Annotated in this window: 59 protein-coding genes, 1 pseudogene and 2 riboswitches (1 of these 62 running past the window's edge); of the genes and pseudogenes, 37 read left to right on the plus strand and 23 right to left on the minus strand. The window is 48.0% G+C overall.

All coding sequences use genetic code 11. From position 1 onward, the window contains the following. On the plus strand, positions 1-2 hold a 2-nt sliver of the coding sequence (locus tag ACXAGL_RS08850; RefSeq protein WP_474967110.1) for a DUF1002 domain-containing protein. 901 nt of this gene lie to the left of the window's left edge; a 2-nt sliver of its 903-nt coding sequence is all that appears in the window; its start codon lies beyond the left edge, outside the window; only part of the stop codon is in view: it crosses the left edge, with 2 bases visible at positions 1-2. A 347-nt stretch (positions 3-349) separates the two neighbouring features. Then, positions 350-514, plus strand: a pseudogene (locus tag ACXAGL_RS08855) (IS5/IS1182 family transposase); the annotation flags it as partial. A gap of 213 nt (positions 515-727) precedes the next feature. Here ACXAGL_RS08855 and ACXAGL_RS08860 read toward each other — a convergent pair. Beyond that, entirely contained in the window at positions 728-1,309 is a 582-nt protein-coding gene (locus ACXAGL_RS08860) for an SCO family protein (protein WP_474990837.1), read from the minus strand. A gap of 170 nt (positions 1,310-1,479) precedes the next feature. Between ACXAGL_RS08860 and ACXAGL_RS08865 the strand changes: the two genes are divergently transcribed. Continuing rightward, the gene (locus tag ACXAGL_RS08865; RefSeq protein WP_474967112.1) at positions 1,480-2,244 is read left to right on the plus strand and encodes an alpha/beta fold hydrolase; all 765 of its coding nucleotides are present in this window, start codon (positions 1,480-1,482) and stop codon (positions 2,242-2,244) included. A 299-nt stretch (positions 2,245-2,543) separates the two neighbouring features. Here the strand turns inward: ACXAGL_RS08865 and ACXAGL_RS08870 are convergent, their stop codons facing one another. After that, positions 2,544-3,989 (minus strand): hypothetical protein, encoded by a 1,446-nt coding sequence (locus tag ACXAGL_RS08870; RefSeq protein WP_474990839.1) that lies wholly within the window; start codon positions 3,987-3,989, stop codon positions 2,544-2,546. A gap of 103 nt (positions 3,990-4,092) precedes the next feature. Next, entirely contained in the window at positions 4,093-4,275 is a 183-nt protein-coding gene (locus tag ACXAGL_RS08875; RefSeq protein WP_474972270.1) for a hypothetical protein, read from the minus strand. Positions 4,276-4,385: 110 nt separating this feature from the next. Here ACXAGL_RS08875 and ACXAGL_RS08880 point away from each other — a divergent pair, with 110 nt between their 5' ends. From ACXAGL_RS08880 to ACXAGL_RS08920, 9 genes are all read left to right on the plus strand, one after another. Continuing rightward, positions 4,386-4,985 (plus strand): NUDIX hydrolase, encoded by a 600-nt coding sequence (locus ACXAGL_RS08880; RefSeq protein ID WP_474990841.1) that lies wholly within the window; start codon positions 4,386-4,388, stop codon positions 4,983-4,985. Positions 4,986-5,043: 58 nt separating this feature from the next. After that, on the plus strand, positions 5,044-6,189 hold the full coding sequence (locus ACXAGL_RS08885; protein ID WP_474967116.1) for a trans-sulfuration enzyme family protein: 1,146 nt from the start codon (positions 5,044-5,046) through the stop codon (positions 6,187-6,189). 76 nt (positions 6,190-6,265) lie between these two features. After that, positions 6,266-6,374: riboswitch (SAM riboswitch) on the plus strand. Positions 6,375-6,507: 133 nt separating this feature from the next. Further along, the gene (locus tag ACXAGL_RS08890) at positions 6,508-8,286 is read left to right on the plus strand and encodes a PLP-dependent aspartate aminotransferase family protein (protein ID WP_474972267.1); all 1,779 of its coding nucleotides are present in this window, start codon (positions 6,508-6,510) and stop codon (positions 8,284-8,286) included. Positions 8,287-8,306: 20 nt separating this feature from the next. After that, on the plus strand, positions 8,307-9,290 hold the full coding sequence (locus tag ACXAGL_RS08895) for an aliphatic sulfonate ABC transporter substrate-binding protein (RefSeq protein WP_474990843.1): 984 nt from the start codon (positions 8,307-8,309) through the stop codon (positions 9,288-9,290). Positions 9,291-9,302: 12 nt separating this feature from the next. Further along, positions 9,303-10,139 (plus strand): ABC transporter permease, encoded by an 837-nt coding sequence (locus ACXAGL_RS08900; RefSeq protein WP_474967119.1) that lies wholly within the window; start codon positions 9,303-9,305, stop codon positions 10,137-10,139. Positions 10,140-10,157: 18 nt separating this feature from the next. Next, entirely contained in the window at positions 10,158-10,871 is a 714-nt protein-coding gene (locus tag ACXAGL_RS08905; RefSeq protein WP_474967120.1) for an ABC transporter ATP-binding protein, read from the plus strand. 12 nt (positions 10,872-10,883) lie between these two features. Further along, entirely contained in the window at positions 10,884-12,554 is a 1,671-nt protein-coding gene (gene acsA / locus ACXAGL_RS08910; RefSeq protein WP_474990845.1) for an acetate--CoA ligase, read from the plus strand. 462 nt (positions 12,555-13,016) lie between these two features. Further along, a complete protein-coding gene (locus ACXAGL_RS08915; protein WP_474972264.1) occupies positions 13,017-14,258 on the plus strand; it encodes a dicarboxylate/amino acid:cation symporter in 1,242 nt (413 codons plus the stop codon). Positions 14,259-14,450: 192 nt separating this feature from the next. Continuing rightward, positions 14,451-14,678 carry a hypothetical protein gene (locus ACXAGL_RS08920; protein ID WP_474967123.1) on the plus strand — a complete coding sequence of 76 codons (228 nt, stop codon included), beginning with the start codon at positions 14,451-14,453 and terminating at the stop codon, positions 14,676-14,678. Here the strand turns inward: ACXAGL_RS08920 and ACXAGL_RS08925 are convergent. Further along, positions 14,675-14,833, minus strand: coding sequence for a hypothetical protein (locus ACXAGL_RS08925; RefSeq protein WP_474967124.1), 159 nt, complete (start codon positions 14,831-14,833; stop codon positions 14,675-14,677). The two genes, ACXAGL_RS08920 and ACXAGL_RS08925, sit on opposite strands and share 4 nt — an antisense overlap. Positions 14,834-14,961: 128 nt before the next feature. On the opposite strand from ACXAGL_RS08925, the gene ACXAGL_RS08930 reads away from it, so the two are divergent. The 3 genes from ACXAGL_RS08930 (at position 14,962) to ACXAGL_RS08940 (ending at position 18,140) form a co-directional block, all read left to right on the plus strand. Continuing rightward, positions 14,962-15,516: a methyltransferase family protein gene (locus ACXAGL_RS08930; RefSeq protein WP_474972262.1), complete on the plus strand. Its 555-nt coding sequence runs from the start codon at positions 14,962-14,964 to the stop codon at positions 15,514-15,516. Positions 15,517-15,528: 12 nt separating this feature from the next. Then, entirely contained in the window at positions 15,529-17,043 is a 1,515-nt protein-coding gene (locus ACXAGL_RS08935) for a phytoene desaturase family protein (RefSeq protein ID WP_474990847.1), read from the plus strand. 110 nt (positions 17,044-17,153) lie between these two features. Then, complete coding sequence (locus ACXAGL_RS08940) at positions 17,154-18,140, plus strand: sodium:calcium antiporter (RefSeq protein ID WP_474967127.1); 987 nt, start codon at positions 17,154-17,156, stop codon at positions 18,138-18,140. A gap of 32 nt (positions 18,141-18,172) precedes the next feature. Here ACXAGL_RS08940 and ACXAGL_RS08945 read toward each other — a convergent pair whose 3' ends face one another. Continuing rightward, entirely contained in the window at positions 18,173-19,177 is a 1,005-nt protein-coding gene (locus ACXAGL_RS08945; RefSeq protein WP_474990849.1) for a DUF3231 family protein, read from the minus strand. An 18-nt stretch (positions 19,178-19,195) separates the two neighbouring features. Further along, on the minus strand, positions 19,196-19,417 hold the full coding sequence (locus ACXAGL_RS08950) for a hypothetical protein (RefSeq protein ID WP_474990851.1): 222 nt from the start codon (positions 19,415-19,417) through the stop codon (positions 19,196-19,198). 133 nt (positions 19,418-19,550) lie between these two features. On the opposite strand from ACXAGL_RS08950, the gene ACXAGL_RS08955 reads away from it, so the two are divergent. Then, on the plus strand, positions 19,551-20,195 hold the full coding sequence (locus tag ACXAGL_RS08955; RefSeq protein WP_474972259.1) for a uracil-DNA glycosylase: 645 nt from the start codon (positions 19,551-19,553) through the stop codon (positions 20,193-20,195). A 61-nt stretch (positions 20,196-20,256) separates the two neighbouring features. Here the strand turns inward: ACXAGL_RS08955 and ACXAGL_RS08960 are convergent, their stop codons facing one another. From ACXAGL_RS08960 to ACXAGL_RS08990, 7 genes are all read right to left on the minus strand, one after another. Then, entirely contained in the window at positions 20,257-20,886 is a 630-nt protein-coding gene (locus ACXAGL_RS08960; RefSeq protein ID WP_474990853.1) for a hypothetical protein, read from the minus strand. Further along, complete coding sequence (locus ACXAGL_RS08965) at positions 20,879-21,445, minus strand: sigma-70 family RNA polymerase sigma factor (RefSeq protein WP_474990855.1); 567 nt, start codon at positions 21,443-21,445, stop codon at positions 20,879-20,881. The genes ACXAGL_RS08960 and ACXAGL_RS08965 overlap by 8 nt, the downstream gene beginning before the upstream one ends. A gap of 340 nt (positions 21,446-21,785) precedes the next feature. Further along, the gene (locus tag ACXAGL_RS08970; RefSeq protein WP_156896547.1) at positions 21,786-21,881 is read right to left on the minus strand and encodes a putative holin-like toxin; all 96 of its coding nucleotides are present in this window, start codon (positions 21,879-21,881) and stop codon (positions 21,786-21,788) included. A gap of 191 nt (positions 21,882-22,072) precedes the next feature. Beyond that, the gene (locus ACXAGL_RS08975) at positions 22,073-23,470 is read right to left on the minus strand and encodes an ammonium transporter (RefSeq protein ID WP_474990857.1); all 1,398 of its coding nucleotides are present in this window, start codon (positions 23,468-23,470) and stop codon (positions 22,073-22,075) included. Between the two features lie 24 nt (positions 23,471-23,494). Beyond that, positions 23,495-23,836: a P-II family nitrogen regulator gene (locus ACXAGL_RS08980; RefSeq protein WP_474967134.1), complete on the minus strand. Its 342-nt coding sequence runs from the start codon at positions 23,834-23,836 to the stop codon at positions 23,495-23,497. Positions 23,837-24,023: 187 nt separating this feature from the next. After that, entirely contained in the window at positions 24,024-25,061 is a 1,038-nt protein-coding gene (locus tag ACXAGL_RS08985) for a ribonucleotide-diphosphate reductase subunit beta (protein ID WP_474990859.1), read from the minus strand. Positions 25,062-25,078: 17 nt separating this feature from the next. Beyond that, positions 25,079-27,310: a ribonucleoside-diphosphate reductase subunit alpha gene (locus tag ACXAGL_RS08990; RefSeq protein ID WP_474990860.1), complete on the minus strand. Its 2,232-nt coding sequence runs from the start codon at positions 27,308-27,310 to the stop codon at positions 25,079-25,081. Between the two features lie 133 nt (positions 27,311-27,443). Continuing rightward, positions 27,444-27,617: riboswitch (cobalamin riboswitch) on the minus strand. Between the two features lie 192 nt (positions 27,618-27,809). Here ACXAGL_RS08990 and ACXAGL_RS08995 point away from each other — a divergent pair. After that, the gene (locus ACXAGL_RS08995; protein ID WP_474990861.1) at positions 27,810-28,493 is read left to right on the plus strand and encodes a class I SAM-dependent methyltransferase; all 684 of its coding nucleotides are present in this window, start codon (positions 27,810-27,812) and stop codon (positions 28,491-28,493) included. 34 nt (positions 28,494-28,527) lie between these two features. On the opposite strand, the gene ACXAGL_RS09000 is transcribed toward ACXAGL_RS08995, so the two are convergent. Continuing rightward, on the minus strand, positions 28,528-29,418 hold the full coding sequence (locus ACXAGL_RS09000) for an alpha/beta hydrolase (RefSeq protein WP_474967138.1): 891 nt from the start codon (positions 29,416-29,418) through the stop codon (positions 28,528-28,530). Positions 29,419-29,627: 209 nt separating this feature from the next. Here ACXAGL_RS09000 and ACXAGL_RS09005 point away from each other — a divergent pair, with 209 nt between their 5' ends. Then, the gene (locus ACXAGL_RS09005) at positions 29,628-30,053 is read left to right on the plus strand and encodes a pyridoxamine 5'-phosphate oxidase family protein (protein ID WP_474970328.1); all 426 of its coding nucleotides are present in this window, start codon (positions 29,628-29,630) and stop codon (positions 30,051-30,053) included. A gap of 35 nt (positions 30,054-30,088) precedes the next feature. Here the strand turns inward: ACXAGL_RS09005 and ACXAGL_RS09010 are convergent, their stop codons facing one another. Further along, positions 30,089-30,973 carry a cation diffusion facilitator family transporter gene (locus ACXAGL_RS09010; RefSeq protein ID WP_474967139.1) on the minus strand — a complete coding sequence of 295 codons (885 nt, stop codon included), beginning with the start codon at positions 30,971-30,973 and terminating at the stop codon, positions 30,089-30,091. Positions 30,974-31,098: 125 nt separating this feature from the next. Further along, positions 31,099-32,475 carry a DUF2254 domain-containing protein gene (locus ACXAGL_RS09015; RefSeq protein ID WP_474972251.1) on the minus strand — a complete coding sequence of 459 codons (1,377 nt, stop codon included), beginning with the start codon at positions 32,473-32,475 and terminating at the stop codon, positions 31,099-31,101. Between the two features lie 118 nt (positions 32,476-32,593). On the opposite strand from ACXAGL_RS09015, the gene ACXAGL_RS09020 reads away from it, so the two are divergent. Beyond that, positions 32,594-33,043 carry a GNAT family N-acetyltransferase gene (locus ACXAGL_RS09020; protein ID WP_474990862.1) on the plus strand — a complete coding sequence of 150 codons (450 nt, stop codon included), beginning with the start codon at positions 32,594-32,596 and terminating at the stop codon, positions 33,041-33,043. A 75-nt stretch (positions 33,044-33,118) separates the two neighbouring features. After that, a complete protein-coding gene (locus tag ACXAGL_RS09025) occupies positions 33,119-34,573 on the plus strand; it encodes an aldehyde dehydrogenase family protein (RefSeq protein ID WP_474990863.1) in 1,455 nt (484 codons plus the stop codon). Between the two features lie 135 nt (positions 34,574-34,708). Here the strand turns inward: ACXAGL_RS09025 and ACXAGL_RS09030 are convergent, their stop codons facing one another. Together ACXAGL_RS09030 and ACXAGL_RS09035 are read right to left on the minus strand one after the other, a co-directional pair. Further along, positions 34,709-34,876, minus strand: a complete 168-nt coding sequence (locus ACXAGL_RS09030; RefSeq protein WP_474967143.1) for a hypothetical protein — start codon at positions 34,874-34,876, stop codon at positions 34,709-34,711. Positions 34,877-35,034: 158 nt separating this feature from the next. Beyond that, positions 35,035-36,207: an aminotransferase class I/II-fold pyridoxal phosphate-dependent enzyme gene (locus ACXAGL_RS09035; RefSeq protein WP_474967144.1), complete on the minus strand. Its 1,173-nt coding sequence runs from the start codon at positions 36,205-36,207 to the stop codon at positions 35,035-35,037. 149 nt (positions 36,208-36,356) lie between these two features. Between ACXAGL_RS09035 and ACXAGL_RS09040 the strand changes: the two genes are divergently transcribed. Both ACXAGL_RS09040 and ACXAGL_RS09045 read left to right on the plus strand, forming a co-directional pair. Beyond that, positions 36,357-37,688, plus strand: a complete 1,332-nt coding sequence (locus ACXAGL_RS09040) for an FAD-dependent oxidoreductase (protein ID WP_474990864.1) — start codon at positions 36,357-36,359, stop codon at positions 37,686-37,688. 67 nt (positions 37,689-37,755) lie between these two features. Then, positions 37,756-38,832: a nitric oxide synthase oxygenase gene (locus tag ACXAGL_RS09045; RefSeq protein ID WP_474967146.1), complete on the plus strand. Its 1,077-nt coding sequence runs from the start codon at positions 37,756-37,758 to the stop codon at positions 38,830-38,832. 123 nt (positions 38,833-38,955) lie between these two features. On the opposite strand, the gene ACXAGL_RS09050 is transcribed toward ACXAGL_RS09045, so the two are convergent. Next, the gene (locus ACXAGL_RS09050) at positions 38,956-39,738 is read right to left on the minus strand and encodes a carbon-nitrogen family hydrolase (protein ID WP_474990865.1); all 783 of its coding nucleotides are present in this window, start codon (positions 39,736-39,738) and stop codon (positions 38,956-38,958) included. Between the two features lie 114 nt (positions 39,739-39,852). Here ACXAGL_RS09050 and ACXAGL_RS09055 point away from each other — a divergent pair, with 114 nt between their 5' ends. The 7 genes from ACXAGL_RS09055 (at position 39,853) to ACXAGL_RS09085 (ending at position 46,218) form a co-directional block, all read left to right on the plus strand. Next, positions 39,853-41,598: a LytS/YhcK type 5TM receptor domain-containing protein gene (locus tag ACXAGL_RS09055; RefSeq protein WP_474990866.1), complete on the plus strand. Its 1,746-nt coding sequence runs from the start codon at positions 39,853-39,855 to the stop codon at positions 41,596-41,598. Then, the gene (locus ACXAGL_RS09060; RefSeq protein WP_474967149.1) at positions 41,595-42,323 is read left to right on the plus strand and encodes a LytR/AlgR family response regulator transcription factor; all 729 of its coding nucleotides are present in this window, start codon (positions 41,595-41,597) and stop codon (positions 42,321-42,323) included. Before ACXAGL_RS09055 ends, ACXAGL_RS09060 begins: the two co-directional genes overlap by 4 nt. 138 nt (positions 42,324-42,461) lie before the next feature. Beyond that, positions 42,462-43,904 (plus strand): carbon starvation CstA family protein, encoded by a 1,443-nt coding sequence (locus tag ACXAGL_RS09065; protein ID WP_474967150.1) that lies wholly within the window; start codon positions 42,462-42,464, stop codon positions 43,902-43,904. A gap of 98 nt (positions 43,905-44,002) precedes the next feature. After that, positions 44,003-44,278 (plus strand): GNAT family N-acetyltransferase, encoded by a 276-nt coding sequence (locus ACXAGL_RS09070; protein WP_474967151.1) that lies wholly within the window; start codon positions 44,003-44,005, stop codon positions 44,276-44,278. A gap of 20 nt (positions 44,279-44,298) precedes the next feature. Next, the gene (locus ACXAGL_RS09075) at positions 44,299-44,781 is read left to right on the plus strand and encodes a GNAT family N-acetyltransferase (protein WP_474992351.1); all 483 of its coding nucleotides are present in this window, start codon (positions 44,299-44,301) and stop codon (positions 44,779-44,781) included. Positions 44,782-44,807: 26 nt separating this feature from the next. Further along, positions 44,808-45,695, plus strand: coding sequence for a diacylglycerol/lipid kinase family protein (locus ACXAGL_RS09080; RefSeq protein WP_474967152.1), 888 nt, complete (start codon positions 44,808-44,810; stop codon positions 45,693-45,695). A 94-nt stretch (positions 45,696-45,789) separates the two neighbouring features. Next, the gene (locus ACXAGL_RS09085; protein ID WP_474990867.1) at positions 45,790-46,218 is read left to right on the plus strand and encodes a YueI family protein; all 429 of its coding nucleotides are present in this window, start codon (positions 45,790-45,792) and stop codon (positions 46,216-46,218) included. A 30-nt stretch (positions 46,219-46,248) separates the two neighbouring features. Here ACXAGL_RS09085 and ACXAGL_RS09090 read toward each other — a convergent pair whose 3' ends face one another. Continuing rightward, entirely contained in the window at positions 46,249-46,440 is a 192-nt protein-coding gene (locus ACXAGL_RS09090) for a hypothetical protein (RefSeq protein ID WP_027956831.1), read from the minus strand. Positions 46,441-46,964: 524 nt separating this feature from the next. Here ACXAGL_RS09090 and ACXAGL_RS09095 point away from each other — a divergent pair. After that, on the plus strand, positions 46,965-47,606 hold the full coding sequence (locus ACXAGL_RS09095) for a lytic transglycosylase domain-containing protein (RefSeq protein ID WP_474967154.1): 642 nt from the start codon (positions 46,965-46,967) through the stop codon (positions 47,604-47,606). A 462-nt stretch (positions 47,607-48,068) separates the two neighbouring features. Here the strand turns inward: ACXAGL_RS09095 and ACXAGL_RS09100 are convergent, their stop codons facing one another. Next, positions 48,069-48,620 carry an NADPH-dependent FMN reductase gene (locus ACXAGL_RS09100; RefSeq protein WP_027956828.1) on the minus strand — a complete coding sequence of 184 codons (552 nt, stop codon included), beginning with the start codon at positions 48,618-48,620 and terminating at the stop codon, positions 48,069-48,071. Positions 48,621-48,806: 186 nt separating this feature from the next. Between ACXAGL_RS09100 and ACXAGL_RS09105 the strand changes: the two genes are divergently transcribed. From ACXAGL_RS09105 to ACXAGL_RS09130, 6 genes are all read left to right on the plus strand, one after another. Next, entirely contained in the window at positions 48,807-49,088 is a 282-nt protein-coding gene (locus ACXAGL_RS09105) for a YkvA family protein (protein WP_474967155.1), read from the plus strand. A gap of 71 nt (positions 49,089-49,159) precedes the next feature. Next, complete coding sequence (locus tag ACXAGL_RS09110; protein ID WP_027956826.1) at positions 49,160-49,576, plus strand: organic hydroperoxide resistance protein; 417 nt, start codon at positions 49,160-49,162, stop codon at positions 49,574-49,576. 118 nt (positions 49,577-49,694) lie between these two features. After that, positions 49,695-49,979: a hypothetical protein gene (locus ACXAGL_RS09115; RefSeq protein WP_474990869.1), complete on the plus strand. Its 285-nt coding sequence runs from the start codon at positions 49,695-49,697 to the stop codon at positions 49,977-49,979. A 69-nt stretch (positions 49,980-50,048) separates the two neighbouring features. Beyond that, positions 50,049-50,660 (plus strand): metal-dependent hydrolase, encoded by a 612-nt coding sequence (locus ACXAGL_RS09120; RefSeq protein ID WP_474967156.1) that lies wholly within the window; start codon positions 50,049-50,051, stop codon positions 50,658-50,660. A 108-nt stretch (positions 50,661-50,768) separates the two neighbouring features. Further along, entirely contained in the window at positions 50,769-51,794 is a 1,026-nt protein-coding gene (locus ACXAGL_RS09125) for an AimR family lysis-lysogeny pheromone receptor (RefSeq protein ID WP_474990871.1), read from the plus strand. 12 nt (positions 51,795-51,806) lie between these two features. Next, positions 51,807-51,956 (plus strand): hypothetical protein, encoded by a 150-nt coding sequence (locus ACXAGL_RS09130; RefSeq protein ID WP_474967158.1) that lies wholly within the window; start codon positions 51,807-51,809, stop codon positions 51,954-51,956. A 44-nt stretch (positions 51,957-52,000) separates the two neighbouring features. On the opposite strand, the gene ACXAGL_RS09135 is transcribed toward ACXAGL_RS09130, so the two are convergent. Beyond that, the gene (locus ACXAGL_RS09135; RefSeq protein ID WP_474967159.1) at positions 52,001-53,533 is read right to left on the minus strand and encodes a BCCT family transporter; all 1,533 of its coding nucleotides are present in this window, start codon (positions 53,531-53,533) and stop codon (positions 52,001-52,003) included. A gap of 102 nt (positions 53,534-53,635) precedes the next feature. Next, on the minus strand, positions 53,636-54,187 hold the full coding sequence (locus tag ACXAGL_RS09140) for a GNAT family N-acetyltransferase (RefSeq protein WP_474967160.1): 552 nt from the start codon (positions 54,185-54,187) through the stop codon (positions 53,636-53,638). A 345-nt stretch (positions 54,188-54,532) separates the two neighbouring features. Here ACXAGL_RS09140 and ACXAGL_RS09145 point away from each other — a divergent pair, with 345 nt between their 5' ends. Continuing rightward, a complete protein-coding gene (locus ACXAGL_RS09145; protein WP_474990873.1) occupies positions 54,533-56,050 on the plus strand; it encodes a glycine betaine uptake BCCT transporter in 1,518 nt (505 codons plus the stop codon). Positions 56,051-56,130 lie beyond the last annotated feature (80 nt).

A 56,130-nucleotide genomic window follows, 5' to 3' on the forward strand; every position in this document is an offset into this window, starting at 1 on the left:
AAGCCGGTTCTCCGGCTTTTTCATTGGTGGATACCTGCCGTGGGCACGTATTCAACTGACTTGGTCAGGAAGACGCCTGCCGAAAGAAAAGCCGCTCTCCCTATGAGGAGAGCGGCTTTTGGCTGTAGAAAAAGACTGTGTTAACCAGTTAGAGTTGTCCATTAGTCTTGTAAAGGGTCACATTCCGCTTATTGGTGGATGAATGCCGCGGGCACGCCCTCAGCTGACTTGGTCAGGAAGGCCGCCTGCCCAAGTGGATCTTCGGCCCGTGCTGTTCCCGCAGGCATCACCACCGAACGCTCCTCATCGACGGTAGAATATAGAGGAGAGAGATTGTGCACGAAGCAGGTTCGCGGATTCAAAAGAACGGCACGAGCTGCGCTATGGCCGCTTGCGTGGAAAAGAAAAAGGGAAAGAACAGGCGCTGATGACGGCTGCCTGCCGGAATATGAAAAAGATTGTCCTCCATCCTGCAAGGGTGAGCGGGGTGGAGGAGAGTCTTTTTCAATTTTAAAGAACTTCCAAGGAGCGGTGCCCCTTCCACTCCTGCGGAAGAACGAGTGGTCCGAGATCACCGAGCGTGGGTTTTGCGAGGAAGCTCGGGCGCTCGTCCGCGGAAAGGGAAGGGGCTTTCGCTCCTGGCGGTAAGAAACAAAAAAAGCTTGTAAAGAAACAGAGGTTTCTCTACAAGCTGAAGCCGCTCTCTATGAGGAGAGCGGCTTCTTGTTTATGAATCCACGGCGGTTTTCGTATCTTCGACAATCTGTTCGAAAGGAATGTCGGTGTCCCCTCTATATTTTTTCAGGACTTTCCCGTCTTCTCCTACTAAGTAAAAGGATGTACCGTGGGTGACCTGGTCATTGCCCTCCGTCTTTAAAACAGAGGCTTTGAAGCTTTCCCGTGCAAAGTCTTGAATCTCTTCCTGTGTATATTCCGTCAAAAATGTCCAGTTGGATTCATCCACGCCGTATTTGCTTCCGAACTCCTTCAACTTGTCTGGTGTGTCGACGGTCGGGTCTACACTGAATGAGACACTATGTACATCCACGCCTTCTTCTTTCAACATTTCTTTCACTTTCACCATGTTTCTTGTCATAGGCGGACAGACCGTGTTGCAGTTGGTGAAAATGAAGTCCGCCAGCCATACTTCGCCTTCCAGTTCATCAGTGGAAAAAGATTCCCCATTCTGGGTGGTCCCTTCGAATGACTGGATCTCCCAGTCCAATGTATCTTCCAGTTCGCTGGATCCACAGGCCGCTAGTATAAGGGCGAGGCTGAGCAATCCGCCTAAGAGTAACAAGCGCTTCATAGGTTTCTCCTTCCAGGTTATAAAGTCTCTTCTAGTTTACGACCGCCTTAAACAACGTGTCAATCGGCTGAGGGACTGTTCTTAAATTGGACAAATATACCTGCTTGTATAACCCTTTCAGTCCAGGGAATCCTAAGGGTCCATGATATTCGATCAGGGAGTGATAGGGTATGCCTTATTATACGGACAGCCATTCCGGAAAAGCATTGTTTTATGAGGATTCAGGGGAAGGGCAGCCGGTCGTTTTCATCCATCCGCCGGGAATGGGACGGATGGTGTTTAAAATGCAGCACGAGCTGGCAGCAAAGTACCGCATCCTTCTACCGGATTTGAGTGGGAACGGAGATTCTGATGTGGTAACACACTCCCCTGACATTACCTGGTATGCAAGGGAAGTGATCAGTCTGCTGGATCATCTCCAGCTGGAATCTGCTGTCATCGCCGGCTATTCATGCGGAGGGATGGTGGCTCAGGAGACGGCTTTGACCTACCCTGAACGAGCCAGAGCAGTCATTCTTGCAGGAGGATTTCCAAAAGTTGAAACCGGCGGGCTCCGTTTTGAGTTCCACGGGGGGATGTACTGGGTGGAGAAGAGCCCTGAAACCCTCGCTAAGCTGTTAAGTCATTCTCATTTCAGGGATGAAAAACTGAAGCGGGAGCTGAATGAACATATGGCGAAGTCGGATCCGGAAGCATGGCATGCCTTTTATGACCGGGCACTTCATTATGACTGCAGCCACCGGCTGGAGAACTTAAGGCAGCCGCTGCTTCTGGTTTATGGGAGCAAGGAGTTCTGGATCAGTGAACACAGTCATTTTTATCAGGCGTGTCCGCAGGCGAAGATGGTCGTCATCGAGGACGCCTATCATCAGACACCTGCGACTCACTATGACCGTTTCAATGAAGCCGCATCTCAATTCATAGACGCATTATAAAAGCAGAGGCTGTGCCTCTGCTTTCAGCTTGCTGGAAAGATACTTTTTTCATCCCGGGGTCATGCTCCTACAGCGTGTAGGTGGTCACGTTCCGCTTATCGGTGGGTGCCTGCCGCAGGCGTCACCACCGATAAGCTCTACGTCACCTCTTTCATCATCTCAATCATGGGAACAAAGTACTTTCTTCTTATGGACGTTAGTGCGCAAAGAGAATGTTCAGAGTTTCTGGATACATATAAAAACCTGAGGAAAACAGTGGTTTTTGTACGAGCCGAAGGTAAAGCTGTGCCTCTGCTTTCTTATTGGGGTTTCAAATCAAATGTCGTGTCGACTTCTTTTCCATACACCATCTGGTTGACGGTAATAGTGAGCGTCGAGGCTTCCTGAAAGTTGTGGGTCGGGAAAGATATCGTGGCCATCCCATCGGTACCTGCATAATCGGCCTGGACTTCCTGGCCGTTATCTCCCAGAACAGAAACGAAAGAAGAAGATTCTTCTTGTCCTTGTTCTGATGCAGGAAGGGGATGAAAGGATTCTCCGACCAGCTTTTCGTTTTGGTGGTAGTCGTGCGGGCTGTAGCTCAATTCCAAGCTCATGTGCTGGTCACTTGTTGTTTCCACGCTGTCCAGGTAAATATCCGTTTGGCGCGCTTCTCCGATTTTTTCGCTGATCCGTTTAGAAGTAGACGCGTTCAAGTCCATATGGTCTATATCTACAGTAAACGAATAAGAGGCATCTTCCTTAAGGTGGATATCTTCTACAACAAGCGTAAGCTCTTCAGGAATCTCTCCTAATGGTTGAAACCGCCCTTCATAAGTGCCGGCGTTCTCTTCCTGATCATAACCGAGAAATACCGGGATCTTCTCGCCTGTGTCCATCTTAAAGTAGGAATTCATCGTATGATTGAACACATCATCTTCATCTTCAATGGCCATTCTCACTTTTCCATAGGATGCCCGGACTTGGACTTCTTCGGGTTCAATGACAAGACCATCTTTTTCGTAGGTCCCGGTGGTGGTGAATGTTTTCAAGATATTCGCTTCCTCATTGTATACATAAGAAACAGGTGCGGCTTCTGTTTCATAGGTCTCGCCGTCCATTTGAAAGGTCAGGGATGTGGGAACCGTCCGGTTAACCTCTTCAACCTTCGTCTCAAAATCATTTAGTTCCCAAGGGTCATTGACCGGAGGGGTGGAGACTGCTCCATACAGGCGGTTTTCGTAGATCACAGCTTCCTGGTTACCAACCCCATCCTGCCTGAGGTCCAATGTCTGGGCACCGTTATCCTCTGTCGCTTTCATATGGATGGAATGCAGCGACGGCATATTCCCGATCCCCTCCGTTTCCTCCGTCTCAGAAACGAGGGCAGATAAATCAATACGGTACAAGAAGTGGATGAATTGTTCCCCATGCCACACTTCGTAAATCTGAGCCCTGCCGTCGCGTCCCGGCAGCGAAGCCGAAGCTTCGGTTGTTGTGGTCAGCCCTTCTTCCCGTGCAAGGGCCAGGCCCGGAATGCGCTCTTCAAAAAACTCGTGAAGACGCTCCTCTGACTCGATTTCCTTCCAGCTGCCAGGAACGTCTTCCATATCGACAGGCTTGGCTTTTCTATGTAAGGAACCGTCTTCTTCGTGAACCAATTTGGAGGAGTCTTGAGAACCTGTATAAATGTATGTACCTCCTGCAAAAAGGGTCAGGACAGCGCCAATGATGAGCCACTTCCATTTTCCTATGTTTTCCCCCATGGTGAATTCACCCTTTCATCATGCTTGTCACGCTCCCTTCTATACTAACAGAATTTTCTATATTTTTGAGAGGTCATAAAAATAACCCGCGGATAAACGCAGGTCATTTTTCGTCATCGGAGTAATGATGGAGCAGGGAGTCTCCTTCCGAATGGTTATGATCTTCCTGTAAGGCTTGCGGGGGCTCGTGGGAGAAAGCCTGATTGAATTTTGCTGACCGGTTAAAAGCTTCTGCCGCCTCATTCGATCGTTCGACACGGCCGCGGCGTGTTTTCTTTTCGCTCATCGTTCCACCTCCTTTTGTTTAAGATTTCCTCCTTGCTGTTAAATTAAACTTCTGGATATCATAGATCGTAATCACAGAAAGATCCGTATATAGGGAGAGGGGCTTAAGAGATGGAGGAAATGCTGGATATTTTTAATGAAAAGGAAGAAAAAACGGGTGTTAAGGCACGCGGGGAGGTTCACAGAGATGGAGACTGGCACGAAACGTTTCACTGCTGGTTTGTAAAGAAAATCGATACAAAGTGGCATGTGCTGATGCAGAAAAGGGCCTTTGATAAAGAAGATTATCCCGGCTTATATGATATAACGGCCGCCGGACACATCGAAGCAGGAGAGGGATTGATGAAAGGGGGACTGCGCGAAATTCAGGAAGAATTGGGGCTGTCACTGGAACGTTCTGCTTTAACACCGGCAGGATATGTGAAGGAGGAATTGATTGGGAAAGACAAGGTGGACCGGGAAATCTGCCGGTTGTTTTTCTATCATTGGCCTGGCGGGGATATGCCGGTGGGAGTTGAAGTGGCTGACGTTCTTGCCATCCCTCTGGATCAGTTATCCTTCTTAATGACGGGAGAGAGGGAAGTGGCTGCAGGTGTTTCGATTTGCACCGGGGAATCAGAAACTATGAAGGCGGAATCATTTGTTCCTCATACCCCTGCCTATCAAAGCCAGTTGCTGAAGGCTTTGTCTGAATATGTCGAAAAACTTTGACAATAACACCTCTCCATCGATATAATTTTTGATTAAGTGATCAGAAAGGAGTCGACGAATGACACACCCAAGCTTTGAAACAAAAATTGTCCACCATAAACAGGATCAATCACAGGTGCATAACAGCAAGACGACACCGATTTATCAGACATCCGCCTTTACCTTCAAGGACCTGGACCATCTGGAAAGTTACTATGAAGGGGAAAGTCCATACTTATATACAAGAGAAAAAAATCCGAATACCGATGAACTTGCGGGAACGGTTGCTGAGCTCGAAGGTGCTCCATCTGGAGTCGCTTCCTCCTCAGGAATGTCAGCCATCCTTGCAGGCATTCTGGCGGCTGTTGAACCCGGAGGCCATATTGTAGCCGCAGAAGATGTGTATGGAGGTACGCACAAACTCCTGACTAAAGAACTGCCATCCTTCGGAATCGACGTCACCATGGTATCCTTTAACAATTTGGACGAGGTGGAGAAATCCATCCAGCCTCATACCCATCTGCTTTATACGGAATCGATTTCCAACCCGTTCCTACGCGTGGAAGACTTGAAAGGTCTGAGCAGTCTCGCTCAAAAACACGGCATAAAGACGATGGTGGATAATACATTCGCCACCCCCTATCTTGTCCAGCCCTATCAGTATGGAGTGGACCTTGTTGTGCACAGTGCAACGAAATACATAGGCGGTCATAGTGATGTCACGTGCGGCGTCCTTGCCGGTTCGGAAGCATTGATTTCCAAAGCAGCCCAGAAAATCGTGACTCTTGGAGCAAATTTAAGTCCGTTTGAAGCTTGGTTGACCCAGAGAGGAGCCAAAACCCTTGCACTCCGGATGAAACAACAGTCTGCGAATGCAAAAAGTGTTGCAGAGGCACTTCGGGAGCATAGTGGGGTTAAAAAGGTGTTTTATCCTGAATACGTATCTGAACGTGGTCATGGAGCGATTGTTACCATCGAGCTCAATGAGAGCGTGGATGTGGAAGCCTTTTTCAAATCTCTTGGATGGATCAAAATTGCACCGACACTCGCTGGTGTCCAGACAACTGTGTCCTACCCTGTCCGTACGTCGCACAGGGCTCTGTCAGAAACTGAACGTGAAAAAATCGGAGTGAACGATTACGTCATCCGCTTATCCATAGGAATTGAGAGCGATGAAGATATCATTCATCAGCTGAAAAGAACCATTGACGCTTCAATAAAATAAAAATTCAGAATGTTATTGACATTGATGCAGATGGTCAGCTATAATTCACAACATAATCAAAATTAAATAACTAGTACTCTTATTAAGAGCGGCTGAGGGAATAGGCCCTGTGAAGCCCGGCAACCTTCAAACATCGGTTTGAAAAGGTGCCAAGTCCTACAGATCATGGATCTGGTAGATAAGAGGAGGATATCAGCACGTTCAGCCCTCTTCTTATATGGAAGAGGGCTTTTTGCATGGATAAAGACGCTGTAAGGACCAGTTTCTTTTTAAAACTGATTAAAATGATGAGAATAATAAACTTTAGGAGGCCATACAATGACCAACTCTTTTGAAGGCTACGATATTGATACCATTTCTCTGCACGGTGGACAGTCACCAGATCCTACGACCGGTTCAAGGGCCGTTCCGATTTACCAGACCACATCCTATGTGTTTCATGATACCGATCACGCCCAGAGCCTTTTTGCCCTCGATGAACCGGGGAATATTTACTCCCGGCTCGGAAATCCGACGGTGGACGTATTCGAAAAACGCATGGCTCTTCTGGAAGGCGGAGTAGCCTCGGTAGCGACGGCTTCAGGCATGTCCGCCATTGCACTGGCCATTTTGAATGTAGCTGGTGCAGGAGATGAAGTCGTGGCAGCATCCAATTTATACGGCGGAACTTATAATTTATTCGCCAACACTTTACCGCGGTATGGCATTAATGTTCATTTTGTTGACCCGGTCGATCCGGACAATTTCAGACAGGCCATCAATGAGAATACGAAGGCCGTCTTCGCTGAGACCATCGGCAACCCGAGTCTTCACGTGCTTGATTTTGAGAAGGTGTCCGCCATTGCCCATGAACATCAGGTTCCATTGATCGTCGATAACACGTTTGCCACACCTTACACGTGCCGTCCGATTGAACACGGAGCTGACATTGTCGTCCATTCGGCCACGAAATGGATTGGTGGCCATGGAACAGCTATCGGCGGCGTCGTTGTCGACGGCGGGCAGTTTGACTGGGGCAATGGAAAGTTCCCTGTTTTCACAGAGCCGGATCCGAGCTACAACGGGATCGTTTATACAGCCGATTTCGGCACGCTCGCCTACATTACAAAACTCAGGGTTCAGCTGCTTCGTGACTTTGGCTCCTGCCTCAGTCCGCAGAACGCTTTCCTTCTGCTCCAGGGACTTGAAACGCTACATTTGCGGGTGGAACGTCATTCAGATAATGCCCGGGAAGTGGCTGAATACTTGGCGGAACACCCCGATGTGGAGTGGGTTTCCTACCCCGGCTTGAAAAACCATCCGGCCCATGAACTGGCCAATCAATATTTAGAGGGCGGCTACGGTTCCATTGTCGTATTTGGAATCAAAGGAGGCAGAGAAGCTGGGAGTCAGGTGATCAACAACATCTCGTTGTGGTCCCATGTCGCCAATGTCGGCGATGCGAAATCTCTGATCATCCACCCGGCGTCTACGACCCACCAGCAGCTTTCTGTTGAAGAGCTTGCGGCGACCGGAGTGACGGAAGAGCTGATTCGTCTTTCCATCGGACTCGAATCCAGCAAGGATTTAATCAATGACCTGGATCGGGCCATTGCCAAGGCAACAGGCAATGATTCCGGAAAGCGGGCAATCACAGAGAATGATGAAGGTGTCATCAAGTGGGCGCTCAGCTCTGCGAAGATTACAGAAGGAGGAGAAACACGTCCGAAACGCCTGGCTGTCGTCGGTCTCAGTGGAAAGCCTTCCCGTCCGAGTCACCGACTCGCAAGAAAAATGCAGCGGCTCGGGTATCAGATCGTCCCGGTGAACCCTCGGGAGGAGGAGGTGCTTGGCGAGAAAGCTTACCCGGATTTGAGATCGATCCCATTCAGCATCGACGTCGTCCAGGTGTTCCGCAGCCCTGAGGCCGCCATTGAGATTGCCCGGGAAGCAGCGGACATCCAGCCTGGTGTGTTCTGGCTCCAGGAAGGTGTCATTTCTCCAAAAGCAGCGGAAATTGCCAGTGAAGCAGGTCTGGAAGTTGTCCATAACCGTTGTACCTACAAAGAAGCACAGCGGCTGCGCGGAAGCATAGATACGTACGCATGCGAAATTTAAATAGGGGAAGGGGTAAAAAGATGAATTGGAAAAAAGCCATAGCTGTCCTCAGTGCAGCGGCCGCCATCGGGCTTGCCGGTTGTTCAAGTAATGCCGAAGGTCAGGAGGATCAGCCGGATAAGGTAACCCTTGATTATGCCTACTACTCTCCAACCAGTCTGGTCTTGAAAGAAAAGGGATGGGCCGAGGAAGCGTTTGAAGAACAGGGCATCGAAGTGGAATGGGTGCTCAGCCAGGGAAGCAACAAGGCGCTTGAGTTTTTGAATTCAAGCAGCGTTGATTTTGGTTCTACAGCCGGAGCAGCCGCGTTGATGGCTAAAGCGAATAATGCTCCTGTAGAATCCGTCTATCTCTATTCCAAGCCGGAATGGACGGCTTTAGTCACGAATCCGGATTCTGGCATATCTACTGTAGAGGATTTAAAAGGGAAGAAAGTCGCCGCCACGCTTGGAACCGACCCTTATATTTTTCTTGTTCGTGCTTTAAAGGACCACGGACTGAGTGTGGATGATATTGAGCTTGTCAATCTGCAGCATCCCGAAGGGGCTTCTGCCTTGAACTCCGGCAATGTCGATGCATGGGCAGGGCTTGATCCCCACATGGCACGTAATGAACTGGAAGCAGGGGCAGAGTTGTTTTACCGTAAGCCTGAATTCAATACGTACGGAACGTTGAACGTCCGCTCTGCGTTTGCGGATGACCATCCTGACGTCGTCAAAGATGTGATTAAAGCCTACGAAAAAGCGCGGGAGTGGACGATAGAACACCCGGATGAAGCCGCTGAAATTCTGGCCGAGGAAGCCAATCTCGATCTTGAGGTAGCGAAGAAAAGCCTGGATCGCAACGACCTGTCGGATCCTGTTCCGGGAGCTGCTTTAAAAGAAACGATTCAAGGAGCCGGCACGGTCCTTCAGGAAGAAGAAGTGATCAAACCGGATGTGGATATTGATCAGTTGACGGAAGATCTTGTCCGGCCGGAATTTGCAGAAGAAGTGATTGAATAAGGAGGTCCAACGATGTCCAGTCGTACAGAAGCTGCTGTTTCATCACCAGCTGTGCAGCGAACGAAAATCAAACCGGCTCCTAAAAGGAAGTGGGGAGGGGCGTTGTTAGGGCTGGTCCTCCCGGTGCTCATCCTTATTCTGTGGGAAACAGCTTCCCGGGCGGGATGGGTGGCTCCTTACCTGCTTCCTTCTCCAACAGCTGTCGTTGAAGAAATGACCGGCATGGCACAGGAAGGGGAATTGTGGGGGCACATCAGCATCACCCTCTACCGTGTTTTTGCAGGATTTCTTGCTGGTCTGGCCGCGGCTGTTGTACTGGGAGCGGCTACAGGGTACAGCCGGATCGCCCGTCAGCTGCTTGATCCGATGCTCCAGGCCCTTAGAGCGATCCCATCGCTTGCCTGGGTGCCTTTGTTCGTCCTTTGGATCGGCATCGGTGAAGCGTCGAAAATTACGCTTGTTGCTGTAGGGGTATTTTTCCCTGTGTATTTAAATTTAACGTCAGGCATTCAGGGAGTCGATCGTAAACTGATCGAAGTCGGGCGTATCTATCACTTTACGAGTCTGCAGCAGATTAAAAAAATCATTCTTCCTGCCGCGCTTCCATCTTTCATCGTTGGTCTCAGGAGCGGTCTCAGCCTCGGCTGGATGTTCGTAGTGGCCGCTGAGCTGCTGGGTGCCAGCCAGGGACTTGGTTATTTGATGGTGTACGGTCAGAATACGTCTGCCCCTGCCCTTGTTATAGGAAGCATCCTGCTCTTTGCTGTTTTCGGCAAGGTTACGGATGAAATATTGAAGAGAATACAGACGAGAGCATTGAAGTGGCAGGATAATTTAGAAAATGCCTGACAGAAAGGAACGATCCATGTGCTGGCAGTCAATCAAGTGTCACGAACGTTCCAATCCGGAACGACAGGATTTGAAAATATAGATTTACAGGTAAAAAGAGGAGAAGTTGTCGGAGTGCTCGGCACGAGTGGATGTGGGAAGAGTACGCTTCTTCGTGTTCTTTCCGGTCTGGATCAGGAGTACGAAGGGAGCATCCAGACAAAGTCTGAAAACCGTGAGAGTGCCTTTGGGATGATGTTTCAAGAACCGCGTCTGATGCCGTGGCTGGATGTCCTTGACAACGTCACGTTCGGTTTTTCCAGGCCGTCCAAAAAGGAGCCCGCCTTGGAACTGATAGAAACTGTAGGATTAAAGGGGTTTGAGCATCATTATCCAAAGGACTTATCCGGTGGTATGGCACAGCGGGCTGCTATCGCAAGGTCGCTGCTCAGCCAGCCGGACATCCTTCTCCTTGATGAACCCTTCAGTGCCCTGGATGCTTTTACGAAAATGCAGCTGCAGGACCTTCTGCTTTCTATATGGGAGAAACACCATACGACAACACTCCTTGTGACTCACGATATTGATGAAGCTCTATATCTGTGTGACCGCATTGTCATCATGAGAGGGCAGCCGGGACAGATCGAGTCGGAACTGTTCATCCAGAGGCCGAAGCCGAGAAAGCGTGGCGATGCCGTTCTAGGTGAATTGAAAGAGCAGATCCTCAAGGAACTGGACTTTACGAAACGATAAGGAGGTACATCTATGACAAACGCGACAATCCCTCCGGAGAAGGGAGACTACCAAGTCGGACGCGAATGGAGGGAAGGCGCTCCATTTCATTGGAAGGATATTCATTCCAACTTTACCTGGCACGAGACCGGAAAGGTGAATATGGCCTATGAGTGTGTCGACCGGCACGTGGCGGAAGGCAGAGGGAACAAAACCGCGCTGCATTATTTGTCGGATGAAGAAGAAATCACCTATACGTATGCCGAGCTTCAGCGTGAAGTGAACCGATGGGCGCGTGTGCTTCAGAGGCATGGGGTGAAGAAGGGGGATTTTGTTTTTGTTTTCCTCCCAAAGCATCCTTCCTGTCATATTGCCATGCTGGCCGCCATCAAGCTGGGAGCTGTCGTCGGGCCATTGTTTGAAGCCTTTATGGAAGAAGCCGTAAAGGATAGGATCAACGACTGTGAAGGGGAATATTTAATAACCGACCACTCTTTTCTGGATCGTGTCCTTCGGGAGGACATCCCAAGCCTGAAAAGTATTTTTGTTACCGACAGGCAGGGCGGGGACTACATTTCCATTATAAAAGAAGCGGAAAAGGAAGATCCGGATCTCGAAACGGTATGGGTCGATCTGGAAGACGGTTTAAACATTCATTACACAAGCGGCTCTACCGGGAAGCCGAAAGGCATCATCCATGCCCACCGTAATATGATCCAGCAGTACCAGACAGGACGCTGGGTACTGGACCTCCATGAATCGGATATATATTGGTCTACCGCCCACCCTGGCTGGGTGACAGGTACGGTATACGGCGTGTTTGCTCCTCTGTTGAACGGGGTGACCACAGTCATTCACGGAGGGCGCTTTTCTGCTGAAGCGTGGTATGAGGTGCTGGAACGCGCGGGTGTAACCGTCTGGTACAGCGCACCGACCGCTTTCCGTATGCTGAAATCCCAGCCGGAACGTCTGCATAAAGACTATGACTTATCTAAACTACGACATGTCCTGAGTGTCGGAGAGCCGTTGAACCCGGAAGTTATTCACTGGGCTTACGAAACGTGGAGCCTGAGAATCCACGATACTTGGTGGATGACGGAAACAGGCGCCCAGCTTGTAGCCAATCTGCCGACGAGAACCATCAAACCTGGATCCATGGGCCGGCCGATACCGGGAATAAAGGCAGCGGTGCTGGATGATGATGGAAATGAGCTTCCCTCCAATAAAACAGGCCATCTTGCCATACAGGCATCCTGGCCGTCCATGATGAAGGAAGTTTGGAAAAATCCCGAAAAGTATCAGACGTATTTCCCGTTCGGAGGAGACTGGTATCTCGCTGGTGACCTTGCGTATATGGATGAAGACGGCTATATTTTCTTCCAGGGCCGGAGTGATGATATGATCAACTCTTCTGGAGAGAGGATCGGACCTTTTGAAATTGAAAGCAAGCTGATGGAGCATCCTGCTGTAAAAGAGTCCGGAGTCATCGGAAAACCGGATGATGTACGCGGAGAAATCGTCAAAGCCTATATCGTTTTAAATGAGAAGTATGAAGGAACGGAAGAGTTAGCGCAAGAAATCCGGATCTTCGTGAAGAGTGGGCTCGCGGCACACGCTGCGCCAAGGGAAATAGCATTTATAGAAGAGCTTCCTAAAACACAGATTAGTGGTAAGGTTCTGCGGAGGGAACTTAAGAAGTGGTAAAAGTGAAGGGGTTCTTTAATAAGAACGGCCGCTTGAGAGGCGGCTGTTTTTTTATGCATGGATTGTATATAATATACAACGCCTTTTATATTTTTATAAAATTGTAATATATTCTAAAATTTCTCATAATCCTGTAAAGACTGTCCTACAGCGGTTCTTCCGGCCGGTGAATCGCAGCAATCTCTCCAGTATGCGGATGCATAAAAAACTGCCAGCAAATTCTATTCAAAATTTAGTCATTCTGTGCTATAATCTATAAAGCACGATCCATCCACATGGTTGCAGCCAATAGTTAATGTCCGAAACTACGCCTACACACTCACACCCAAAGAGGTACAAACGCCCCGCTGCGTACGTCTTTTTTTAATGGTTCAAGACTGTTTTTTTCACTTTTTTTAAGAAATCAAGCTTGAAGGAAATAATAAGAAAGCGCTATCATATCTGTTTTCAGGAGGTTACGTCATGAAGTTAACAACCAAGATTTTTATTGGTTTAATCCTTGGTGCTGCGGTAGGTCTGGGTCTCCATTTAGCTGCACCCGATCTATTTACAACTTTGGATGCCTATATTTTCAGTCCATTGGGGACCGTCTTCTTAAATCTTATTAAGATGCTCGTCGTCCCGATTGTCTTCTTCTCCATCACTTTGGGAACGGCTTCCCTGGGTGATCCGAAGAAACTGGGGAGAATCGGCGGGAAAACCATCGGCTTCTTTCTAGCTACAACAACGATCGCCATTTCCATTGCGATCGGGCTTGCCTACCTCTTCCAGCCGGGCGATATTAATATCAGTACGGCTAATGCGGAGTATGAAGCCCAGGAGGCACCTGGTGTTGTAGAAACCTTTACGAACATTATTCCGACCAACCCGATCCAGTCTATGACGGATGGAAATATGCTGCAAATCATTGCCTTTGCGATCTTTATCGGTTTTGCTCTTGCTATGCTCGGCAAGAAAACAGAAGGGATCTATAAACTGGTGGAGCAGGGGAACGAAATTATGATGTTCCTCGTTAATCTGATTATGCGTTTTGCGCCGTATGGTGCTTTTGGTCTTCTTGCTTCCGCTATCGGAACAATGGGCATTGACGGTATGCGTGCGATGGGTATGTATATGTTTGTCGTCCTTCTCGGGCTGTTCATCCATGCCATTGTCACGTACGGTTCTGCTGTATCCTTCCTGGGTAAGATGAATCCGATTACGTTCTTCAAAGGGTTTTTCCCTGCTATGACGGTTGGATTCAGTACATCCAGTTCAAGCTCCACGCTGCCGATCTCTATGAAAACGGCGCAGGAAAACTTAAATGTCCCTAAACCTGTCAGTAGTTTCGTTCAGCCTCTCGGGGCCACCATCAACATGGACGGGACAGCAATTATGCAGGGTGTGGCGACGATTTTCATCGCCCAGGTTTATGGATCTGATTTATCTTTCACTTCATTAATTATGGTCGTGTTAACTGCCGTACTAGCGAGTATCGGTACGGCCGGAGTGCCGGGTGTCGGTCTGATCATGCTTGCCATGGTACTGAATCAGGTATCCCTGCCGGTCGAAGGTATTGCGTTGATTATCGGTATTGACCGTCTTCTTGATATGACAAGAACAGCTCTTAACATTACTGGAGATGCTGCGTGTGCAGTTGTTGTCGCTGAATCCGAGAAAAAGCACGGTGGATTGGATGAGGAAACACAACGTATGCAAGCATAAACGGAACACTGAAAAAGTGCAACCTTTTGGTTGCACTTTTTTTATTTTCTAAAAGTCTGCTGTGCCGGGCTTCATTCTGTTTCAAATGGAAGGAGGGAGCGCTGGGGATCATCCACGTCTCGACGTGTAAGGAAAGTCCTGCAGGGGTATAGTAGAAGATAGATATAAAAGTAGGAAGAGGTGAGTGTTCCCATGTTTTATTCTGTAACATTTCAAAAAATTATCTACTTAACCGCCATCGGGGTGATTATCGGGGCAGTTGTCGGTTTTTCCGCTGTTCTCGGGTTCGATCTCGGTGGAACATCCTTTATCCTTTCCATGTTTCTGAGTATTCTGCTCGTTTATGTAACGGCTATGTATGCAGAGCTCTATCACATCAGGGAGGCTATCAATAAACAGCGCAGAGAAGACCGGCGTTAACGAGGGCCGTTAAGCAGGCTGTAGGAAAGGACGACCAGATAGAGGAGGGCGAGAATTGCGACTGTCCAGTAGGTTCCTCTTGATAACTTTTTGAAAATCACGAAAAAAGTAGCGGTTACAGCGGAGAGGATGAAGATCCAATAAAATGCTTCCATCTTGATGCTCCTTTCTTTCTTTATATACTAAAGCCCTTCTTTGGGATGGGCAAGACCTGTTTACGGATGAAGGAACAGGGGAAAAAGGAGTTTAGTAGCAGCTATGCATGTGGAAAGGAGGGGCTGCTTTGTCTGTCTTTGAACTACTTTTTATGGTGGTGACCGTTTTCTGGATTGCGGAGTTTTTTATTTTCCGAAACGACAGATCTGACGGTGGTGACCAGGAACGCCGCTCCTTTCCGCTGATTTTTATCATTGTCGTCCTGACCGTCGGTTCTTCTCTTGGATTAAGAGAAGGCGCGGTGGGAATCACCACTGCCCAATGGGTATGGTGGACAGGACTGATCTTGTATGCTTCAGGGACGGCTCTCCGGTATTGGGGGATTCTCCATTTGAAGGAGCAGTTTACAAGGAATGTGGCGGTACGGAAAGGGGACAGGCTCGTGAGTTCAGGACCTTATCGGCTGCTGCGTCATCCTTTGTATACAGGGTTGTTTTTCATTGTTGTCGGCTTTTGTCTCGGAACCGGCAATGTCTATCCCGCTGTTCTATTTGGCATACTGATAACGATCGCTTTACTACATAGAATCCGGCTCGAAGAAGCGATGTTGACGAAAGAACACGGCGAGATGTACAGGGAATGGTGTGGAAAAAGGTACCGCTTCATTCCTTTTGTTTATTAATTTTGGAGGTGGATGGGTTTGAATAAGAAAACAGCGATTGTTGTAGGTGCAGGACTGGGCGGGATGTCCGCTGCAATCCGGTTGTCCGCAGATGGATATAATGTAAAGGTCATTGAAAAGAACAGCAACATCGGCGGAAAGTTGAACCGCCGCGAAGGAAAAGGCTTTACGTTTGATACAGGACCATCCATATTGACGATGCCGTGGGTGCTGGAGCAGCTCTTCGCCAGTGTTCACCGACGTCTGGAAGACTATATTACAGTGGAGCGGGTGGAGCCGCAGTGGCGCACCTTCTTTGAAGACGGTACACAGGTGGATGTAACGAGTGACCTTCCGAATATGTTGGAGGAAATGTCCAAAGTGACGAACCGTCCGAACCGAAAGCTGACAGATTTCCTTTCCTACAGCCAGGATATGTATGAATTGTGCATGAAGAGTTTTTATAAGTACAGCATCCAGGACTTGAAAGACTTGAAGAAACATCATAAGCTGAACGAATTGATGCAGATGGATCCGCTCAGTACGGTTGCGAAGTCCACGCATAAACAATTCAACAATCCTTATTTAGAGCAGCTTTTCAACTATTTCGTCATGTATGTGGGATCCAACCCATATTCAGCCCCTGCCATCTTGAATCAGCTCGTTTACGTCCAGCTGGGTCTTGGCATTCATTATGTCAAAGGCGGCATGTATAAGATTGCGGAAGGGATGGGCCGGTTGATGGACGAACTCCGCGTCGACGTTCATCTGAATACACCTGTGCAGCGCCTTGTTGTCGAAAATGACCGCGTGACAGGTGTGGAAACCGAAGATGGCACGCTGCACGAGGCTGATATTGTCGTTTCCAACCTCGAAGCGATTCCAGCTTACAGAAAGCTGGCACCGAAGACTTCCAAAGTGAAGAAGGAAACGAAATCTCTGGAGAAGAAGTTCGATCCGACGGTTTCCGGTCTTGTTATGCTTCTTGGTACAGACCGCAAGTTCGATCACTTGAAGCACCATAACTTCCTGTTCTCTGAAGATCCTGAAAAAGAATTCAAGCAGATTTTTGAAGAAGGAAAGCCGGCAGACGACCCGACCATCTACATCGGTATTTCTGCTCGTTCGGACGAAACCCAGGCGCCGGAAGGCAAGGACAACTTGTTTGTCCTGACCCACGTGCCGCCGATGACAGGTAAAAAACAGAAACCTGTGGACTGGGACGCTTACAGGGAAGTAGTTCTGGATAAGCTGGAACGTATGGGAATTGAAGGACTGCGTGATTCCATCGAGTTTGAATACCGGTTCACCCCGGAAGACTTGGAAGCTCTCTATGGTCCGAACGGCGGTTCCATTTATGGCATTGCAGCGGATAAGAAATCCAACGGTGGATTTAAAATTCCTTCCAAGAGTCAGGTGTTTGAAGGCTTGTACTTTGTCGGCGGGTCCACCCACCCGGGAGGCGGTGTCCCTATGGTGACACTTTCCGGCCAGCTGACCGCTGATTTGATTAAAGAGTATGAAAATGAAGCCGTACCTCAATCCTGAATACGTCTATATCCAGAAAAGACCAGCAAAAAGCGCTGGTCTTTTCGTTTATACACGGTTTACCGGGGGTATGGGGTAGGAGTTGCGAGAATTGAGTCTGGAGTGATTATATGAGCAGCTGGATCATTTTTGCGCTCTTTATATTATCAGGGGTCAGCACCTTTTTTGTGGCTTCCCGATTATCGATATATGGAGATGCGGTAAAAGAAAAAACGAAAGCGTCCTCTGCATTTATGGGAGCGATCATCGGAATCGCCATATCCCTGCCGGAGTTGACATCAAGTGTTACGGCAATCATCATTGACAGTCCTGATCTGGCTGTTGGTAATTTAATTGGAAGTAACTTGTTTAATATTATGGGTCTGGCTATTTTTGACATCGTTTATAGAAGGTATCAAATTCTTACCCATGCCACGGCGGAAAGCAAGATGTACGGCTGGCTGGTTATTTATATGACGATCATCGTCATAGCTGGATTGAGTCTGACGCTGCCGACGCATATATTCCATATCAGTTATACATCCATCGCTGTCATTATGCTGTATTTCATCGGGTCTAAATTCATCAATAACCGGACGTCCTATCAAGGGAGGAAAGTTAAGAAGCAGAATGAGCGGTATAAGGACTTTACGTACAAGCAGGTATTGTTCAGGTTTATTATGTATGCTTTGTTGATCATGGTCATTGGAAGTGTGCTGACGATTACAGCCGAACGGATATCTGTAATTACTGGTATCGGAGCTTCGTTTATCGGAGCCTTCCTAGTAGCGATCAGTACATCGCTTCCTGATGCCGTCAGTGTAGGGACGGCTTTAAAGTTGAGGAATTTCAACCTCGGCATCAGTTCGCTCCTGGGCAGTAACGCCTTCAATTTGATGATCCTGGCGATTACCGATTTGATTTACATCAAAGGGAATCTGCTTCAGCAGTCCTCTCCTGCGAACCTTTTTACAGGAGCGGCTTCGATTTTATTTATCCTGCTGATTATTTACAGCATTACCAGGAAAAAGGTGCAGCCTTGGAGCTACATGCTTCCTTCCGTTTTAATCATCATCAGTTATTTTGTGACGACGTATCTCGTTTTTCAGATCAAATAATAAAGCAGGGGGAAGCTTTCCTCCTGCTTTTTTTATTCAGATAGGCGTGGGCGGTCCGGTGCAAGCGGAGGCTGCTCGATCCAGCCTTTTTTAATTCCGATATGAAAACCTTCTGAGGAGAAGCGGGCGCTTTCCAAAAGGAGCCGGGCGGTGGCCAGAGACAGATCTTTGCGTGCTGTTTGAGCCAGGGCCGTTCCATAGTTGGCCATTCCGTTCGATGCAGCAAGTCCAGCGTGGTAAAACATCAGTTTGTCAGAAAACAAAGGAACATCAGATTCCGTCACTTCAGGGTCCCACAGCTGGGGAGCGGGCAGGTCTTCCGCCATCAATTGATTGATGAAAAAATGGATATGCTTATGGGCGGTTTTTCGTCCCTTCACCATATACTTTCGCAATTCATCGGAATCAGCGGATTGACTGAAGGCGATCATCAATGACTTCCCAAGCATATTCGTATCAAGGTTGATGTACAATTCTTTGATTTCCAAAGCAGAAATGGCCCGCTGTGACCCTTTGATGTGGCCCAGAAACGACCGGTCCTCCACCATTTTGACTTCGGTAGGTATAGGAATGGCCGGAGTGCGGATGACAATCCCCTTTTCAAGGAGAGCTTCGATGGCTGCATTAAAAATGTCGGCATATTCCTGTAGACTCTTAAGGAAAAACATCCGGATATCACGGCGGTGAGAGGCGAACATCGCGTTGGAATAATTCAGAATCGATGAGCGGCTCATTTCTTTTAGATAGAAAATATAAAACTTATCCGAAAACATTCGTGGAGCATCGAGAAACACATCCTGTTCACCGAAGCCCTCCGGGGTTTTCATGCCTTCCTGATCGAAAATCTGTCGATAGTGCTTGATCCGCTTCTTTACTAAAGAGGCATTGAGTTCCAGAAGTCTATGGGCATCTCTGTCTTTGACGTTTTGGAGGAAGCTGTCCATCACGCAGTTGATCATTGTTTCTCCTAGATACCCGGACCATAGCACTCCGATTTCGCCTGAAGTTAATGGAACAATACGTCCATCCTGGCTCATATGACACACCTTCCTGTTTTATGAATGATTATTTTGAGAGGCTGCATAATACTGAATCCAAAAGCGGAATTCATCAAAAAACAACTCAGGAGAGAGCTCCATATGCTCGAAAAAGTCCTCCAAGAGCGCTGGTTCCATGTCATCCAGCAGTCCTGTTACATACAGGGGTGTTTTAAATCGATGGTAGACACTGCTATACCCGTAATCGCTGAAAATGTCAGCCATATCCTGCTCTGTCACAAATACCGCCTCCTTTTTTATAGCGTGTCATCCTCCTGCTGAATTATACGACAGAAGCAGGAAATCCGGAGGTCCGCGTGTAACAGCGGGGTCCTGGTGGAACATAAATAAAAAAGAAAAGGGGGAGATGGCTGTGAAATGGCCCGAAGAGCTGGTTAATGAGGCGGAAAAGAATATGGAACCTTACGATGTGGAGGGATTTGTTCTTGGGTCCGGAGATGAGAAAGCGGACATTATGATTGTCGGAGAGGCACCGGGGGAGAATGAAGCGGTTAAAGGCAGGCCGTTCATCGGCCGTGCCGGAGATGAGCTGAACAAGCACCTGGATTATGCGGGCCTCTCTAGGGAAGAGGTTTATATTACAAGCGTTGTGAGGAGCCGTCCTTACAAGTGGGTGGATACAAATAAAAAAGGGAGTGGAGGGAGGCGGAAGGCGAACCGGAAGCCCAATCAAAAAGAAATCGATGCCCACGCCCACCTGCTGGACTACCAGATTGCCGAAATGGATCCGAAAATCATTATTGCCCTCGGAGGTGTGGCTTATCAACGGCTGACCGGGAGAAAAGATAAGATGACAGACGTGATTGGGCAATCCTTTCAGGTTCCTGTTCAGAAAAAAGGGGACACTGGCTACGAGCTGACTGAAAAAACATACACAATCATTCCGTTGTATCACCCGGCTGCGGTTTTTTACAATCCGGGGATTAAAGATACCATCTGGGAGTCTTTGGATCATCTGAAGAACGAGATAGAAAAGAACAGCCGCGGGGAAGGGTGACTGTTCTTGTGTGGAAGATTCAGGTCAGGAAGAGGTTTCGAATTTGATGCTAATCATTTATTCAGCTGTCCGAACTGTTTGAAGGGAGTTTTTCAAATACAAAATACCCTTGTGTGCTGACAGTGGGCGATCCGATTCCTGTGCTGCGCCAGCTTTGGACGGCTACTTTGTCTGTTTGTTTTTCTCCTTTGATTGTATAAATCTTCGCTTCCGGCTGGAAGCTGTTCACCTGGGCCAAAGGTTCGGCTTCTTCGCCGGGAGACTGGTGGCCGATCACGCCTACGACTTCACCAAGCTGTTCTTTGGAAACAAGAGTGTTGGTCTGATAAAATTCCTCATCTTCATAAATGATATATGTTTCCCGAACCATCGTTGAAGAGGTATGAGCAATATCGGCTCCTGCTGGGGGGGCGGGTGCTTTCACATGGATTGGAGTGGATTGGTAGGCCATTGAACCAGCTTCTTCTGTAGAGGGGCCGTTTGTGTTCCACGTGACTGTAAAAGCAGCAGCTGTAACGAAAGCCGGGACCCACACCCTTGTTTTCATCAAGAAGCTGGACTTGTGCCGGATCTTTCTCTGCTTCATCGTGTGAATCACGTTTTTTTTCATATATCGCTCATCAAATGGAACATGGCCGTACTTGACGCGGTGGTTCATTTTCTTTAATTTTCTGTCCGTCAAATCATTCACTCTGTGAACTCCCTTCCGTTGTCATCCGTTCCTGAAGAAGCTGGCGGGCCCGTCTCAACCTTGTCTTAACTGTATTCGGACTGGTATTCAAGACGTCTGCCATGCTTTTGATATCAAATTCTTCAAAGTAGTATAAGATGATGATTTCCCGGTATTTATCCTCTAGAGTTAATACGTGGGCAAGAAGTGCTTCATCTTCATCCCGGCGAATCACCAATTCCTCCGGGTTTTCTCTCGGGGAAGGAATCGACCTGAACAGTTCGGTTCCTTTTTTAACGACACGCTTCATATAGGAGCTTTTTAAATGGTCTTTACATAAGTTGACGTTAATTTTGTACAGCCATGTTTTAATAGAAGATTCTTGTTTGAAGGAATGGTAGCTTTGGTAGGCTTTGATGAAGGTTTCCTGTGTAATGTCCTCAGCTGCTGCATAATCTTTTACATAAGAGTAAGCGAGCCACTTGAGATCATGGCCGTATTGACGTATCCATTCTTCAATCCGTTGTTCATCCAGTTCATCGGGTTCATAAGCAGGCTGCGGCCGCTGTCTGCGTATCAATTTGTCCCACCTCATCTGTTTAGACGACACTCCCCGGAAAAAAGTTTTCATCCGTTGTCTTTTACTCTTATATTCGTCGTAATGACTGTTTTATCCTTGTCTGTGATCAGGATCATAAAAGCTGTTCCACGTGAAACCTGGCGGATGATAAAGAATGATAGGTGCAGACCGTGTAGAAATAAGGAAGCTGATGGAGGGATAACGGCGTGTGAGCGGTAAACTTTTTTCTTATGTTCTCTCCTATTTATGCTATAATAAAAGAGAATCGGCGGCAGATGCAGCTGCCGCCGCGATACCGTTCGCACAGGAAGACAGGATAGACCTTCACGTTCGTGAAGGTCTATTTTTTATTGTTCATTTTTATGATGAGCGCAAGGAGGGTAATGATGAATGTTCCAAACGCAAACATGATCATGAGGGCTTCATATGTGCTCATTTCAGGCCTCACACCCTTTCTAGTACAAAGTTCTGTTTATGATAGGGAACGGTATCTATCTACAAGGATACCATAATTTTCGAAAAATAAGAACGTGTGTTCGTAAAATAGACGAAAGGAACTAAAAAGGGATAGATTCACGGTGAAGTGAATCTATCCCTTATAGCAGGGGCGGGGTATTGCTTTTTCTCTTATTGTGCGGTTTTTTCCTTCGGTTTTTCCGGGGCCTGTTCAGACTGCAGGTCATTTAAACGGTGCAGCAATCCGACTCCGAAATCTTTAGAACCGTAATCAAGGTTTTCGTTGAAGATTCCTCTGGAGCTTTCATACGCCTGAGAACCATGTTCGGCGAAGTCCAGTCCGGCAATTTCTTCCTGACGGGAAACGCGGATACCCACAGCTGCTTTAATGACAGCCACCGTAGCAGCAGTTGTTACCATTGTCCAGGCAATGACAGCAAGTATGCCGACGGCCTGGATGCCAAGAAGGGATGCTCCGCCTCCGTATAGTAAACCGCCTTCGACAGCGAACAATCCGACGGCCAATGTCCCCCAGATTCCACAGATGCCGTGCACTGCGATGGCGCCTACAGGGTCATCGATACGTACGACGCGGTCCAGGAACTGTACGGCCTCCACGAGAATGACACCGGCAATCAATCCGATCACAATGGCGCCGGCCAGTGAAACGTTTGCTGTGCCGGCTGTGATCCCGACAAGGCCGGCAAGGGCGCCGTTTAATGTCAGGGAGGCGTCGATACGTTTGAACTTCGCATACGAGTAGAAACCTGACCCGAGTACACCGGCAGAAGCGGACAGCAGAGTAGTTGCAATGACAGAAGGGACGAGGGAAGGGTCGGCAGCCAGTGTGCTTCCGCCGTTGAACCCGAACCAGCCGAACCATAGAATGAAAACACCGAGAGCGCCGAGAGGAATGTTATGTCCAGGAATGACATTCACGGTTTTTCCACTGTACTTTCCGATACGAGGTCCGAGGAATAGAACGGCCGTGACCGCACCCAGGGCGCCCGTGAGGTGGACGACGGTGGACCCGGCAAAGTCTACGAACCCAAGTTCAGCGAGCCAGCCTCCACCCCATACCCAGTGGCCGACAACAGGATATATGAAACCAGTCATGACAATCGTAAGTAAAAGGTAGGATCCCAGTTTAATACGTTCCGCTACAGCACCTGAAATGATGGTTGCACAGGTAGCGGCAAAGACAGCCTGGAAGACGAAGAATCCGATTTGATCTTCCTGTCCGGATAATAGGAAGCCGTCTAGACCGATGAGGCCGCCTCCGGATGATCCGAACATGATGCCGTAACCAACAATGAAATAGAGAACAGCGGCGATCGACATCGTCATGAAATTTTTCATGAGGATATTCAAGGCGTTCTTCGAGCGGGTGAATCCGGATTCGACCATCGCAAAGCCTGCGTGCATAAAGAATACTAAAAAGGCGGCAATCATTACCCAGGCCATATCAACGGATTGAAGTACAGATTCAGCGGTTACGGTCGTCTGAGCGCTGGCGGCGACAGGAAAGCTGAAAAGAGCCAGCAGTGATAAAGGAATAACTTTCTTCATAAATGGATCGTCCTCTCCTATAAATTAAATAAGTGCCTGTTTGCCAGTTTCCCCTGTCCGGATCCGGAAGACCTCATCGATGGTGGATACGAATATTTTCCCATCCCCGACTTCATCAGTAGCGCAGGCTTCCAGGATGACATCAACGACAGAGCCGAGCTCGTGGTTCTCAATGACCATTTCAACCTTGACCTTCGGGTACAATTTGATTTCAAAACGGTTCCCTCGGAAGATTCCTTCCTGACCTTTCTGTTGACCGCATCCAGCTACTTCTGAAACGGTAAGCCCCTTGACTCCGAGGGCGTCCAGCTGCTGCCGGAGCTCTTGGAAAGCTTCGGGACGGATGATGGCTTCGACCTTTTTCATAAGCTCATTTCCTCCTCTTATTCATGTCAGGAAATATGACATGAGTAGTAGTTGTTATTTACTATATAAGAAATATTCTGAAAAATCAATACCTTTATTGTAAATATGTGAGGAAAGTTGACATGTTCGTGAGGGGAGAAAAAAGCCTGCCGGAACGCAAGGGTCCCCGGCAGGCTTTTCGGCAGGCTTATAAGTCATCAAATCCGTTCGTATCGGATACTTTTGTATATTGCCTGGATTTCTGTTCGAAGAAATCCGATTTTCCTTCATCCACGTCCTGATAGGCACGGATCCACTTGAATGGATTTGTATCCTGTTCAGGGTAAGGCTTATCCGTGCCAAGCATCCGGCACCGTTTGTTTGCGATATAGCGGATATAATCTTCAAGATCATCCATCGGTATGCCCGGAAACTGATCTCCGATAAGGTGGCGTCCCCATTTGATCTCAAGCTCTGTCGCTGTTTTAAACGTTTCTTTCGCGAATTCACGGTAAGCATCGGCATCAAGCTGAGGGTTTTCATTCAACGTCTCATTGAATATCCGCGTGAACAAGCTCACGTGAATCTGTTCATCGCGATTAATGTAGTTGATCATCGTACTGGTGGAGACCATTTTCTGATTACGGGCAAGGTTATAGAAAAAGGCGAACCCGGCATAGAAAAAGAGTCCTTCCAGGACGACGTCATAGACGATGGATTTCAAAAAGGAATCCAGGGAGGGGTCATCAATGAAATCCTGATAGCCGTCGGTAATGAACTGATTGCGCTCCTTCAGGACGTCATCGTGCTTCCAGTATTCAAAAATCTTTTCCTGTTCCTGCTGGTCTACGAGGGAGGACAGGACATAAGAGTAGGACTGGTTATGGACAACTTCCTGGAACGCCAGCACCTGCATGAGAGCGGACAAACTGGAATCGGTTAGATAATCCGAGATTTTTCCTGAGTAATCAGTCTGGACCGAATCCAGAAAAGCGAGCAGGCCGATAATCTTCTTGAACGATTCCTGTTCCTGGGCGCTCAGCTCCGGCCACTGCTTCAGGTCGTTGCTCATGTTGATTTCACTCGGAATCCAGAAGTTGGCGAGCATCGTTTTATACATCGGGTAGGCCCACGGATAGCGGGTGTCATCCCAGTTCAATATATTGGAGCTGCGTCCGTTGACGATTCCGGTGGACGCATTAGGTGCTTCGTGGTCGACTAACTTTCGTTTGTTTAATGTTTCCATAAGTCTTGGTCTCCTTTTTACGATGAGCAGCTTTCACAAGCATCAAAGTCTCCGGAACTTGAAGTGGAGCGGGTATAGTAAGTGGTTTTCAGACCGTTTTTCCATGCATCCATATGCAGCGCAAGCAGTTCCTTGGCCTGAATGGTATTTCTGACATACAGGTTGAAGGAAATGGACTGATCGATATATTTCTGGCGGATGCCGTTCTGGCGGATGCTTGCGTGCTGATCCACATCATAAGCGGATGGATAGTACCCGTAGGTTTCATGGTTCAGTTCGGGAGCTGTCACCGGGATTTTATAATTTTTCTTTTCTTCGGAGTAGAATTTCTTGAATACCGGATCAATACTTGCTGTACTGCCGGCAATTAAGGAGGTACTGGAGTTTGGCGCCACAGCCATCAAATAACCGTTTCTCATGCCTTGCTGGGAGACTTTCTTCTGCAGGGCTTTCCAGTTCCACGTGCCTTCCTGGTCAAACGACCGTTTAACAAAAAATTCTCCGGTTTCCCAGTCGGATCCCTCGAAATATGGATAGCTTCCTTTTTCAGCGGCCAGCTGACTGCTTGCTTCAATGGCGTGGTAGGCAAGCGCTTCATATACCTCCGATGTATATTCGAGAGCCTCATCTGATTCCCAGTCCAGCTGCTTCTTGGCGAGAAGGTGTGCCCAGCCGAAGGTACCGAGACCGACGCCGCGGTAGGAATGGTTTGTTAACTGCGCTTGAAGGACAGGAATCGTATTTTGTTCAATGACATTATCCAGCATACGAACCTGGATGCTTACGAGGCGCTTCATAACGCCCGCAGGAACGGCACGGCCTAAGTTGACACTGGACAGGTTACAGACGACAAAATCCCCCGGGGTTTTTACCGAAATGATTTTTCCGTCTTCGACATACTGTTCCTCCTGCACAGTCGCTTTTTGATTCTGGGCAATTTCTGTACAGAGGTTACTGCAGTAAACCATGCCCTGATGGCTGTTGGGGTTCATACGGTTCACTTCATCCCGATAGAACATGTAAGGGGTCCCGGTTTCCAGCTGACCGATCATGATCCGCTTCATAATTTCAATGGCGGGTACTTTTTCCCTGGACAAATCAGGGTTTTCGATACAGGCCTGGTATTTTTCCCGGAAAGAACCGGCTCCTTTATGTTCATCAAAGTGGTCTTCCAGAGAAAAGCCCATAACCGTACGAACTTCGTGAGGATCGAATAAATACCAGTCCTCCCGGTTTTCCACCGCTTCCATAAATAAGTCAGGGATGGATACCCCTGTAAACAAATCGTGGGTGCGCTGACGTTCATCTCCGTTGTTCAGCCGGCTGTCCAGAAACGGGAAGATATCCTTATGCCATACGTCCAGATACACGGCGACCGCTCCCTGACGCTGGCCGAGCTGATCCACGCTGACCGCGGTGTTGTTCAACTGTTTCATCCATGGAAGGACCCCTGAGGAAACGCCTTTGAATCCACGGATATCGCTGCCGCGGCTGCGGATTTTACCTAAGTACACACCGATGCCCCCGCCATGCTTGCTCAAATTGGCAATGTCTGTGTTGCTGTCATAGATGGACTGGAGAGAATCATCGATGGTATCAATGAAACAGGAGCTTAACTGTCCATATCTCTTTCCGGCGTTGGAAAGGGTCGGGGTAGCAACGGTCATGTACAGGTGACTGAGAGCCCAGTACGCTTCCTTCACAAGAGAGAGGCGCTTGTTTTCATCTTCCTGAGCCATTAAAACCATGGCAATAATCATAAAACGCTCTTGAGGGAGCTCGAAAATCTCCCCGGACTTACTTTTTGCCAAATAACGGTCCGACAGCGTTTTCAGACCGATATACGTAAATAAGTGATCCCGTTCCGGCGTGATAACCTGTTCCAGTTCATCCAGTTCTTCTTTTTTGTAATAAGTGAGCAGCTTGTGTGTGTAAATCTGTTTCTCGATCAACGTCTCAATCAAGCCATGAAAATTTTGATAGGCCTTCGTTGTGCTGCGGTTCCCTGCAGAGGCTTCGTACATACGGGTGAGCAGGATCCGGCTGGCCGCATAAGTCCAGTCCGGTGCCGCTTCATCTATTTCGGCGAGGCACTCGAGGATAAGGGCATCTGCCTGTTCATCATAGGGTTTGTCTGCGATCTGTGAAGACTGCTTTTCTAAAAAATCGTCCAGGGGAAGCTGAGGAAAGTCGTCCTTCCATTGTTGAATCTTGTCCGTCCAGCTTGTCGTCGTTAATGTGGCAGCCATAGTGTCACTCCTTTTTTTTCATAAAAAAAACCGCTCTTTGGGGGTGAGCGGATGAAACCATGAAACGAAAAAAAGGAAGAGACAAGGCTCTTTCATTTCATCGCTTCATCTTCTCAATCCCCGAAGAAGTTGAAACTGCGACGAATGAAGACAGGTCTCCTGGCTGACACTCGTTCTTACTCCGGTCCTTCCCGTGCGTGGCACAGTGGTTTTACCGTTTCGCGAGTGCTGACAGTTGCGGGGGCAGCTCCGGTTTTTCACCGGATTCCCTATTAAGCCTTGTGGCATCTTCGATTCGTTCATACTATATATAGTGTTTTTGTTGTTATTTAATAGCTTATCTAGTGTTTTTATCATAACGTGGGTGGATGAATCATGCAACTCTTTTCTTTTGGATGGTTGGTAGGATTCCCCTTTTTTCGATAAGGGAAACCAGTGAGTGGCGCGGTTTTATATACTATAATGAAAGTGGGAGAAAAATTTTTCAGGAGGGTTCAGAATGAGTGAAACATTTAACTGGCATAAGGAAGCAGAACGCCAATGGGACAGCCGTTCAGATATGTGGGGAGAAAAGAGCTGCACCATGTGGGAAGAGGGAAGCAGGAAGAGCATTGTCCCTTTTGTGAAAAAATATCTGCCGGCCGGCACAATTGCGGACCTTGGCTGTGGAGATGGATACGGTTCCTATATGTTATCCAAGGAAGGGTATGACGTGACAGGCGTGGACCTTTCCAAAGATATGGTGAACAAGGCCAATCAACGGGTGGACGATCATGCGCAGCTGAGGTTTGTGCAGGGCGATTTGGCGGATCTGCCTTTTGAAGATGAACAGTTCGATGGCGGAATGGCTGTTAATTCACTGGAATGGACAGAAGTACCTGCAGCGGGGCTGGAGGAAATGAAGCGGGTGCTGAAGCCGGGTGGACGCCTCTGTATAGGGCTTCTTGGCCCGACAGCAATGCCGAGAGTGAACAGCTACCGGAGGCTGTATGGGGAAAAAGTGATCTGCAATACGATGATGCCATGGGAATTACAGCAGCTGGCTGTTGAAAATGGCTGGGAAGTGATCGATGGAGAAGGCGTTTATAAAAGAGGGGTGGAACCTCACCTGCTTGCCGATCTTGATGAGGATTTGAAGCAGGCGCTGACATTTATGTGGCTGTTCATTTTGGAGAAAAAATAAACCGGCACCTATGAACAGGTGCCGGGAGTGTGGACTATAAATGCTCGTCAAAAGAGTTAAGGTTATCTTCGTCCGTTTCATCCCAAAGGAAAACGGCAAGCATCCGGTCCACTTCTGCAAGCTCATGCAGACCGGAATGTGTGGCCAGATTGTTGAAAATCAGCTCCTCTTTGTACTGACCGAAGGGAACAATCTTCTCCAGTCTGCTGACACTGGAAGAGTGGACGAGTCCATCCCAATGGTCTTCTTCCGGTTCCGTTCCGTTGATGACGCCCGCAATGGCAAGCACTTCAATTTCGGGCGGGAAGTTTTCCTTGTTTTCTTCCATCTGTCGGAGAGCTTCTGACCCGGGCTGGAGATCTGTGGTCGCCTCCCCATAGTTGGACGCAAAGTAGCCTTCCTTTTTAATGCCATTGAACGGACTTGCAATGACGGCCAGTTTTTCGACCTTGGGCGCCGGCAGGTCGGACTCTGACATGAGGTACCCGGCAGAAGCCAGGCCGCCCATCGAATGACCGACTAGATTCACCTGCTGGATCTTATGTTCCGTCCGCAGCTTCTTCATCACCTGCTGAAGCCAGTACGTCTGGTCCTGGATGCTTGCCCGGTTGTTTTCGAAAAGTACCTGGACAAATGGGCGGGGTGTACTGGAGAAGTTTCCTTGAATCGATACCATACCGGATGCAGAAACATAAATGGTCATATGTTTTTTCCCCCATTGAAGGTTTTCCATCCGGTCTATCATCGACTGAAAGCTGCGCGGGCCGCCTTTATATCCATGTACAAACAATGTCGGTGTCAGCTCAGAACGTTCCACCGGTTCAGAGCTGCTTGATTTTGCGCTTATAAAAAATATGAGAAGACCGATAAAAACCGAGCCTATGAAAATGAGGCTCCATTTTTTTGTAAACAGCTGCCGATTCAACACACTTCCTCCTGTTCCTTCTGTTAGATGATCGTTTCTTTTTATTTTAGCACAGACCCGGGTGGGCGCTGCGCATAGATGTACTATACCCCGGTGGTGTGAACTTCATGTCAATGATTTATCCCGGCACACTTTTTGGTTTACTTCCATTATTTCGGGGAAAACTGACTGTGAAATCAAAGAAATGAAAAGTGGAAAGGAGCATGACATTGAATCAGGAAGAATTGAAGCAGCAGATCCATCAACTGATGGATAATCATAAAGTTGGAACACTGGCTACGGTAAAGGACAGCAAACCGCACACCCGTTACATGACTTTTTTCAACGACGAGAATTTCACGTTTTTCACCCCGACGAGCAAGGAAACACATAAAGCGGAGGAGATCGAGGGAAATCCACACGTTCATATCCTTCTGGGATATGAAGGAGAAGGCTACGGCGATACCTACCTGGAAGTACAAGGGCAGGCGAAAATCCGCAGTGATCAGGAGATTAAAGAGTGGATTTGGAATGATGAGATGACACGATGGTTCGATGGCAAGGATGATCCTGAATTTGTCGTTCTTGAAATCCTCCCGGAAACGATCCGTTACATGAACAAAGGTTCCCATACACCGGAAACCCTGGAATTATAAGAACAACAAACAGCAGGCTGTCGAGCCTGCTGTTTTTAGGTTTCCAGCCCACATGGATCGTCTTCGTATTCAACTTCAATTGTTATGTGCTCCAGCTGGATGGATGTCAGTGTGTTTTTTACCCCTTCCTTAATGGAACAGATCTCCTGTTTCCCCGCATTTCCTGCTACGACTACGTGGGTGGAAAAAGCATGGTTTTCCCCATCAAGAGACCACAGGTGGGTATGATGGCTGGATAACACCCCTGGAAGGTCATCGATTTTTTTGATGATTCGTTTAAGGTCCACATCAGATGGAACAGCTTCCAGGAACAGCTTCATCGTTTGGACAAGATTTTTGACGACATTATACAAAATAAACAGAGTGATTCCAATGGAAGCCACAGGGTCCAGGATCGGTACGTCAAAGAACATCATGATAACACTGGCGATGAGAACAGCGATCCACCCGAGGACATCCTCAAGAAGGTGCCATGTCAGAACTTTCTGGTTCATGGAATCCCCGCCGCGCAGACGGAAAACGGCAGATCCGTTAATGACGATGCCGAGAATGGCCACGGCCAGCATCCCCCCGGCATGGGGTTCAGGGGGATCGAAAAGCCGGGGAACGGCTTCGACGAATATGAAAATGGATCCTACGATCAGGACGATACTATTGATAAGAGCGGCCAGAAGGGAGAAGCGCCGGTAGCCGAAGGAAAAGCTTTCGGATGTTCTTTTTTTGGAGAACTTCTGTAAAAACCATGCAAGGCCTAGAGAGAGCGAGTCTCCGAGGTCATGCAGCGCATCGGATAATATCGCCATACTATTCGTTAACAATCCGCCGATGATTTCAATTATGGTAAAAGCGAAATTCAGAAAGAAAGCGGTTTTGATTTTTCCGGTTGTCGAGTCTGCGTGATGATGATGGTGATGACCCATCCTTAAACCTCCCTTTATATGAATATATGTTCATATATTAAAAATAAGCAAAGAAGAAGAGGTTGTCAAACGATTTTCCATCGTTCCCCCTGAGGGGGGAGACTCCTATTCTCCTGCCATGCCTTTCAGCCATCGACTGGGTAAAAACGTCGGTAGATATGGTAATAGTCAAGCTTATGCCCTGTCGTCATGGCGAGCCTCTCCATCTCTTGAAGCAGGAAGGTTTTGTCGAGTTCATAAATGACTTTCTCTTCAATGTGATCAATGGTATTGCAGGCAAATTCCCAAAGCATTTCGTGTTTGGATTCATCAATGGATTCAGCAATAGATGCGATTGAACCGACAAGGTCGGTAATAATCAGATGGTTGTCCCGGGCATAATGCCGGATATAGCCGAAACCCCGGTAGATGTAGTACTCAAAGGATTCGGAAAGCAGGATGACACGAACCTGCCCGTCCTTATCCATCAAGTAAGGGGTGAAGGTAATATAATCTTCGACGGTGAGCATCAGTTCTGACATGCGGTAAATGGTATTGGAAGCCGTTTTGGGATCATCATTGCTGATGGATTTGATCGCAATTTCGGCAAGCTTATGCATCCCCATCTGCAGGTCCTGCAGCTCCGTCTCCTTATAGCCGATGCTGATCATCCGGATGTATTTCTCCTTTTCGATATGATCAGCTCCAGGCCCCCAGTAGCTGATCAGTTCATTTCCCCGCAGGATATAATCACCGACCTGTGCTTTGAATTGAACGATAATGTTATCTTTCCGAGCTTCTTCGATCATCGTCTGGTAATCGACAAGCTGGACATATCCGGATTGAACAGCACTGATAGGGAACGTCTTTTCCTGATAATCCTCCAGCAGATTGTCCGGGTTTTCACAGCGGTGAGCTTCAAGGTCTTTTCGGAGTGTCTGATTGATGATTTTCTCCGATGACTGCTTCATGGAGTCCGTGATGTTATGTACCTGCATCCATGTTGTCGCATGGTTGATGAAGTAAATAAACGTCACAGATGAAGTAAAGGCCATTAGAATCGTAATGGTCGGGACGGCCACAAAATACTCATATTCGGTATTCCCGATGAAAAGAAATACAAGAAGCACGTAAACAAAGTTCCCATTAAAAATACCCAGAGCATGCTGGGTCCGTTTATCAGAAACAAAGTTAATAAGCATCCTTGGAGAGAATTGTCCGCTGAAAGTTGTAAGCACAACAAGCAGGGAGTTCAATGTAAAGGCACTCAATGTAAGAATTCCGCCAATCAGAGTACTGACGAGCATTCGTGTGATATCGGCATTAATCCGGAAGAACTCATGTGTATATTGTTCCAGCTGAAAAGACAAGTCCAGATACAGGGTGGCTATGACGAAAAGAATCGAAGCGGCAATATAAATGAGCGGCATATACCAAATGGTCATTTGGATTTCATGTTTCCGCTGACGCTTCGACATCTCAAAATATTTACGTAAAGATATCGGGAGTATCTTCAAAAGCATGGGTGTTCCCTCCTTTTTTTGGGTGGAATCGTTATGAAAGAGACCACTTTATAATTCCCTTTCCTTCTTTTGTTAAAACCGTCATAATTGTAGGAAAATAGAGGGAGAGTGATCAGGAATGGACTTGAACTGGATGGAAAAAACGTATGAGCAGCTGACAAAGGAGGAACTGTACAGCATCTTGAAATTACGCGTCGAGGTATTCGTCGTAGAGCAGGAATGTCCGTATCCGGAAATTGACGGACGTGACCCCGAATGCCTGCACATCTGGATGGAGGATGAAGGAAGAGTGGCTGCTTACTGCCGGATCGTCCCCCCGGTTGAGGGTAATAACTCCTACAGCATCGGCCGTGTCATTGTACATAAGGATTATCGTGGAAAAGGAACGGCACGGAAGTTGATGGATAAGGCCATTCAAGCTGTCGAAACGAATTACCATACCGATCACATCTGGCTTTCAGGACAGGAACATTTAAGAGGGTTTTACGCTTCTTTCGGATTTGAGGAAATGACCGGCGTCTATCTTGAAGACGGCATTCCCCACGTGGATATGAAGAAGAATTTGTAAAGTGTCCAAATGTTTGAAAGGCATCCAGGCGGGAATGATAGCCCTGTATAGTTCCTGAATGGAGGTAATTGAGAAATGAGTCCACAAACATTTACGAAACAATATATCAATGGCCAATGGAAAAATGGCTCCAGTGAGAAATTTGTAGAGAATGTCAATCCATATACAGAGCAGTCCATCGCATCGATCCCGTCCGCCAACCAAGACGATTTGAATGAGGCATATGACGCGGCTGTCCAGGCGCAGGAAGGCTGGATGACAACGCTGCCTGCCGAGAAGCAGACGTATTTTGATCGGCTGCTTCACGTCGTGCAGGAGCGGAAAGAAGAAATCGTCGACTGGCTTGTGAAGGAATCCGGAAGTACGATCGTCAAAGCTGAAGTAGAATATCAGGCGGCTGTGTCCATCATCCGTGAATCCGCCAGTTTCCCGACGAGAATGTCCGGCTCAATTCTTCCGTCCAACACGCCGGGTAAGGAAAACCGGGTCTACCGTTCTCCTAAAGGGGTAATCGGCATTATCGGCCCATGGAACTTCCCATTCCACCTTGCTTTGAGATCCATTGCGCCGGCTGTTGCGACAGGAAATACGGTCGTCGTTAAACCAGCTTCTGATGCACCGGTAACGTCCGGCCTGCTCATTGCTGATTTATTTGAAGAAGCCGGCTTTCCGGAAGGTGTGATTAACGTTGTTGTCGGCCGTGGATCTGAAATCGGCGACGCTTTTGTTACTCACCCAGCCGCTAAGCTGATTTCCTTTACCGGTTCAACAGAAGTGGGCAGCCATATTGGAGAGCTGGCCGGTAAACACATTAAAGACACAGCGCTTGAACTTGGCGGGAACAACGCCATGATCGTCCTTGATGATGCAGATGTGGAGAAAGCCGTGCAGGCCGCTGCTTTCGGTAAATTCCTGCACCAGGGCCAGATCTGCATGTCTCTGAACAGAATCATCGTTCATGAAAGTGTTCATGATGCGTTCGTCGAGCAGTTCAAACAAAAAGTGGAAAGCCTGAAAGTCGGTGACCCTTCTGAAAAAGATACGGCGGTCGGACCATTGATCAACCGCGATGCTGTCGAGCGTATACAGGAAGATCTGCAAAAGACCCTTGATCAAGGGGCGGAAGTTCTTACAGGTGGAGAAGCAGATGGAAATGTTCTGCAGCCGACGGTGCTGACCGGTGTCACCAACGATATGCCGATTGCCAATAATGAAGTGTTCGGTCCTGTAGCTTCTGTCATCAAAGTGTCTTCGGAGGAAGAAGCGATTACAGTCGCGAATGGTTCTCCTTACGGTTTAAGTGGGTCTGTTTTCACCCGTGACGTCCACCGCGGCGTTGAAGTAGCGAAGCGTGTGGAAACGGGTATGATTCACATCAATGACCAGTCTGTGAACGATGAAGCGCATGTCGCTTTCGGAGGAGAAAAAGAGTCAGGCCTTGGTCGTTTCGGTGGCGAGTGGGCCCTCGACAAATTTACAACCGTAAAATGGATCGGAGTCATGAATGGCTATCGTGAATATCCATTTTAATCAAATGAAAAGCCCGGACCTTGTTAACAAGGTCCGGGCTTTTTTTTGGATGATATCGTTGTGGGTTCTCCAGAACTCTTCTGCCGTCAGGAAGGCTGCAAAAGGATAAGTAGTAGTGGAAAGGGAGGAGTGATGTTACAAATACTTCTCTATTTCCCATTTAGGGCCATGGGCAATTAACACGTTGAGTTTATCGGCATATTCTTTTGCATCTTCTTTGCGAGTAAATATCCGCTCTCTCCGGTCGATGGGATCCCTGAGGATTTCAATTACACTGCTGTCTTTTCGTATGAGCGCGTACATTCAAACCCCTCCTATAAGATATGTGTAATCTTTGTATAATATATATTTAAATCGATTTACAGTGAAAGTGCAACTTTTATTTTACGATAAAATCGAAATGATTAAGAAGAATTTCAACAAAAAACGCCTGTTCCTTGTAGAACAGGCGTTTTTGAGGTTTATTTTTCCGCGAATTTTTTGAAGCGTACAACAGCTTCCTTCAGTGTTTCTTCTGAATTATTCAAGCCGATACGCACATATCCTTCTCCACTCGCTCCAAAACCGATGCCGGGGGCCACAAACAATCCGGTTTCCTCAAGCAGGGCATCTGCAAAGGACTGGGAGGTATAGTCTTCCGGCACGCGCAGCCAGGCGAAAAATGAACCTTTGCACGGCTCTACATGGTATCCAGCCTCTTCCAGACCGGATAAAAGGAGATCGCGGCGCTGCTCATACGTAGCTGCCAGTTCCTCTACACCAGTCTGGGAACTTAGGAGGGCTGTAGCAGACGCTTTCTGGAGGCCGCCGAAAATACTGCAGAAATAGTGGTCCTGGATAGTTTCGATGGCTTTAATAACGCTGGGGTTCCCAACGGCGAAGGCCACGCGCCAACCGGCCATGTTAAAGGTTTTGGACATCGTGTAAACTTCTACACCTACATTTTTGGCACCTTCCACCTGCATGAAACTGAGCGGTTTGACGCCGTCAAAACCGATGGCTCCATAGGCGAAATCATGAATCACGCAGACATCATGCTTTTCGGCTTCTTTGATCGTTTCTTCGTAAAAAGCCTTGTCCGCTGTTGCCCCGGTCGGATTGTTCGGATAATTGAGGAACATAAGCCTGGCTTTTTCCCAGCTTTCGGCATCAATGGCTTCATAGTCCGGGAGGAAGTGGTTTTCAGCCAGCAGCGGCATCGGCTTCATTTCCGCTCCGACCATTTCGATTCCTGACCAATAATCCGGGTACCCGGGATCAGGCACGAGTGCGACATCTCCAGGATCAAGGAAGCACTGGCTTAACTCCACCAGGCCGGTTTTACTGCCGGGCATGATGGCGATCTCTGTTTCAGGGTCCAGGTCTACATCATACTCGCGCTTGTAAAACTCAGCGATCGCTTCCTTAAAGAACGGATATCCGTGGAAAGGAGGGTACTGATGAAATTCAGGGTTGTCGGCAGCTTCCTTCAAGGATTCAACAATGTGATCAGGAGTCGGCTGATCCGGGTTCCCCTGACCGAGGTTAATAGTGTCCCAGCCTTTATTTTCATAGGCATTTAATTTATCAATCAGCGTTGCGAAAAATTGATCCGGCAGACGCTGGATGGCTTTGGATGTTTGGAATTCTTTCATGGATGGTCACCTCAGACATATGTTTTTGGAAAAGTCGAACAAAAAGATAATATAGACAGTGTAACATGACGGAAGTTTGAGTGGGAACATTAATGGTAAAGAAGTAAAGATAGAAGGAACGTCTGCAAACAGGAAAAGGAGTGGGAAGAATGGATTATGTGATCATTGGCGGCGATGCGGCCGGAATGAGTGCGGCGATGCAGATCGTCCGTAACACAGAAGGCAGTACCATTACGGTACTGGAGAAAGGGGAGATTACTTCATACGGCCAGTGTGGTCTGCCCTATGTACTCAAAGGTGTGGTGGATTCAACGGAAGATCTCATTGCAAGAAAACCGGAAACCTTCCGTGAGAAATACGGCATTGATGTACGCATCCGTCACGAAGTGGAACAGGTGGATTGTGACCGGAAAAAAATCTACGCCAGAAACCTTGACGGTGACGAGCAGGTGGAAATCACGTACGATAAGCTCTTGATTGCTTCCGGTGCGTCCCCCATCGTCCCACCGTGGAATGGACGGCATCTGGACGGGATTTATACGTTGAAGACCATTCCTGATATTGAGGAAATCATGGCAGGAACGACGGAAGAGACAGAACATGTAACGATTATCGGGGGAGGGTATATCGGTCTTGAAATGGCGGAAAGCTACCGCGCCCTTGGAAAACAGGTGAGAATCATTGACCGTGGTGCTCAGCTTGCGAAAATTTTTGATGAAGACATGGGAGAACTGGTGCATGAGGAGGCCCGCACAAATGGTCTGGAACTCCATCTCAATGAATCTGTCGAAGGATTCAGGGGGGATGAACAGGTGGAAACCGTTGTCACGGACAAAGGAACGTATGCAACGGATCTCGTTCTTGTGGCTGCTGGTGTAACACCCAATACATCATTTCTTGAAGGGACAGGCATATACAAAGGGATCAAAGACGCTGTAGCCGTGAATGCTTTTATGGAAACCAGCATTCTGGACATTTATGCCGCGGGTGACTGTGCCGTTCAATATCACCGGGTCAAGGAAAAGATGGATTACATCCCGCTGGGGACCCATGCCAACAAACAGGGGCAGATCGCAGGATTGAATATGGCAGGCGTCCGTACACCTTTCCGTGGAATTACAGGCACATCCATTTTGAAATTTTTCGACTTGACGCTCGGGCGCACCGGCCTGTCCGTAAGGGAAGCCGAACAGGAGCAATTTTCAGTGAAGACGATGACTGTCCAATCCACACATGAAGCGGGTTACTACTCCAAGGATAACCCGATGACTGTAAAAGTGATTTACGATGCGGAAACCCGCCAGCTTCTGGGTGGTCAAATCATTGGAAAGGACGGGGTGGATAAACGGATCGACGTCCTTGCCACCGCCTTGTTCCACAAAATGAAGGTGGATGATCTGCAGGATCTGGATCTCAGCTATGCGCCTCCTTATAACAGCGTATGGGATCCGATCCAACAGGCGGCACGTAAAGCAGACTGATTGATAGGGGATTCTATGGGAATATGGTAGGATGGGGGATGAGCAACCTACAGGAGGATGTCATGCTGTGAATACAGATCTCTATACAAAGGCGGAGGAATTCATCCGCCTGTTCTACTATGAGCAACAACTTTCCGGAGTGGAGGACCGACTGGATGAAGTCCGGCAGTCCATCGACGAGGAAGGTACTTATACCCATACCTCTACGGAATTGGAATTCGGTGCCAAGGTGGCATGGCGGAACAGCAACCGTTGTATCGGCCGCCTGTTCTGGGATACGCTGCGCGTCTTTGATGCCCGCCATCTTGATACAGCCGAAGCTATGCGGGATGCCTTGTATGACCATATCGATTACGCTACAAATGGAGGACGCATCCGTTCAACAATCACCATTTTCAAACCGGAAACGGAAGAGCACCAGATCCGGCTTTGGAATCACCAGCTGATCCGGTACGCCGGCTATGAAGAAAATGGGAAGGTGACCGGGGATCCAGCTTCCGTGGAATTCACTAAACGCTGTCAGGAACTTGGATGGCAGGGGGAAGGAACGGCTTATGATGTTCTTCCTTTAGTCATTGAAGCGGATCATGGGCAGCCGCAGTGGTTTGAAATCCCTAAGGAGAAAATTTTAGAAGTCCCGCTGAGACATCCGGATTTTGACTGGTTTAAGGATTTGGAGTTGAAATGGTATGCTGTCCCCATTATTTCCGATATGCGTCTTGAAATCGGCGGGTTGAATTATACTGCAGCCCCGTTCAACGGGTGGTATATGGAAACGGAAATCGGAGCCCGTAACCTGGCTGATGAATTCCGTTATAATCTGCTCCCGGCAGTTGCTGAAGCGATGGGGCTGAATACGCGCCGCAATACATCGTTATGGAAGGACCGGGCCTTGATCGAATTGAATCAGGCCGTTCTTCATTCCTACCAGATGGATGGTGTGAATATCGTCGATCATCATACAGCTGCCAAGCAGTTTCAACGGTTTGAACAGAAAGAAAATAAATGTGGACGTCAGGCGACAGGTGATTGGACATGGTTGATTCCGCCTGTATCGCCCGCCGCGACGCACATTTTCCATTCTTCCTATGAAAACCGGATGGATTCACCGAATTATTTCTATCAAACGCCAGCCTATGAATAAGAAAACCGTCGGACCTATGAAGGCCCGGCGGTTTTTTAATGGATCAGGTGGATATCGATTTAATTTTCCGTATATCCATAATTTCATGCCGGTCACCATTTTTTTCGGTAGATATCAACGAAATCATTGATAGAGGTCAGGACGTCGGTCCTGGAAAATCGGAATCTGCTTCCGGATCGCCTCCACCTCGGAAAAATCGACTTCTCCGTATACGATTTCTTCGTCCAACCCTCCTTCGGCTGCAATCGTCCCCCATGGATCAATGATGAGCGAGTGACCGCCGAATGTATTATTCGGGTCGGAACCGGAGCGGTTACAGGCCATGACGAAGCATTGGTTTTCAATTGCGCGGCTGATCAACAAACTGCGCCAGTGATCGACGCGGGGCTTTGGCCATTCTGCGACAACCAACAGGCCGCGGGCTCCGCCGAGCATCTCCGTACGCATCCATTCAGGAAAGCGGATGTCGTAGCAGATGGCCCCTGCCAGCGGGATGTTATGTAAGTGGAAGTTTCCCTGCGTGTCTCCGGACTCCAGATATTTTTCTTCGTCCATCAGACGGAATAAGTGGACTTTACGATAGTTCAGCACACGTTCTCCGTTTTCATTGTAAGCGACCATCGTATTATAAAAGGCCTCCTTGTCCCGTTCAGCAATGGAACCTGCAATGGTTACCCTGTGGTCGCGGGCAAGCTTCTTCAGCAGCTGGTGGGTCGGCCCTTCCAGGTCTTCAGCGATTTCTTCAAGGCGTGTCAGGTCATACCCGGTTGTCCAAAGCTCTGGAAGCAGGATCAAAGTACTTCCCTGGTCGGCCGCTTCTTTTATTTTGGCCTGCGCCGTATTCCGGTTGGCAGACGGATCACCGAAGGCGATATCCATTTGAATCATAGCGATCTTCGTTTTCATTATCATCACCTCATTTTTCCCTAGTGTATCAAATAATTCTGACGTTTTCCCGCATTCCGTGTCTTTTTAGGAAGCGTGCTACAATAGAAAAAAAGATAGAAAGAGGAATGTGCGATGTTTGAACTTTTTCTTCCTATGCTGGAACGGCTTGGAATCATCGTCACGGCTGCCTTTATCTTCACCCGGTTCCACTTTTTCCGTGAACTGGCCGACCAGAAGATATTAACAGGGAAACAGCAGATGACTGCGATCGGATTTTTCGGCCTGTTCGGAATGATCGGCACATATACAGGTATTACGTATGATACAAGTTCCCTGGAATTCGGTCGTTGGGCGTATCAACTAGTGGATACAGAAGCACTGGCGAACTCCAGGGTTATCGGTATCGTGGCCGCTGGTCTGTTCGGTGGTTGGCGTATCGGCCTGGGGGCAGGATTGATTGCAGGGTTTCACCGGTATTTCCTCGGAGGATTTACAGGTCTGGCCTGTGGTGTTTCCGCTGTCGTTGCTGGTTTGATTGCCGGATTTTTTCATAAAAAAGGGAAGCCTTTGAAACTGAAAACGGCGTTGTTCGTCGGTGCCCTGGCAGAGACGATCCAAATGGGAATCATCCTCCTGATGGCACAGCCGTTTACAAGAGCGTGGGAGCTGGTTCAGGAAATCGGTCTTCCGATGATTGCTGCCAATGGTGTCGGGTCTGCCCTTTTTCTGCTCATTATCCGTAATGTGTTAAATGAGGAGGAGAAGGCTGGTGCTGTTCAGGCGCAAAAGGCCCTGAAACTGGCTGAATTGACGGTTGCCCACCTGCGTAAAGGCTTGACGAAGGAATCGGCAGCAAGAGCATGCCGGATCATTTATGATAAAGTTGATGTAAGCGCTATATCCATGACGGATAAGCAGACGATACTGGCTCATGTCGGCCTGGCTGATGATCATCATCATTACGGGGAAGCGATTCAAACCGATGCGACAAGGGAGGTTATCCGCTCCGGCCGCCGCGTGATTGCCGGACATGAGGACATTCAGTGTCAGCACAAAGACTGCCCGCTGGGAGCGGCTGTCATCGTACCTCTGAAAAAACGGGAGGAAGTGGTGGGGACATTGAAATTTTATGTAAGAACAGAGAAAGAAATATCAACGGTCCTTCTGGAACTGATTCAGGGGCTGAGCGCCCTCCTCAGCCAGCAGCTTGAACTGGCAGATGCCGACCAGGCGGAAGAGATGGCAAGAAAAGCCGAAGTGAAGGCGCTGCAGGCACAGGTGAATCCCCACTTTTTGTTCAATTCGTTGAACGTTATCGTTTCTTTGACACGTACAGAGCCGGATAAAGCCCGTTCCCTGCTCATCGCACTCTCTAAATTTTTCCGTCAGAATCTGGGGGCGACAACGAAGACCCGGGTCAGCCTGGCGGAGGAGTTGAAGCATGTGCGTGCCTACCTCTTAATAGAAGAAACACGATTTGTAGACCGATTGAAGATTGATTATGACATCGATGAGTCCGCTTTATCCGCTGAAATAGCCCCGCTTACGCTGCAGCCTCTCGTGGAGAACAGTATGAAACATGGGGTTAAGGATCAGGATGAAGAAGCACGGATTACTCTGGCCATACAGAAGGAGGGGGCCCGTGTGCATGTATCGATTGCTGATAACGGCAGAGGGATAGACCCGGACCGTCTTGAACAGCTTGGGGACGGAGTCGTAGATTCAGATAAAGGGGCGGGATTTGGTTTGTATAATGTCAATAAACGCTTGGAATATATGCATGGGGAAGAAGCGAAACTGCACATCGAAAGCAGGCCCGGAAAGGGAACGCGGATCAGCTTCACTCTTCCTCTGGTGGAACAGGAGGAAACGGCATGACTGACATGAAAGTACTGATTGTCGATGATGAACGCTTCAGCCGTGAAGAATTGAAATTCCTGCTTCAAGATTTTGAACAGATCAAGGTTGTTGGAGAAGCGGCTTCCGGTGATGAAGCCATTGTGGCAGCTTTAAAATACCAGCCGGACATTATGTTTCTGGATGTTGAGATGCCGAAAATGGATGGACTGGCTGCAGCCTCTGCCGTGAAGGACTTGAAAAAGGTGCCCGAAATCGTGTTCGCTACAGCGTATCCGGATTTTGCCGTAGAAGCGTTCCGCCATCAGGCGCTCGATTATCTGCTTAAGCCGTTTGATGAGAAACAGCTGGCTGAAACGATCAGACGGGTTGAAAAGAAGCTGCAGCCTCAGACAGATCACAGTCCGGGTTCGGTTCCAACCAAGTTTGCAGTTGAGGTGGACGACACCATTGAATACCTCAACCCTTCAGATATTATGTACGTGTACAGAGAGGACAGGGCAACGAAAATCGTCGGCCGGACAGCTGTCTATGAGACAAATGATGCATTGAAAGATGTGGAGGAGCGGCTTCAGCCGTTCTCCTTTTTCAGGATCCATAAGAGCTATCTCGTCAACCTTGATTATATCTACCGGCTCACTCCATGGTTTAATGGAGCCTGGCAGCTCGAACTCCGGGGAGCGGAAGAAAAGCTTTCGGTGAGCAGGAACTATGTAAAGGATTTACGGAAAAAGCTGGAGCTTTAAAAGACGCATTCTTTTTCGATGCGTCTTTTCTGCATGTTGAACACGAGTAACGACATGATAAACAGAACCTCCTCTTTTGTAAGCGTTACCATGATAGACTTTATGCAACCGATTACAAAGAAGAGGGGAGAACAGCTGATGATTACATTTCTAGTCAGTATTGCACTTTTAATCGTCGGATACTTTACTTATGGGAAATATGTAGAAAAGCAGTTCGGAGTTCAAACGGGCCGTGAGACTCCTGCATATACACATGGGGACGGTGTGGATTATCTGCCGATGGGGGAAAAACGGAACTCGTTGATCCAGCTTTTGAACATTGCCGGAGTCGGACCGATTTTCGGTCCTATTCTTGGGGCACTTTATGGTCCTGTCGCGTTTTTGTGGATCGTATTTGGCTGCATCTTCGCTGGTGCTGTGCATGATTATTTAACTGGAATGATATCGATTCGAAACCGTGGGGCTCATCTGCCTGAACTGGCGGGCAGGTTTCTTGGAAAAGTGATGAAGCATGTAGTAAACGCCTTTGCTATCCTGCTTCTCGTTCTCGTCGGAACTGTGTTTGTAACAGCTCCAGCTGATCTTCTGCACAATATGACGAACAGCTGGCTGTCCCTTCCTGTTATTCTGGCAGCAATATTTGTTTATTATCTACTTGCTACGATGCTTCCAATCGATAAAATAATCGGCCGTTTCTATCCGGTCTTCGGAGCGTTGTTATTAATCAGTGCCATTGGAGTCGGCGTATCTCTTGTAGCTACAGGCGCACCGATTCCAGAGTTGTCCATGACGAACATGCACCCTGACAACGCACCGATCTTCCCGCTGTTATTTCTAACGATATCCTGTGGGGCGTTGTCCGGATTTCATGCCACCCAGACGCCGATTATTTCAAGAACGACTCAGAAAGAGAAGCAGGGACGCCGCATTTTTTACGGCATGATGATTGCGGAAGGGATTATTGCCATGATCTGGGCAGCTGCTGCGATGAGCCTGTTCGGCGGATCCGGAGGCTTGAATGAAGTCCTTGCCAGTGGCGGCCCTGCTGCGGTCGTCAGTGAAGTATCGATTGCTATGCTTGGAGCGTTTGGCGGGACGCTTGCTGTTCTTGGTGTCATTATTCTGCCGATCACTTCGGGGGACACAGCTTTCCGTAGTGCCCGGATGATTATCGCCGACTACTTGAACATCTCCCAGAAAAAGCTGACCAGCCGTATCTGGATTGCGCTGCCGTTGTTTGTCATTTCTTTTGCTTTGACACGCATTGACTTCACTCTGCTTTGGAGATACTTCTCCTGGGCGAACCAATCCACGGCTGTCATTGCGCTGTGGGTGGGTGCGATGTATCTGTTCCTCGCTCGAAAAAACTATTGGATCGCCGCTGTTCCGGCCGCATTCATGACGATGGCTACATTCACGTATATCATCAATGCGCCAATCGGATTCGGCCTTCCGTTGAATGTAGCTTATGGGCTGGCTGCGGTCATTACAGTGGGGGTTGTAACAGCTTTCTTTATAGCGGCCAAGCGCGGCCTGCAGCGGAACATCCCGCTGGAAGAAGATTTGAAGCCGACAGCCTGAAGCATCTTCCTTTATATTTCTTAACATCCATGGGCCTTCCATGGATGTTTTTCTTATCGGAAGGAGGGAATGCTTTTTATATGAAAGGGGAGTTGAACATGGAACGAATGATTCATGAAGAAAAAGGAAGACTTTATATGGGAGAAAAACAGGATCCAGCCGCCGAACTGGTTTTTGATGTGGAAGATGATACAATGATCATTCTGAGCACTCATGTGGATCCGGCCGAGCGTGAACAAGGGCTTGGCAGGGAGCTCGTAGATGAAGCTGTGAATTATGCGAGAAAACATAAATTAATGATCGACCCTGTGTGCTCTTTTGCGCATAATGTAATAGAAGAAACCCCGGAATATCAGGTGGTTCGCAAGAAGTAGAGGAGGCGTTTGATTTGGCAGTGATCAGGGAAGTAGAGGACAGGGATTTAATGCACTTTACAAGATATGCCGTGGATTTTCTCCATGCCGTGAAAGATGAACAGGAAGGACAACTCTCAGGAGATGTACTCCGGGAGCGGAAATTCTGGGCTGCTGATCAGTTTACGAATACCGCGCCGGAACAGAAACTGATCGCCGCCGAAGTGGAAGGCCGGCTGATCGGCTACGGACTTGCTGTGATCAATTCGATTGCCGCTGAGGAAAGAAAGGGACGGATCGAAGAACTGTATGTCGATGAATTTTACCGCAGGGAAGGCATCGGTACACAGTTGTGCCGCTCCTTACTGGATTGGATGCAAGCGCAGGACGTCGAAGACATCCAAGTGGAATGGCAGGGAGCGGGACATGGAGGACAGGAGTTCTTCCAATCGTTCGGATTCATTCCTGTGCGGACGGTGTATCAATATCCTGAACATTTACTCGGCAGGGGTTCGGAAGAATAAGGCCCCGGCTGCAGGGAGGCTGAATCATGAAAAGCGCAATGCTGATCGTCAATCCTTCTTCTGGTAAAGAGGAAGCCCTTACGTATGTGGCTGAAATTCAGGAGATACTTGAAGATAAGGGATATGCTGTGAAAGAGGTGCAGACCGAAAAAGAATTGGATGCTACCAAATACTGCCGGAATGCCTGTAAAGAAGCGTATGATCTGGTCGTTTCTCTTGGAGGAGATGGAACACTTCATGAAACCATTAACGGCATGGTCGACCAGGAACACCGGCCTCTTCTGGCTGTTATTCCACTGGGGACCGTCAATGATTTCGCCAGAGCTTTGAATATACCGCTTCATCCAGATGAAGCGGTCCAGCTGCTGCGTAATGACCATTCCCGGAAAGTGGATATAGGTAAAGTGAACGACCGGTATTTTGTGAATATTACAGCTGTCGGAGCTCTCGCAGAAGCGACGTATGAAGTCAGTCCGGAGCAGAAGACGCGTTTCGGTCCGCTTGCCTATGTGATGGAAGGAATCAAAACGCTCTCTTCAGACGGAACAAGTCCGCTGACCATTCAGTTCGATGACCATAAAACGTGGGAAGGGGACGCGTTCCTTTTTCTGGCCGCTCTAACAAATTCTACAGGTGGATTTGAGCGCCTGGCGCCTGACGCAGAAGTGGATGACGGGATGCTGCACTGTTTCATTCTTCCGCGTATGAACATGATGCGCCTTGCCTCTATCGTTACATCCATTTTAAGAGGCGAATTGCAGGAAGATTCCTCGGTTGAGTATTTCAAATCCCGCCGGGTGGAGATCTCTTCCGGGGAAACGGTGAAAACCAATGTGGATGGGGAGGAGGGAGATCCTCTTCCGGTCGTTCTTGATGTTCTTCCTTCTCATATAGAAGTAATCTCTGTACCTTAGGACGGTGTCGCAGGACCCGTCCTTTTTTCCTGGGCTTTTTGAATGGATGTCCGTTGTTTGAACGTTCATAATAGAAGGGTGAGGTGATGGAAAAATGAAAAAACCGGATCTGGAGGATTACCTGCAGGAAGGGATATACGGAAGCAGAGAAACCAACCCGGGTGAACGCAGACAATTTTTAGGTACGCTGCGGGAACGGATTCTCCTTGCGCTGACAAACGGACAAGTGATGCAGGAGGAAGGTTTTGGGGAGCTGGAAAAGGAAATGAGCCGCAACCCCGACGCGACGCTGTTATTGAACGGGGAGATCAGCTACCGCTTTTTATCGCCGTTAAAGGATACAGCGGAAAAGCATAACATTCATCATACAACCATCTCCAACCAGGATACCGAAACGGAGTACGGGGCAGTGTTAACGCTCGATTATGCTGTGGAAAAAGAAGAGATTCATTATCATCCCCCCGCAGTAAAGGAAGAAGCTCCCGAGCGTAAAAGTTTCTTAAAACGATGGTTTGGAATATGAAAAGGACTGCCGGGAGCAGTCCTTTTTTTATTATTGATATTGTTTGAGGAACCGTGCTAAGCCAGTAAATATAAGTACAAATGAGAACAGAATCATCGCAATGTAGCCTGCGTAGTACAAGAACTGATCAAAGAAATTTCCACCCGTATCACCTAAGCTGAACAGGGCGTAACCAGCGAGCAGAGCAGCCAGGAAATAAAATGCATTGTTGTTGAATTCCATGATGGTTTCCCACCTCCTTTGTACTTTCAATATATGAGGAGCAGGCAGGCAATATTTATCTTTTGGAAAATATTTTGTCCTTCATGAAAAACAAAAAAAAACTCCCTTTTGAAAACAAAAGGGAGATGGTGCTCGTCTTTCGATGAGGGAAGACGTACCATGAAATCTACAGGTTATTTTTCCTGGCGGGGAAAAATAATAGGGTCATTCGACGTAAGAGACAAAAGAGTGTACCTATGTAAGAACAGTTACGATGTAACAATCGCTGAAGACGTGGACAACCTGCACGCCATCCCACTTACGGTGATGAGGAAACTCTTTTGCTTCTTTTATTGTACCACTGCTCCGGTGGGTTCTGCTTTGGGAAAAAGAGAGCGTGAAACGGTACTTAAATGAGTGATTCAGGAAAGTTTTTTCTCAAGTTTTGTCTAAGTCTGGAAACTTGTAAAAATGATCCAACAAGTGATTGTCGGAAGTTGACGCATCCTGTACACTTTACATATCAATGAGACGAGGTGGAAGCAATGGATGTCAACAAGCTTCAATGGATGATGCAGATGCAGAGCTTTTCTTTTTTGGGCAGCGCTCAGCAGGGGAATGGTGGACAGGATCTGCAGGGTTTGTCCTTTCAGGATTTGTTTCAAGCGGCAGTCAGTCAGGCGTTTGCGGCAGGGGTTTCTCCCGTGTCGATGAATACAGAGTCCCTTTATTTAAACGGGGCAGATCGACCTTTGGCTTCTCCGGTGACAACAGCACCGAAGCAGCAGCCGGCTCCTGCTGGACAAACAAAAGAATCAGGAAGCCTGGATGATTGGATATTGAAGGCATCTTCCCAATACGGGGTGGATGAAAGTCTGATTCGTTCTGTCATTCAGACCGAATCCAATTTTGATGCAGATGTTGTGAGTCATGCCGGAGCCCAGGGACTTATGCAGTTGATGCCCGCGACAGCAAGGGGTCTGGGAGTGGAGAACCCTTTGGATCCGGAACAGAACATTATGGGAGGGACCAAGTATCTGAAACAAATGCTTGACCGCTACAATGATGATCCGTCCCTGGCTCTTGCCGCGTATAATGCCGGGCCGGGTAATGTTGATAAGTACGGAGGTATTCCTCCTTTCCGTGAAACAGAAAATTATGTGAGCAAGGTTCTCGGACGCGTATGAAAAAAATCCCTGACAGGTTACTGTCAGGGATTTTTTCATTGATGCCTATATTCCATGGGCTGAACAGGGCGCCTCCGCATTTCTTTTTTTAATCCGGTTCCGAGGAGCAGTTCTTCGCGATATAAGCCGTTCATTTTCGTGAAGAAAGTTCCCTTCACTGCAATGCTCGGCTTATACGTGTCAGGCCTCCCCGCTCCTCTCCACACCCTGATCATGTCCAGCTCCAGCGCCCAGCCCCTCGAGGTCTTAAGCAGATCTTTTTACCGGCACAACCCGCCGGAAAAAGATCTGCTTAAGCTTGTCGGGTCTGAACAGGGCGCCTCCGCATTTCTTTTTTTTTAATCCGGTTCCGAGGAGCAGTCCTTCGCGATATAAGCCGTTCATTTTCGTGAAGAAAGTTCCCTTCACTGCAATGCCCGGCTTATACGTGTCAGGCCTCCCCGCTCCTCTCCACACCCTATTTTACTTATCGGGTTCTAAATGGCGGCTCATTTGCAGGTATTGGTTGAAGACGATGGTCATTTCTTTGAGGCGGCTGCGGACGTCTTCGTCGATGAGCTCGCCGTCGGTGGAGAAATGATTGGTATGGGTATAGACGTAGTTCGGTGTGACCATGCAGCGGAAGTAGTTCAGAATGGGTTTCAGTTGATTTTCGATAACCAGGTGGTGCTGAAGTGTTCCGCCGTTGGCGATGATGGTGACGGGTTTATAGCGCATAGCCAGTGGTGATACGGCATCAAATACGTTTTTCAATGTTCCTGGAATGGAGCCCTGGAAAATAGGGGTCGCGATCACATAGGCATCGGCTTCCTCAATTTCCTGGATCAGGCGCTGCATATCCTGGTTGTATTCCTCGGCCGGACGTCCGTCGACGAATTGAAGTTCGTAATTTTCCAGGTCGATGATTTTCGTTTCGTGATCATCTGGCAGCAGTTGAATGTATTTATCTATTTCATTTAGCAGGGTTCGTGTTTTTTTTCCGACAATTGTTCCGTTGAGCAGCAAGATCTTCATGACATCCTTCTCCCCTTTTGGTCTTTGTTTATAGTATATGCCAATGGTGTTGTCTGGGCTATTCTCTCTCTGTGATTCCGGGTTGTTCTCCTTTTTATGGTAAAGTATACGCACAGTGAAAGCAATGGAAAGCAGTGGCTGTACCAGCGCTCAAACAGGGAATGAATAAAAGGGGAGGGATGAGGAATGATACGTTTCTGGAGAAGAATCAAGTTTCTTTTTAATGTGCGGAAGTCTGTCCCGTTTATCATCCGCTTTTTTCAGTCCAGGCAGGTAAGTATGAAAAAGAAATGGATTTCCGTTCTTCTTCTGGCCGCTTATCTTGTTTTTCCATGGGACCTGATTCCGGATGTGCTCGTTTTCTTTGGCATTGTCGATGATCTGGCTGTTTTTACGTACATTCTTCAGTGGATGGTGAAGATGGCACCAGAATCGCTGCAGGACGAATTTCGGGTGTACAAGGAATAGAAAGGTTTACCATCAGGGAAGATGAGGTATGTAATGGATGGAGTCTCTATACTAGTCAAGGAGTGATAATGATGAGTAAAGTTATGTTTACAGCGCACGCAACAGCCCAAGGTGGACGTAATGGACACGTAAAATCTGATGACGGTCTTATTGATCTGAACCTGACCATGCCGGGTGAAGGTTCAGAAAAAGGTTCAAACCCTGAACAGCTGTTTGCTGCAGGATATTCTGCCTGCTATGATGGTGCCCTGAACCTCGTGGCAAGCAATCAGAAAAAGGATATCGATTCTGAAATCACTGCTGACGTAAGTCTCATGAAAGATGAAGCAGACAATGGCTTTAAAGTCGGTGTTGTCCTTAATGTAAAAATTAAAGGTGTATCTCAGGAAGAAGCGGAAGAGCTTGCAGAAGAAGCTCATAAAGTATGCCCTTATTCCAAAGCTACACGCGGCAACATTGATGTAGAGATCAATGCTCAGGCGGTATAATCGATAAGAAGGAAGAAATCCCGGGGTTTTCCCCCGGGATTTTTTTATGGGCGTTTAGGCGGATGATTTCTATTTCCATCAGGCGTGTGGTATTTTATAATGGAAGGGGTGAAGAGCTGTGCAAATCACCGATGAAGCGCGCGACTTACTGCAGCAGATATTAGAAGAGGAAGAGGCACCGGGCCTCCGGTTGTTTTTTGCCGGATATGGCTGCGGTGAGCCTGATATCGGTATGACACTCGGCGAACCTGAAGCCGACGACGAACTGCATTATTTCAATTCGATTCCGGTCGCCGTTGACCAGAGAATTGCTCATTTAATTGAACCGTTGACTATAGAAGGAAAACAGACGATGGAAGGGCCGAAGTTTCAAATGACCGGTCTTCCTGAGAAAGACTGTTAACCGAAAGCCCACTTTAGTGTGGGTTTATTTTTTTAGTTTGAAAAAGAAGAAAGGGGAGCGGCATACTCCATGATGGCACCAGGACACCAGGTTGTCGGCTTCACCTTCGGGGTAGGCGCGTTGACGTTGATTCCTGCTTTTGAAGTTGTTTCCGAGCGGCCGTTTCAAATGGTTTTATTTTTAGTTTTTGTTTTAATTGGTTCGCTGCTTCCGGACATTGATACGCCGACCTCTACGTTCGGACAGAAATTCTGGCGCGGCTTACTGACGATTTTTACGCTCGCATTTTTGTGTTACTTGTTTTTCCCATCCTATTTGAATACATATCGAGACGAATTGAAGATTTTTGTCATGATGCTCCTTCCGGTTCTTATTATGATCCGTGGGCACAGAAAAATGACACACTCCCTGTTGTTTGTAGGTCTGTTGATTGTCTACAGTGCAATTCTTGAACAGGCCTTCCAAGTTCCACGTGTTCTTGCTGCCGGGCTGGTGGTCGGCGTCATTTCGCACTTGTTCGGTGACTATTTGACGAAAAAAGGCATTCCGCTTTTTTATCCGTTTTCTAAGAAGCATCAGCAGTTCCTCCTTACATTCCGTACGGGATCGCCCAGTGAGAAAATGATTGTCTACAGCCTTGTTCTATGGAACGTCTGGTTCCTTACCTCAACCATTTTTTAATCTGCATCATCGATGGTTAAAGATTGAACAGTGCTTCAACTTTATATAGACAAATGGCAGAATTTTCAATAAAATGGTAATAGATATAGGAGAGGAGTCCTTGGACTGATGAAGGATCACCAATTAATAGAGCCGAGACCGTTGGCCAGCCTGCATATGCGGCATACATCCTCATTGTATATGATTTACCTGGAAAATCTTAAAATCCACTCTCAAAAAGAAGCGCTGCTTCGTACAAGAGATGTTATTCTTGGTGATTTTCCGACTCACATCGATGATCAGCTGGCCTGCCTTGAATTCTTTTATATGAATGATTTCTTCGAGGACTTAGCTGTCGTGCTCCATTCTCCTTACATACATCAGGAAGTCCTTCCGCTTTACAACCTTCTGCTCCAACGCGTGGAAACCCCCATGTCAAGGGAGCAGTTGACCCTGCTGCAGCAGTATCAATGCAGTCATCCTTCCCTGCACTGCCTTCATCTCTTTCTCATGATTTATGCTTATTATGATCTGAAAGTTTTTACAGCCCTGGACAAATACATCGACGATTGTGACCGTGCATTGGCCAACGTGGATGAGCCATTGATGTACTACTATCTCAATCAGCGGTATCAGGAGCTTTTATTTCACCATTATTGGAAAACAGACAACCCGATTCTAGCCAGCCGGCACGCCTACAAAATGATCAATACGGAGCTTTCGCCGCGCCGGAAAAGCCGTATGTATTTCATTCTTGCTCTTTGTCAGCTGTTCAACGGCTACGATTCGGCTATGGATCCACTGACGAAAGCACTGGAGATTGCTGATCAGTACGAATTATCTTCTTTTGCGGATATGATCCGTGTTCACACCATCCCGTTCATTTCCGCCTTTCATCATCGTACAGCCGGCGTATCAACGACGGATGTCGTGGAACAGGCTCACCTGGATCTGGCGGAAGGCCGCTTGGAAAAGGCCCGTCAGGCATTGGAATCCCTCCCATCCCCTACGCCTTTTCAGGAAAGCTACCTCGGTTATGTGAACGAGGATATGGACATGCTTTATCGTTCCTATACGCGCTTTATTAAGGAAAGGGGTGATCACTTTTTCGCCCGTGTCCCGTTGGAGTATATGAAACGTTTAAAAACCTGTTAGGAGGCTTTGAAAATGAAAAAAGCATTTCAAACGTCCATGGTTGGTTTCGTTCTCATGTTTTCCCTTTTTTCATCCTCGTCCGCCCTTATGAATGAAATTCAGGACAGTAGAGCTGGGAACGCAGAAGTGATGTATGATCCTGGTGATCCAGGAATCGGTTGAATAAGAAAAACAGCTGTCCTTTGCAGGGCAGCTGTTTTTTTGATCTATGCATTCTTTTTATGACTGTTGTCTTCGTTGGAATCATACTTCCGCTGCGGGAGCGGTTCCTTTCGTATGATCTTCAGGAAGGCGTAGATAAAGAGAATAATAATCACCGTGAACGGCAGGGCCGATACGAGAGAGGCTGTCTGCAGCGCATCGAGACCTCCAGCTACCAATAGAACACCAGCGATGGCCGCCATCAGTACTCCCCAGACAATCTTAATGAAAAGGGCAGGAGTGAGACTGCCGTTCGTCGTCATGCTGGCAAGGATGTAGGTTGCTGAGTCTGCCGATGTTATTAGAAACGTAGCAATCAGGAAGATGGACAGCAGCGACAGGATTCCGGTCAGCGGAAGAAACTCATAGGTTTCAAAAAGAGCCACGGTGACGTCATTGCTGACGGCCTGTGCAATTTGTGTTCCATTATTCAGATCGCTGTTTAAAGCGGTTCCTCCGAAGGTTGCAATCCACAAACAGGCAATGAGTGGAGGGACAACGAGAACACCGAAGATGAATTCCCGGATCGTTCTCCCACGCGAAACACGGGCTACAAAGGCACCGACGAAGGGGGACCAGGCAATGACCCAAGCCCAGTAGAAGATCGTCCACTCTCTCAGCCATGTTCCTCCCTCATAAGGGGTGAGACGCAGGCTGTAGGTCACAAAGTTCGTAATATAATCTCCGAGACCAAGGGTGAAGCTGTTTAAAATGAAAACCGTAGGACCGGCAATGAAAACGAACAAAAGCAGCAGCAGACAGAGGCCGAGATTCAAATTACTGAGCCACTTGATTCCTTTATCAAGCCCTGTACTGGAGGAGGTTAAGTATAAGATTAAAAGCACGCCTGTGATGACAAGCTGTATCGTGGTGTTATTAGGTACGCCGAAGACGGCATTCAATCCTCCATTCATCTGCAGGATGCCGAGTCCGAGGGAAGTCGCTATGCCCATGACTGTAGCAATCACGGCAAGGGAGTCGATGGTGTATTTGACAGGCTTTGACTTCCCGAGAACAGGTTCAAGGGCTGTAGATACCAAACCGTCTTTTTCTTTACGGAACTGCAGGAAAGCAATCAGCAGCCCGACGATAGTGAATACGGACCATTGGTTGACTCCCCAGTGGAAGAAGGAGTAGCCCATTGCGACACGCGCCGCTTCCTCTGTCTGAGCTTCCATTTCAGAAAACGGTGTTTCAAAGAAATGGCTCATCGGTTCAGCAACGCCCCAGAAAACGAGGCCTACACCAAAACCGGCGGAAAAAAGCATGCCGATCCAAGTAAAGAATGGGAATTCCGGCTTGGAATCGGGCGGACCGATTTTAATTTTTCCGTATTTGCTTAAGCCAAGTCCAACAAGGAAAATGACGAAGCCGAATACAGAAATTAAGTAAAACCAGCCAAAATTGATGGTTGTGAATTCGAATAAGGTTCCGGCTACAGCACCAAAACCTTCCGGGTTGACCGCTCCAATTACGACAAGAACGAGAATGACAGAAGCGGAAATGAGGAATACAGGGTTTTTCAGGTGATCTTTCATCGTCGTCTCCTTTCATAAGAATGACGTGAGAAAAAAGGGGCGGGGTCTGAGGTGTTGTGTATATAATTCCCTACATTTTCCTTGGGAAACCTTTGTCTCTCTTTATGCTTCAAATTCATTTCTAAGCATACCGAGAAGGACCGTATCATAATAAGAGCCCTGGACGAATTCATTCTTCCTCAAACGTCCTTCTTCGACGAAGCCCGCTTTCTCATAAAGTCGCAGGGCCTGGGTGTTGCCGCTCCACGTATCCATCTGCACACGCTCGAGGTTCAACGTATAGAACAGGTGCTTTAAAAGGGTGGATAAGACATCCTGTCCATAGCCCTGTCCCCAGTAGGCACGCTCGCCGATGCTGATCCCCACCTCCGCTGCACGTGTGACCGGGTTTAGTTCTCTGTAATCGCATTTTCCAATCGGAACGTTCGTGCCGATGGTGTACACAATAAAGACACGGCCTTTTTCCCATAACGCCTGATGGGTCAGGTTTTTTTCGTAAAACGCTTCGATATCTTCCTTCGGGTTGTTGTTTTGATAGGCGGAAGAGCTGCCGTGACCCAGGTCGGCCAGCTGTTCGTCATTCGCCCATCTGTATAAATGGTCCAAGTCATGTCTTCCGACTGGACGCAGTTCGACTAACTGTCCTTTTAACATCATCCACCTCCTTATTTTTGTTCATTGTAGCAGATGATTTATGGAAAAATAAGGGTAGTCATAAGGGCTCACATGTGCATAGTTCTTCAAGAACCTAACTTTGAAGGTTGACCTGGACCGTATGGATTTGTCGGCTTTTGACGTTTTTTTTGAGTTTACGGGAAAATTTGGTACACTTTGATCCGAGGAGTCCTTATTCATCTTAAGGGCTGTTTTTTTATGCAGGAAATGACGACAATTGTTTAATTTTTCTAGGTTTGGGTATTCGATAATTATGCAGGACCCAACTTTTTCCCCGCATTTCATATCCTCTATGACCATTATTTAGGAAGAAAGGAGCAAATTATGCAAAAAGTTACCTCGGTATTCTGGGTTACACTGGCCATCGCATTATTTTCCGTCATCTGGGGGGCATGGGCCCCGGGAAGTCTGGAATCCATTACAGGTGAAATCCAGTCTTACATCTCTGTTCACTTTGGATGGTATTACTTATTAATCGTTACAGGATTCGTCGTTTTTTGTCTTTATATGATATTCAGCCCGTACGGTAAAATGAAGCTCGGAAAGGAAAGCGATACCCCGGATTATAATTATGCTACTTGGTTTGCCATGCTTTTCAGTGCAGGCATGGGGATCGGTCTTGTCTTCTGGGGGGCTGCGGAACCGATATTTTTCTACGCAAACAATGCACCCACAGCGGAAACCGGTACAGCAGCGGCGTTGAATGAATCCATGCGTTTTGTCTATTTCCACTGGGGCGTGCATGCGTGGGGCATTTATGCGATCGTCGCCTTGGTTCTTGCGTATTTTAAATTCAGACGCGGAGCTCCCGCTTTGATCAGCTCCACACTCGAGCCGATATTTGGAGATAAAATGAAGGGGCCGCTCGGCAAGCTGGTCGACATCATTGCCGTCTTCGCCACTATTGTAGGTGTAGCGACAACCCTTGGTTTCGGTGCCGCTCAGATTAATGGCGGCCTGACCTACCTGACTCCCATTGAGGATTCCTTTGGAGTGCAGCTGATCATTATCGGGATTGTTACCGTTCTGTTCATGATGTCAGCCTATACAGGGTTGAGCAAAGGGATTAAATACTTAAGTAATACGAACATGTTCCTTGCGCTGGCTCTTCTTGTCATTATGCTGATTGTCGGGCCGACGCTCTTCATTATGAACATGTTTACGGATACGATCGGGGCGTACTTGCAGAATCTGCCGACGATGAGTTTCCGTCTGGCTCCGAATAATGAGGAAAACCGTGCATGGATCAACGACTGGACCGTCTTCTACTGGGCCTGGTGGATCGCCTGGTCTCCGTTTGTCGGAATTTTTATTGCCCGTGTTTCCAAAGGACGTACCATCCGGGAATTCTTGTCCGGTGTCCTTCTGGTCCCGTCGGTTGTCGGATTCCTTTGGTTTTCCACCTTCGGTTCCTCGGCGATTAAAGTGCAGCAGTCAGGAGATGCCGACCTGGCCGGACTGGCTACCGAACAGGTGATGTTTGGAATGTTTGATAACTATCCATTAGGTTTGATTCTTTCTATTATTGCTATGACACTGATTGGAACGTTCTTTATTACATCTGCAGACTCTGCAACCTTTGTGCTGGGCATGCAGACGACGAACGGGTCGCTCACTCCCCCGACAATGGTGAAGTTCGCATGGGGGATCGTCCAGTCTTCCATGGCGGCTGTGCTGTTGTATTCCGGAGGATTGCAGGCGCTCCAGAATGCTCTGATTTCTGCCGCCTTCCCGTTTTCCTTCATCATGATTCTCATGGTTGTTTCCCTTTACAAGGCACTGCGTGCTGATAAGGCCGCTCTTGAAAAAGGGCAGAGAGAGAAGGAAAAAACATCTGCCTGATGCATGAAAAAAGGTCCGGGAAACCGGGCCTTTTGCTTTTTGTATTTTTCTTCAAGACAAGGTATGATGGAAGCTTAAAG

The organism is Halobacillus sp. ABA4_118, from assembly GCF_056160205.1.

Coding starts and splice junctions, on each gene's coding strand:
- ACXAGL_RS08860 (WP_474990837.1), bottom strand. CDS start 1,309: ATGAAGCGCTTGTTACTCTTAGGCGGATTGCTCAGCCTCGCCCTTATA.
- ACXAGL_RS08865 (WP_474967112.1), top strand. CDS start 1,480: ATGCCTTATTATACGGACAGCCATTCCGGAAAAGCATTGTTTTATGAG.
- ACXAGL_RS08870 (WP_474990839.1), bottom strand. CDS start 3,989: ATGGGGGAAAACATAGGAAAATGGAAGTGGCTCATCATTGGCGCTGTC.
- ACXAGL_RS08875 (WP_474972270.1), bottom strand. CDS start 4,275: ATGAGCGAAAAGAAAACACGCCGCGGCCGTGTCGAACGATCGAATGAG.
- ACXAGL_RS08880 (WP_474990841.1), top strand. CDS start 4,386: ATGGAGGAAATGCTGGATATTTTTAATGAAAAGGAAGAAAAAACGGGT.
- ACXAGL_RS08885 (WP_474967116.1), top strand. CDS start 5,044: ATGACACACCCAAGCTTTGAAACAAAAATTGTCCACCATAAACAGGAT.
- ACXAGL_RS08890 (WP_474972267.1), top strand. CDS start 6,508: ATGACCAACTCTTTTGAAGGCTACGATATTGATACCATTTCTCTGCAC.
- ACXAGL_RS08895 (WP_474990843.1), top strand. CDS start 8,307: ATGAATTGGAAAAAAGCCATAGCTGTCCTCAGTGCAGCGGCCGCCATC.
- ACXAGL_RS08900 (WP_474967119.1), top strand. CDS start 9,303: ATGTCCAGTCGTACAGAAGCTGCTGTTTCATCACCAGCTGTGCAGCGA.
- acsA (WP_474990845.1), top strand. CDS start 10,884: ATGACAAACGCGACAATCCCTCCGGAGAAGGGAGACTACCAAGTCGGA.
- ACXAGL_RS08915 (WP_474972264.1), top strand. CDS start 13,017: ATGAAGTTAACAACCAAGATTTTTATTGGTTTAATCCTTGGTGCTGCG.
- ACXAGL_RS08920 (WP_474967123.1), top strand. CDS start 14,451: ATGTTTTATTCTGTAACATTTCAAAAAATTATCTACTTAACCGCCATC.
- ACXAGL_RS08925 (WP_474967124.1), bottom strand. CDS start 14,833: ATGGAAGCATTTTATTGGATCTTCATCCTCTCCGCTGTAACCGCTACT.
- ACXAGL_RS08935 (WP_474990847.1), top strand. CDS start 15,529: ATGGGTTTGAATAAGAAAACAGCGATTGTTGTAGGTGCAGGACTGGGC.
- ACXAGL_RS08940 (WP_474967127.1), top strand. CDS start 17,154: ATGAGCAGCTGGATCATTTTTGCGCTCTTTATATTATCAGGGGTCAGC.
- ACXAGL_RS08945 (WP_474990849.1), bottom strand. CDS start 19,177: ATGAGCCAGGATGGACGTATTGTTCCATTAACTTCAGGCGAAATCGGA.
- ACXAGL_RS08970 (WP_156896547.1), bottom strand. CDS start 21,881: ATGAGCACATATGAAGCCCTCATGATCATGTTTGCGTTTGGAACATTC.
- ACXAGL_RS08975 (WP_474990857.1), bottom strand. CDS start 23,470: ATGAAGAAAGTTATTCCTTTATCACTGCTGGCTCTTTTCAGCTTTCCT.
- ACXAGL_RS08980 (WP_474967134.1), bottom strand. CDS start 23,836: ATGAAAAAGGTCGAAGCCATCATCCGTCCCGAAGCTTTCCAAGAGCTC.
- ACXAGL_RS08985 (WP_474990859.1), bottom strand. CDS start 25,061: ATGGAAACATTAAACAAACGAAAGTTAGTCGACCACGAAGCACCTAAT.
- ACXAGL_RS08990 (WP_474990860.1), bottom strand. CDS start 27,310: ATGGCTGCCACATTAACGACGACAAGCTGGACGGACAAGATTCAACAA.
- ACXAGL_RS08995 (WP_474990861.1), top strand. CDS start 27,810: ATGAGTGAAACATTTAACTGGCATAAGGAAGCAGAACGCCAATGGGAC.
- ACXAGL_RS09010 (WP_474967139.1), bottom strand. CDS start 30,973: ATGGGTCATCACCATCATCATCACGCAGACTCGACAACCGGAAAAATC.
- ACXAGL_RS09015 (WP_474972251.1), bottom strand. CDS start 32,475: ATGCTTTTGAAGATACTCCCGATATCTTTACGTAAATATTTTGAGATG.
- ACXAGL_RS09020 (WP_474990862.1), top strand. CDS start 32,594: ATGGACTTGAACTGGATGGAAAAAACGTATGAGCAGCTGACAAAGGAG.
- ACXAGL_RS09025 (WP_474990863.1), top strand. CDS start 33,119: ATGAGTCCACAAACATTTACGAAACAATATATCAATGGCCAATGGAAA.
- ACXAGL_RS09030 (WP_474967143.1), bottom strand. CDS start 34,876: ATGTACGCGCTCATACGAAAAGACAGCAGTGTAATTGAAATCCTCAGG.
- ACXAGL_RS09035 (WP_474967144.1), bottom strand. CDS start 36,207: ATGAAAGAATTCCAAACATCCAAAGCCATCCAGCGTCTGCCGGATCAA.
- ACXAGL_RS09040 (WP_474990864.1), top strand. CDS start 36,357: ATGGATTATGTGATCATTGGCGGCGATGCGGCCGGAATGAGTGCGGCG.
- ACXAGL_RS09050 (WP_474990865.1), bottom strand. CDS start 39,738: ATGAAAACGAAGATCGCTATGATTCAAATGGATATCGCCTTCGGTGAT.
- ACXAGL_RS09055 (WP_474990866.1), top strand. CDS start 39,853: ATGTTTGAACTTTTTCTTCCTATGCTGGAACGGCTTGGAATCATCGTC.
- ACXAGL_RS09060 (WP_474967149.1), top strand. CDS start 41,595: ATGACTGACATGAAAGTACTGATTGTCGATGATGAACGCTTCAGCCGT.
- ACXAGL_RS09065 (WP_474967150.1), top strand. CDS start 42,462: ATGATTACATTTCTAGTCAGTATTGCACTTTTAATCGTCGGATACTTT.
- ACXAGL_RS09070 (WP_474967151.1), top strand. CDS start 44,003: ATGGAACGAATGATTCATGAAGAAAAAGGAAGACTTTATATGGGAGAA.
- ACXAGL_RS09080 (WP_474967152.1), top strand. CDS start 44,808: ATGAAAAGCGCAATGCTGATCGTCAATCCTTCTTCTGGTAAAGAGGAA.
- ACXAGL_RS09085 (WP_474990867.1), top strand. CDS start 45,790: ATGAAAAAACCGGATCTGGAGGATTACCTGCAGGAAGGGATATACGGA.
- ACXAGL_RS09090 (WP_027956831.1), bottom strand. CDS start 46,440: ATGGAATTCAACAACAATGCATTTTATTTCCTGGCTGCTCTGCTCGCT.
- ACXAGL_RS09095 (WP_474967154.1), top strand. CDS start 46,965: ATGGATGTCAACAAGCTTCAATGGATGATGCAGATGCAGAGCTTTTCT.
- ACXAGL_RS09100 (WP_027956828.1), bottom strand. CDS start 48,620: ATGAAGATCTTGCTGCTCAACGGAACAATTGTCGGAAAAAAAACACGA.
- ACXAGL_RS09105 (WP_474967155.1), top strand. CDS start 48,807: ATGATACGTTTCTGGAGAAGAATCAAGTTTCTTTTTAATGTGCGGAAG.
- ACXAGL_RS09110 (WP_027956826.1), top strand. CDS start 49,160: ATGAGTAAAGTTATGTTTACAGCGCACGCAACAGCCCAAGGTGGACGT.
- ACXAGL_RS09120 (WP_474967156.1), top strand. CDS start 50,049: ATGATGGCACCAGGACACCAGGTTGTCGGCTTCACCTTCGGGGTAGGC.
- ACXAGL_RS09125 (WP_474990871.1), top strand. CDS start 50,769: ATGAAGGATCACCAATTAATAGAGCCGAGACCGTTGGCCAGCCTGCAT.
- ACXAGL_RS09130 (WP_474967158.1), top strand. CDS start 51,807: ATGAAAAAAGCATTTCAAACGTCCATGGTTGGTTTCGTTCTCATGTTT.
- ACXAGL_RS09135 (WP_474967159.1), bottom strand. CDS start 53,533: ATGAAAGATCACCTGAAAAACCCTGTATTCCTCATTTCCGCTTCTGTC.
- ACXAGL_RS09140 (WP_474967160.1), bottom strand. CDS start 54,187: ATGTTAAAAGGACAGTTAGTCGAACTGCGTCCAGTCGGAAGACATGAC.
- ACXAGL_RS09145 (WP_474990873.1), top strand. CDS start 54,533: ATGCAAAAAGTTACCTCGGTATTCTGGGTTACACTGGCCATCGCATTA.